This is a genomic window from Desulfocucumis palustris, from assembly GCF_002933875.1.
GTDB classification, from domain to species: domain Bacteria; phylum Bacillota; class Desulfotomaculia; order Desulfotomaculales; family Desulfocucumaceae; genus Desulfocucumis; species Desulfocucumis palustris.
Genome location: NZ_BFAV01000157.1, coordinates 173,015 through 230,685, shown reverse-complemented (window position 1 = coordinate 230,685; position 57,671 = coordinate 173,015). Strand labels below are relative to the sequence as shown.

General features: G+C 52.5%; 49 protein-coding genes and 2 riboswitches (2 of these 51 running past the window's edge). Of the genes, 27 read left to right on the top strand and 22 right to left on the bottom strand.

Annotation, left to right across the window (positions count from 1 at the left end; all coding sequences use genetic code 11):
* On the bottom strand, positions 1-786 hold the 5' portion of the coding sequence (locus DCCM_RS15855) for an acyl-CoA dehydrogenase family protein (RefSeq protein ID WP_104373347.1). Its footprint begins 372 nt before the window's first position; only the first 786 of its 1,158 coding nucleotides appear in the window; the start codon lies at positions 784-786; its stop codon lies off the left edge, out of view.
* Between the two features lie 578 nt (positions 787-1,364).
* On the opposite strand from DCCM_RS15855, the gene DCCM_RS15850 reads away from it, so the two are divergent.
* On the top strand, positions 1,365-2,843 hold the full coding sequence (locus DCCM_RS15850) for a putative sulfate exporter family transporter (protein WP_231702803.1): 1,479 nt from the start codon (positions 1,365-1,367) through the stop codon (positions 2,841-2,843).
* Between the two features lie 114 nt (positions 2,844-2,957).
* Positions 2,958-3,128, top strand: a complete 171-nt coding sequence (locus tag DCCM_RS18790; protein WP_165792205.1) for a hypothetical protein — start codon at positions 2,958-2,960, stop codon at positions 3,126-3,128.
* 255 nt (positions 3,129-3,383) lie between these two features.
* Here the strand turns inward: DCCM_RS18790 and DCCM_RS15845 are convergent, their stop codons facing one another.
* Positions 3,384-5,594, bottom strand: coding sequence for a hypothetical protein (locus DCCM_RS15845; protein ID WP_128739170.1), 2,211 nt, complete (start codon positions 5,592-5,594; stop codon positions 3,384-3,386).
* Between the two features lie 813 nt (positions 5,595-6,407).
* Between DCCM_RS15845 and DCCM_RS15840 the strand changes: the two genes are divergently transcribed.
* The 3 genes from DCCM_RS15840 (at position 6,408) to DCCM_RS15830 (ending at position 10,549) form a co-directional block, all read left to right on the top strand.
* Positions 6,408-7,373 carry an IS1634 family transposase N-terminal domain-related protein gene (locus tag DCCM_RS15840; protein ID WP_104373344.1) on the top strand — a complete coding sequence of 322 codons (966 nt, stop codon included), beginning with the start codon at positions 6,408-6,410 and terminating at the stop codon, positions 7,371-7,373.
* Between the two features lie 34 nt (positions 7,374-7,407).
* Positions 7,408-8,865: an SLC13 family permease gene (locus tag DCCM_RS15835; protein WP_104373343.1), complete on the top strand. Its 1,458-nt coding sequence runs from the start codon at positions 7,408-7,410 to the stop codon at positions 8,863-8,865.
* A 400-nt stretch (positions 8,866-9,265) separates the two neighbouring features.
* Positions 9,266-10,549 (top strand): ArsB/NhaD family transporter, encoded by a 1,284-nt coding sequence (locus tag DCCM_RS15830; protein ID WP_104373342.1) that lies wholly within the window; start codon positions 9,266-9,268, stop codon positions 10,547-10,549.
* Positions 10,550-10,749: 200 nt separating this feature from the next.
* On the opposite strand, the gene DCCM_RS15825 is transcribed toward DCCM_RS15830, so the two are convergent.
* From DCCM_RS15825 to DCCM_RS15805, 5 genes are all read right to left on the bottom strand, one after another.
* Positions 10,750-10,938, bottom strand: a complete 189-nt coding sequence (locus DCCM_RS15825; RefSeq protein ID WP_104373341.1) for a hypothetical protein — start codon at positions 10,936-10,938, stop codon at positions 10,750-10,752.
* Positions 10,935-12,149: a sodium ion-translocating decarboxylase subunit beta gene (locus DCCM_RS15820; protein WP_104373340.1), complete on the bottom strand. Its 1,215-nt coding sequence runs from the start codon at positions 12,147-12,149 to the stop codon at positions 10,935-10,937. Before DCCM_RS15820 ends, DCCM_RS15825 begins: the two co-directional genes overlap by 4 nt.
* A 33-nt stretch (positions 12,150-12,182) precedes the next feature.
* Entirely contained in the window at positions 12,183-12,368 is a 186-nt protein-coding gene (locus DCCM_RS18340; RefSeq protein WP_128739169.1) for a hypothetical protein, read from the bottom strand.
* Between the two features lie 412 nt (positions 12,369-12,780).
* A complete protein-coding gene (locus DCCM_RS15810; RefSeq protein ID WP_373855501.1) occupies positions 12,781-13,896 on the bottom strand; it encodes a sodium ion-translocating decarboxylase subunit beta in 1,116 nt (371 codons plus the stop codon).
* Between the two features lie 23 nt (positions 13,897-13,919).
* Positions 13,920-14,117 (bottom strand): hypothetical protein, encoded by a 198-nt coding sequence (locus tag DCCM_RS15805; protein ID WP_104373338.1) that lies wholly within the window; start codon positions 14,115-14,117, stop codon positions 13,920-13,922.
* Between the two features lie 457 nt (positions 14,118-14,574).
* Between DCCM_RS15805 and acd the strand changes: the two genes are divergently transcribed.
* The 3 genes from acd to DCCM_RS15790 all read left to right on the top strand — a co-directional run bounded on the left by acd (position 14,575) and on the right by DCCM_RS15790 (position 17,772).
* Positions 14,575-15,840 carry a glutaryl-CoA dehydrogenase Acd gene (gene acd, locus DCCM_RS15800; RefSeq protein ID WP_307718822.1) on the top strand — a complete coding sequence of 422 codons (1,266 nt, stop codon included), beginning with the start codon at positions 14,575-14,577 and terminating at the stop codon, positions 15,838-15,840.
* Between the two features lie 60 nt (positions 15,841-15,900).
* Positions 15,901-17,445: an acyl-CoA carboxylase subunit beta gene (locus tag DCCM_RS15795; protein WP_104373337.1), complete on the top strand. Its 1,545-nt coding sequence runs from the start codon at positions 15,901-15,903 to the stop codon at positions 17,443-17,445.
* 117 nt (positions 17,446-17,562) lie between these two features.
* The gene (locus DCCM_RS15790) at positions 17,563-17,772 is read left to right on the top strand and encodes a biotin/lipoyl-containing protein (RefSeq protein WP_104373336.1); all 210 of its coding nucleotides are present in this window, start codon (positions 17,563-17,565) and stop codon (positions 17,770-17,772) included.
* Positions 17,773-17,963: 191 nt separating this feature from the next.
* Here the strand turns inward: DCCM_RS15790 and DCCM_RS15785 are convergent, their stop codons facing one another.
* A complete protein-coding gene (locus DCCM_RS15785) occupies positions 17,964-20,051 on the bottom strand; it encodes a sigma-54-dependent Fis family transcriptional regulator (RefSeq protein ID WP_104373335.1) in 2,088 nt (695 codons plus the stop codon).
* A gap of 208 nt (positions 20,052-20,259) precedes the next feature.
* On the opposite strand from DCCM_RS15785, the gene DCCM_RS15780 reads away from it, so the two are divergent.
* Together DCCM_RS15780 and DCCM_RS15775 are read left to right on the top strand one after the other, a co-directional pair.
* The gene (locus tag DCCM_RS15780) at positions 20,260-21,183 is read left to right on the top strand and encodes a CoA transferase subunit A (protein ID WP_231702802.1); all 924 of its coding nucleotides are present in this window, start codon (positions 20,260-20,262) and stop codon (positions 21,181-21,183) included.
* A 26-nt stretch (positions 21,184-21,209) separates the two neighbouring features.
* Complete coding sequence (locus tag DCCM_RS15775; RefSeq protein ID WP_104373333.1) at positions 21,210-22,079, top strand: CoA-transferase subunit beta; 870 nt, start codon at positions 21,210-21,212, stop codon at positions 22,077-22,079.
* Positions 22,080-22,147: 68 nt separating this feature from the next.
* Here the strand turns inward: DCCM_RS15775 and DCCM_RS15770 are convergent, their stop codons facing one another.
* Entirely contained in the window at positions 22,148-22,573 is a 426-nt protein-coding gene (locus DCCM_RS15770) for a hotdog fold thioesterase (RefSeq protein ID WP_307718821.1), read from the bottom strand.
* Positions 22,574-23,322: 749 nt separating this feature from the next.
* Between DCCM_RS15770 and DCCM_RS15765 the strand changes: the two genes are divergently transcribed.
* The 7 genes from DCCM_RS15765 (at position 23,323) to feoB (ending at position 32,359) form a co-directional block, all read left to right on the top strand.
* Positions 23,323-23,907, top strand: coding sequence for a TetR/AcrR family transcriptional regulator (locus DCCM_RS15765; protein WP_165792204.1), 585 nt, complete (start codon positions 23,323-23,325; stop codon positions 23,905-23,907).
* Positions 23,897-25,000: an efflux RND transporter periplasmic adaptor subunit gene (locus DCCM_RS15760; protein WP_104373331.1), complete on the top strand. Its 1,104-nt coding sequence runs from the start codon at positions 23,897-23,899 to the stop codon at positions 24,998-25,000. Before DCCM_RS15765 ends, DCCM_RS15760 begins: the two co-directional genes overlap by 11 nt.
* Positions 25,001-25,013: 13 nt before the next feature.
* Complete coding sequence (locus tag DCCM_RS15755; protein ID WP_104373330.1) at positions 25,014-28,106, top strand: efflux RND transporter permease subunit; 3,093 nt, start codon at positions 25,014-25,016, stop codon at positions 28,104-28,106.
* Positions 28,107-28,295: 189 nt separating this feature from the next.
* Positions 28,296-28,439 carry a hypothetical protein gene (locus DCCM_RS15750; protein ID WP_174705171.1) on the top strand — a complete coding sequence of 48 codons (144 nt, stop codon included), beginning with the start codon at positions 28,296-28,298 and terminating at the stop codon, positions 28,437-28,439.
* Between the two features lie 328 nt (positions 28,440-28,767).
* A complete protein-coding gene (locus DCCM_RS15745; protein WP_104373329.1) occupies positions 28,768-29,859 on the top strand; it encodes a GGDEF domain-containing protein in 1,092 nt (363 codons plus the stop codon).
* A gap of 32 nt (positions 29,860-29,891) precedes the next feature.
* The gene (locus DCCM_RS15740) at positions 29,892-30,344 is read left to right on the top strand and encodes a GGDEF domain-containing protein (RefSeq protein WP_128739168.1); all 453 of its coding nucleotides are present in this window, start codon (positions 29,892-29,894) and stop codon (positions 30,342-30,344) included.
* Between the two features lie 53 nt (positions 30,345-30,397).
* Positions 30,398-32,359 carry a ferrous iron transport protein B gene (feoB, locus tag DCCM_RS15735; RefSeq protein WP_104373327.1) on the top strand — a complete coding sequence of 654 codons (1,962 nt, stop codon included), beginning with the start codon at positions 30,398-30,400 and terminating at the stop codon, positions 32,357-32,359.
* Here the strand turns inward: feoB and DCCM_RS15730 are convergent.
* The 13 genes from DCCM_RS15730 to DCCM_RS15670 form a co-directional block, all read right to left on the bottom strand.
* Entirely contained in the window at positions 32,343-33,068 is a 726-nt protein-coding gene (locus tag DCCM_RS15730) for a SurA N-terminal domain-containing protein (RefSeq protein ID WP_104373326.1), read from the bottom strand. The genes feoB and DCCM_RS15730 overlap by 17 nt on opposite strands.
* A gap of 23 nt (positions 33,069-33,091) precedes the next feature.
* A complete protein-coding gene (locus DCCM_RS15725) occupies positions 33,092-33,694 on the bottom strand; it encodes a gamma carbonic anhydrase family protein (RefSeq protein WP_104373325.1) in 603 nt (200 codons plus the stop codon).
* Between the two features lie 34 nt (positions 33,695-33,728).
* Complete coding sequence (lysA, locus tag DCCM_RS15720) at positions 33,729-34,970, bottom strand: diaminopimelate decarboxylase (protein ID WP_104373324.1); 1,242 nt, start codon at positions 34,968-34,970, stop codon at positions 33,729-33,731.
* An 88-nt stretch (positions 34,971-35,058) separates the two neighbouring features.
* Positions 35,059-36,051, bottom strand: coding sequence for a ComEC/Rec2 family competence protein (locus tag DCCM_RS15715; RefSeq protein ID WP_104373323.1), 993 nt, complete (start codon positions 36,049-36,051; stop codon positions 35,059-35,061).
* On the bottom strand, positions 36,048-36,248 hold the full coding sequence (locus tag DCCM_RS15710) for a DUF3006 domain-containing protein (RefSeq protein ID WP_104373322.1): 201 nt from the start codon (positions 36,246-36,248) through the stop codon (positions 36,048-36,050). The genes DCCM_RS15715 and DCCM_RS15710 overlap by 4 nt, the downstream gene beginning before the upstream one ends.
* A gap of 115 nt (positions 36,249-36,363) precedes the next feature.
* A complete protein-coding gene (locus DCCM_RS15705; protein ID WP_104373321.1) occupies positions 36,364-36,936 on the bottom strand; it encodes an NAD(P)H-dependent oxidoreductase in 573 nt (190 codons plus the stop codon).
* 228 nt (positions 36,937-37,164) lie between these two features.
* Positions 37,165-38,025: an FAD/NAD(P)-binding protein gene (locus DCCM_RS15700; protein ID WP_104373320.1), complete on the bottom strand. Its 861-nt coding sequence runs from the start codon at positions 38,023-38,025 to the stop codon at positions 37,165-37,167.
* Positions 38,015-39,076 carry a 4Fe-4S dicluster domain-containing protein gene (locus DCCM_RS15695; protein ID WP_231702816.1) on the bottom strand — a complete coding sequence of 354 codons (1,062 nt, stop codon included), beginning with the start codon at positions 39,074-39,076 and terminating at the stop codon, positions 38,015-38,017. Before DCCM_RS15695 ends, DCCM_RS15700 begins: the two co-directional genes overlap by 11 nt.
* Entirely contained in the window at positions 39,063-40,022 is a 960-nt protein-coding gene (locus tag DCCM_RS15690; protein WP_104373318.1) for a 4Fe-4S dicluster domain-containing protein, read from the bottom strand. The genes DCCM_RS15695 and DCCM_RS15690 overlap by 14 nt, the downstream gene beginning before the upstream one ends.
* Positions 40,019-40,450, bottom strand: a complete 432-nt coding sequence (locus tag DCCM_RS19355; RefSeq protein ID WP_231702801.1) for a hydrogenase iron-sulfur subunit — start codon at positions 40,448-40,450, stop codon at positions 40,019-40,021. The genes DCCM_RS15690 and DCCM_RS19355 overlap by 4 nt, the downstream gene beginning before the upstream one ends.
* Entirely contained in the window at positions 40,441-42,423 is a 1,983-nt protein-coding gene (locus tag DCCM_RS15680) for a CoB--CoM heterodisulfide reductase iron-sulfur subunit A family protein (protein ID WP_104373317.1), read from the bottom strand. Before DCCM_RS15680 ends, DCCM_RS19355 begins: the two co-directional genes overlap by 10 nt.
* A gap of 29 nt (positions 42,424-42,452) precedes the next feature.
* Positions 42,453-43,310: a CoB--CoM heterodisulfide reductase iron-sulfur subunit B family protein gene (locus tag DCCM_RS15675; protein ID WP_104373316.1), complete on the bottom strand. Its 858-nt coding sequence runs from the start codon at positions 43,308-43,310 to the stop codon at positions 42,453-42,455.
* Positions 43,307-43,885, bottom strand: a complete 579-nt coding sequence (locus DCCM_RS15670) for a 4Fe-4S dicluster domain-containing protein (protein WP_104373315.1) — start codon at positions 43,883-43,885, stop codon at positions 43,307-43,309. Before DCCM_RS15670 ends, DCCM_RS15675 begins: the two co-directional genes overlap by 4 nt.
* A 593-nt stretch (positions 43,886-44,478) precedes the next feature.
* A riboswitch (molybdenum cofactor riboswitch) is annotated at positions 44,479-44,596 on the top strand.
* A gap of 60 nt (positions 44,597-44,656) precedes the next feature.
* Positions 44,657-44,773: riboswitch (molybdenum cofactor riboswitch) on the top strand.
* A gap of 92 nt (positions 44,774-44,865) precedes the next feature.
* Between DCCM_RS15670 and DCCM_RS15665 the strand changes: the two genes are divergently transcribed.
* The 10 genes from DCCM_RS15665 to DCCM_RS15610 form a co-directional block, all read left to right on the top strand.
* Complete coding sequence (locus DCCM_RS15665) at positions 44,866-45,891, top strand: molybdopterin-binding protein (protein ID WP_104373314.1); 1,026 nt, start codon at positions 44,866-44,868, stop codon at positions 45,889-45,891.
* A 40-nt stretch (positions 45,892-45,931) separates the two neighbouring features.
* Positions 45,932-48,709 carry a molybdopterin-dependent aldehyde oxidoreductase gene (locus DCCM_RS15660; protein WP_104373313.1) on the top strand — a complete coding sequence of 926 codons (2,778 nt, stop codon included), beginning with the start codon at positions 45,932-45,934 and terminating at the stop codon, positions 48,707-48,709.
* A gap of 349 nt (positions 48,710-49,058) precedes the next feature.
* Positions 49,059-51,386, top strand: coding sequence for a pyridine nucleotide-disulfide oxidoreductase/dicluster-binding protein (locus DCCM_RS15650; RefSeq protein WP_104373311.1), 2,328 nt, complete (start codon positions 49,059-49,061; stop codon positions 51,384-51,386).
* Between the two features lie 83 nt (positions 51,387-51,469).
* Positions 51,470-51,679, top strand: coding sequence for a DVU_1557 family redox protein (locus DCCM_RS15645; protein ID WP_104373310.1), 210 nt, complete (start codon positions 51,470-51,472; stop codon positions 51,677-51,679).
* A 16-nt stretch (positions 51,680-51,695) separates the two neighbouring features.
* Positions 51,696-52,421, top strand: coding sequence for a DVU_1556 family methyltransferase (trsM, locus tag DCCM_RS15640; RefSeq protein ID WP_104373309.1), 726 nt, complete (start codon positions 51,696-51,698; stop codon positions 52,419-52,421).
* Between the two features lie 30 nt (positions 52,422-52,451).
* Positions 52,452-52,904 carry a DVU_1555 family C-GCAxxG-C-C protein gene (locus DCCM_RS15635; protein WP_104373308.1) on the top strand — a complete coding sequence of 151 codons (453 nt, stop codon included), beginning with the start codon at positions 52,452-52,454 and terminating at the stop codon, positions 52,902-52,904.
* Between the two features lie 6 nt (positions 52,905-52,910).
* Positions 52,911-54,398, top strand: a complete 1,488-nt coding sequence (gene trsS, locus DCCM_RS15630) for a radical SAM (seleno)protein TrsS (protein WP_231702800.1) — start codon at positions 52,911-52,913, stop codon at positions 54,396-54,398.
* Positions 54,399-54,690: 292 nt separating this feature from the next.
* On the top strand, positions 54,691-56,046 hold the full coding sequence (locus DCCM_RS15620; RefSeq protein ID WP_104373306.1) for a DVU_1553 family AMP-dependent CoA ligase: 1,356 nt from the start codon (positions 54,691-54,693) through the stop codon (positions 56,044-56,046).
* Positions 56,046-57,071 (top strand): XdhC family aldehyde oxidoreductase maturation factor, encoded by a 1,026-nt coding sequence (locus DCCM_RS15615; protein ID WP_104373305.1) that lies wholly within the window; start codon positions 56,046-56,048, stop codon positions 57,069-57,071. The genes DCCM_RS15620 and DCCM_RS15615 overlap by 1 nt, the downstream gene beginning before the upstream one ends.
* Positions 57,071-57,671 carry the 5' portion of a DVU_1551 family NTP transferase gene (locus DCCM_RS15610; RefSeq protein ID WP_104373304.1) on the top strand. 536 nt of this gene lie beyond the right edge of the window, so 601 of the gene's 1,137 nt are visible here — the first part of the coding sequence; it begins with the start codon at positions 57,071-57,073; its stop codon lies beyond the right edge, outside the window. The genes DCCM_RS15615 and DCCM_RS15610 overlap by 1 nt, the downstream gene beginning before the upstream one ends.

The window sequence follows — 57,671 nt, the reverse complement described above, 5'->3', positions numbered from 1 at the left end:
CGCGCCATCCAGGCATGCCCTGGAAAGAGCCGCGGCGCCGGTGGCACAGCCCATGCGGGTATTGTTCAGCTGCCACATGCAAATATAGAAGCCTTTGTTTAACGGGCCTAAAAGATTTTCTTTGGGAACCACCGCATTTTCGAAAATTAGTTCCGAAGTGGGGGCGGACCACATGCCGACTTTCTCGTGAATCGGAATTCTATTAACGCCGGGGGTATTGTTGTAGTCAATTACAAAACAGGATATCCCCTTGGCGCCTGCTCCTTTTTCAGTGACAGCATAGAGCAGTCCGGTATCGCAGGAGTGTCCCCCGGATATCCAGGTTTTGGTGCCGTTTATCAGCCAGTGGTCACCCTTATCTTCCGCAAAGGTCTTCATGCTGGCTACATCGGAACCCGTATTAGGCTCGGTCATGGCAAAGCTTCCCACCGCCGACCCGTCCAGCAGTCCCGGGATATATTTCTGCTTTTGTTCTTCCGTACCATATTCATTAATGGTCATTGCCGGACCCCAGTTGTTGCCGCTGATGGAAAGTCTCCAGGAAGTGTGGACCTTGGATATTTCATACAGTGCAATAACGCCTTCCATCCAACCCATGCCATTTCCGCCGTATTCCTCCGGAAGGCTCCAGCCCAAAAGGCCCAGTTCCCCCATTTTAGTTAATATCTCTCTGCGATAGTAATGGTTTTTTTCATCCTCTTCAACATAAGGAGCAATTTCCTTTTCCGCAAAATTACGAGCCATATCCTGTACCATTTGTTGTTCTTCTGTTAATCCAAAATCCATTGTTTATCCCTCCTAATTTTAAATAATATTACATATTAAGAATTGTACCCGCAAATTTAAATAGGCACGGGCCCATAATCAGGGCTCTTGAATTAACACCAAATAATTTAGCAATTAACATGCCACATAGAAAAAACACCCGGCAACTACCCTTATCCAGGCCTTCACTACAAAAATTAAGCTTTTCGGAACCTGTGGACTAATAAAAACGGCCCTTTTTTACAAGAGCCGGCAATGTATTTTTGCATCTGCAATGCAATATTGCAGTACGTGATTAGGTTTATTGATTTTTCAACCACCATGCATAATGCAATAACGCATCGAGTTGTATTTCAAACTTGGTATTAAACTGCAAAATACCTGTGGCGAAAAATCCCGCCGTGGCGAGGGATTTTTAATCACCTTTTTGTGTTGCCGTGGATATGCGTTAATTTCGATGATATCAATATAAATAATTGTCTAACTGATGAATATTATAAAACAAGGGGGTGGTATATGGCAAAATTATGCAAAACCGTCCGGTGCTTGTCGCCGGGAGAATGTTGGGCAAGTAAACCATGAAAGGGGGATTATGGGGAGTGGAAGGCAACGAGGTATATTGTGAAAGAAAACCGCTTCTAAAGAATGAAGATTGGTGGGCCGTTTGGCTCGGGCTGTTTATATTTTTACTTGGACTGGGGCCAATCTTCGGATCGGATTTGCTTGGCTGGGTGGTTAAGGCGTCAACCTGGATGGATATTTCCAAGGCCATTGCGCCAATTTCCAAAACATACCAGGGCAGCATGGCCGGTGTAACCTCCCTGGTGCTGACTTATTTATTCCTGCTTGTGGTCACCGCCATTGGCGCCGCTGCCATGGGCGCCAATGTTAAAAGGTATATTGCGGGCTTCACCATTATATTCTGGATTACTTATATATGTATGATTATCGGTGAAAACGCGTATATCGCGGCCACCCCCGACAAACAGGCAAAGTTCGGCATAACCTGGTCTTTAAGCCTCGGTGAAATGGGTTTTGTGTTTGCAATGATAATAGGTTTAATAATCGGCAACTTTTTCACAGGGTTCGCCAAATTTTTGGAGGACGCGGCCAAGCCGGAATGGTTCATTAAAACCGGCATAGTCATATTGGGCGCGGCCATAGGCATTAAAACCGTGGGTGCCCTGGACCTCGGCAAAACGGTAATTATCCGGGGGCTCTGCGCGGTTGTGGAGGCGTATTTGATATACTGGCCGGTGGTATATTTCATATCCCGCAGATATTTCAGATTTACCCCGGAATGGGCCGCCCCCCTGGCGTCGGGGATATCCATCTGCGGTGTTTCGGCGGCCATAGCCACCGGCGGCGCCATACGCTCCCGGCCGGTGGTACCGGTGGTGCTGGCGGCGGTTATTATAGTGTTTGTGGCCGTGGAGTTGCTGTTTTTGCCCTGGCTGGCGTCTTTCCTGCTCTATCAGGAGCCCATGGTGGCCGGAGCCTGGATGGGCCTGGCGGTAAAGAGCGACGGGGGGGCCGTGGCCAGCGGGGCCATTACCGACTCGCTGATACGGGCCCGGGCCTTGACGGAAATGGGGGTAAAATGGGAAGAGGGCTGGATGCTGATGGCCACCACCACCACAAAAGTGTTCATCGACATTTTTATCGGTGTGTGGGCTTTTATACTGGCTATCATCTGGTCTGTTTTTAAAATTGACAAATGCGGCGCCCGGGAAGCCGGCCACAGGGTTAAAGCCCGGGAAATCTGGGACCGCTTCCCCAAATTTGTGATAGGTTTTGTCATTACCTTCGGGATATTGCTGCTGGTGGGACTGAACAACCCGGCGATGATAAAAAGCGCCCAGGCGGGCTCTGATCAGGCCAACGCCCTGAGAACAATATTTTTTGCCCTTTGCTTTTTCTCCATCGGCCTGGTCACCAACGTGCGCAAGCTGTGGAGGGCCGGACTGGGGCGCGTGATAGCGGTATACGCGGTCTGTCTCTTTGCCTTTATCCTCTGGGTGGGGCTTTTGATATCGTGGATTTTCTATCATGGCATAATGCCTCCGGTGGTAGGCTGAGGTCAAGGGGTCACACCTTCCCGGACCGGCAGAATTCATTACTCTTAAACAATTCCTGGAAGGGATGCCCCGGAATTATGTGAAGTGATGTCCCCAATTATAGGAGGAATGAAAATGACTGAGGGTAAAATAAAGGAAGCGGAACAGCAGACGGCCAACGCCCTGGCCATAGAAGAGGAAGAATGGCACGATTTGCTCCCGGTGGAGAAAAAGCTTATCGGCTATTCCCTGGGACTGGGTATAGCCTTGCTGGTTGTATTCATAGGCGTTTTTGAAATACTCTAATAAAGCACTAAAGCACTTTTGGCCTGTGGCCGAGGCATTTGCCGGTATCCGGCCTGTGTCCGGCAGCCGTGGCGCCGGTCTGGCTAAGACATGTTAAACCTTTATTATTCCGGGGATTCCCCGGATTTTCTTTTTCTGGATGTCAAGAAAGCTGAAGCCGAAATAATTATTGCGGCTGAGGTTTGTTAAAATCCACATTAATTTATCCTTTTTTACAGGAATTGCTAAATTCGGCTAAAAATCAGTTTTAGTGGTTTATTTGTTATCCTTAAGGTTCAGAAGGTTTAGCGAGAGCATGCAAAACACCGGATAAATTACCGCCGTGGCTGCGGCCACTATCCCCGCATCGTTGGTAAACAGCGCCACCGCCGCCCCCAGCAGTCCGGCATGGCATCCGTTAAGGGTTTGTGGTGCGGTTCTGCGGATGCTGTCCAGAAAGTTCAGTTTGAATTTAAACATTACAAGCATTAACAGCAGGGACACAATGAGCATGCCGCTCCAGTAAGAGTACCGCATCAGGCGGAAATTCATGCTGATTTTTCTTATTATTATGTTATAAATGTTTTCCCAGCCGCCTGCCTGGAATTCTTTAATTGCCCTGCCCACATGGGTGCGGGGAACGCCTATTGAATCAATTACGGATATGGCGGCGATAACCAGCAGCACCGCGATGATCACGATAAATACCTGTTTTTTTCCGGTGCGGTAGCCGGACAGCAGCCATATCAAAGTAACAAAGGCCGCCGTGACGGATATGGAGGCTCCGGCCTTGGAGCCCAGGCCCGGATATACCAGTACAAAAAGAATTCCCAGCATTAGGACACCTGCCAGCAATAAACGGCCTTTAAATTTTTTGATGTCCATGAACGTGGCGATACCCAGAGTTGAAGCCCCTATCACAGCGCCCATGAATTCATTTCCGATTCCGTAAAAACGCGCGCCGGACTGGGGATCATATCCCAGCGGCGAGGTGACAATCAAGTCGGCACCGGTGAATAAATCCGCGAAGAGTATTGCTATAAAGGTAAGGCTTATGCCCGATATGTAATATAAAATGTTGTATTTCCTGTACAGCGGGTAGTACAGCCCCGTGATCAGCAGAATGATCAACAGCAGGGCAATAAAGGACTGCCCTACGGTTAAGGCCCCGGGGACTGCCAGCAGTAAGAGGGCCAGGGGCAGGGAAAATATGGCCAGATAGTTTGCCAGCAGAAACTTTTTTAAAAGGTCGGAGGTTTCCACGCCGAAAAGGTGCAAAATGAATATCAGCAACGATACGATCAGTATGGCCAGGGTGTAATAAGCCACGGCGCTTAGCATCGGCAGGCGGCGTGTTGTATTGTCCACCAGCTTGTTTTCAATATCCCGGAGGTATTCCATTTGGTTGCCGGAGGGAAGAGATGTGATTTTCTGGCCGTATATGGCCTCTGTTTTATCGATGTTATAAAAACCGAGTATGGTCGGGGCCACGTCGATATTGGCTACTATTCCCTTCCGGTGTGTGCTGCCCGAGGTCAGCAGGCCCTTATTAACGCCGTTTCCCGTCAAAATAACCGGGGTCAGGGTATTGCCCAGGCTTATGCTTTTCTGCGACGGTGTGGGAGCCAGTACCGCCAGGCAATCCCTTTTTAAATCAATCTGCCGCAATACCCGCCCGATAAAATCATCGGCTCTTTTTAAAGCCGCGGATGTGTGCCTGTTAGAAATTATTTCATTGGATTTTCCGGTGTAAACGGCCGCCCGGGTGGTATCGCCGAAGTCAATTATAATTACCTTGCAGCGGCCGTAATTCTCAGTAAAGCGGGATAACAGCCTTTTTTCGTCGGTGCGGACACCAAAGGGCGCGCTTTTGTCGGCCATTAATAAATCGCCGGAAATATCGCCGTAATCAACCACTCCCCTGCCGTCCATTAGCAAGGAGACTGCCTGGCGGCCGTAAATATAACCGGGGAAAGAGGAATCCTCCGGCGGCATGTCGGAATTTCCCAGCACGGCGGTGCTTATTCCCGCCGAGTTGAGAAGGTCGCCCGTCGCGCCTATATGTACGTTGTAATGGCGGTTACTGTTTAGTGTTTTAAGCTGATCCGTGTTAAGGTTTAATATATTGTGAGGGGTTAAGTTATGTTCCTCATTCCGGCGCAGGTAAATATCCTCCACATTGTGGCTGTTTATTTTATCTCCGGCGTTAAATGCCTGTGCCGCCGCCGGATAACCCACCGCCCGGCTGCCGGCGCCCACGGTGGTAAAGGTGTTATCGGCAATTGAGGCGCCGCCGGTGCGGTTGTTCATTAAAGCGACAGCCCCGTTTTCAATGAGGTAATTAATATTTTTGAGCGAAGGGTCGCTTAAGTCTTCCAGTCCGATTTGATCAAGCACCACTATGATAAAGCGGCCGGGCGCCGTTGTCCCGGCGGCAGCCGGCCCCGGAGAGAATATCAAGCAGCAGATAAAAATTATAATGACCATATGACAAATTTTCCTGATGAGTTTCAACATTTATCCCCTGCTTCCGGTTGTATATTCTGCGGTTTTAAAAATGGAGCACTGCTGGAAAAATATGCTTGTATTTATATGCAGGTATATATTATAACAAAAAATCACAATACCTAAAAACTCTTTTGGAGCTTTAAATAGAGTTTAACTTTCCCGCCGGGAAGTCCCCACAACTTTAGTCTTCCTTACTCGCGAAGCGAGAGCGAAGGGAGTGGCAGTTCACTGCCCCTCGGCCTGAATTCCTATGTCCCCCCAAAAGGGACCCTCTGGTCTGCGGGAGTTCTTATTTAAAATAAAATACTTCTTTTTGAGGTTTGCCTTTCGCGGGCATTTTTTTGTTTGGTCTGTTATCCCGGTTGTTCGCGCGTGAAACCACGGGGAAATTTCTTGTGGCCCGGTTGTTGTTGCCGGTGGTGATGTGCAAGTTGGCGGAATTTTAATCTGTAGTGGCAAAAATGTGTTGGCAAAAAAATTTTGATATTGTATAATATTTCTCAAGCACCATGGTGACAAAATTTTATTCCTGCAGTCTGTCCTGAGCGGATTATTGACAACGTGTCTGAAACAATTTTTAGGGTGGATATTCATCTGTTTGTCGGGGAGGATTCGAAAAAACAGGATAATTAGTAGTGACATTCGGACCATAATTGTTTTTCTTGGGAATGTGAACTCAATCATATGTAAAAATACATTCCCTGAAAGAATAAAACCCGCCGTGTCGCTATTAAGAGTTAATAAGGCTAAAGGGGTGGTGACAATAGAATAAGGTCAATTGGAGGTAAAACAATGTATTTCCGCTTGGTTAAGGCAAACCACAACGGAAAGGAATACCAATACCTTAGGCTGTCCGAAAGCTACAGGGATGGTGACAAATCCAGGCAGCGGCTGATTATGAATGTTGCCAATCTCAGTGATTTGTCAAGACAAAAAGCAGAGTCTGTTGTGGATAAATTACAGAATGTGATAAAAAGGGCCAGGGAACTGAGAAAATACGATATGCCCTGGGGGAAGTATTATAAAATAGCAATAATTATGGCGGTTGAGAGAATATTTAAACCCTCCGGCTGTGCGGAAGATGTACTTGGCAGGGTCATTTTGTCGGAGAAGAAACGGCCTTCCCGTTCAAAAAAAACTGTGCGGCGCTCCTTCCCGGATCAGGCGGGGGAGTATGGAGGCAGGGAAATATCCAGGGGACTCATACTGCTTGTTAAAAGACTGGACCAGGTAATTAACCGGGAATCCGCTACAGCATTCTTTGTGTTTGGGCATAACGGCCTGCCGCTGAAGTGTTTTCTGCCGGGGACCGATATCAACAGCCTCCGGGAAGTCGCGGAAAAATACAAACCGGCCTTTTTTTTGTATCTATTATGTGAAAAATCCTACAACGCACATGAGTTCAAAAATGTCCTGCTGGAAAAAGGTGAAAAGCCCCAGTTGGTATACATGTACAAACCGGGCACCGAAACTGCCGGTGCGGAAAAGTACTATCTGATCAGCCGGGGCCGGGCCGCCAGGAAAAATGTTGAGCTGGCAGTATCCCTGGTTTCCCAAAGCATAGAGCACATGTATTATGTTTTCCGCAGGCTTAAACCCTTTGTAAAAAACACGGGATTTTACTGGAAAGACGCGGCGGAGGTATTCTTTACATCACAGTTTTATAAAAAACTCATTATGGATGCGCTGCTAAGCGACGGTATTGATTTTGTCCGCCGGGGCAAACAGGGAGCGGGAGAACATATTAAAGTCGATTGACTGACTGGCTTTAATAAGAAGGAGATGATTAAAAATGACTATTGATAAAAAGAATATGTTATTTTTATTGCTGGGTCTCGGACTTTTATTTTTGTTTCATTTTTTACCTGAATTTAAACCTGCCGTGGATCCCTCCGGCAAGGTCTTTGAGCTGTCCGCCGCCGGAAAATCGGCTATCGGGCTGTTCCTGCTGGCCGGAGTCTGGTGGGTGTTTGAGGTGATTCCCATTGGCGTAACCAGTATAGCCATAGGCATATTCCAGCCGCTTTTTGCCATCCGCCCCGCCAAGGACGCCATGAGGGATTTTATGGACCCCACCGTGTTGTTCATTTTGGGCTCCCTGCTGATAGGCCTCAGTTTTTCCAAGGTGGGACTGACCAAAAGAATCGCCTACAAGATGCTGGTTGTGGTGGGTGAGGACACCAGGAAGATACTGCTGGGCTGTTTTGTTATAACCGCGCTGCTCACGCACCTGATGGCGCACACCGCCGTGGCCGCTACGGTTATCCCCATTTTTATAACCATACTGGCCCTTTATAACGAGGGTGACGGCCATACTTCCAAACCCACAAAATTCGGTAAGGCCCTGTTCATCGGGATGGCCTACACTGCCGGGGCCGGCAGCATATGCACTCTGCTGGGGGGAGCCCGCAACCCTGCGGCGGTCGGCTTTTTCAAGGAGTTTACCGGGCAGGATGTATCCTTTATCGATTTTTCACTGCATTTAATGCCTCTGGGCTGGATAATTGTATTTCTTACCTGGGCCATGCTGATGGTGATATTTAAGCCGGAAAAAAAGACGATACCGGGACTGCGTTCGAAGGCTGCGCAGCTTTACAAAGAGCTGGGGCCCATGTCCAGGGAAGAGATTTTTGTAATGATAGGGGTTGCCTGCTCCCTGGGCCTGCTTATAGCCCAGGCGGCGGTGCCTGCCCTGAAGGGCCTTGACCGCTCCATACCCCTGCTGCTGGCCGGACTGGTGTTTTTCGCCACAGGTATATTGGACGTCCAGGACCTGGAAAAGAAAGTTCCCTGGAATATTGTTTTGCTGTTCAGCGGTGCAATGAGCATAGGATTTGCATTATGGAAAACCGGGGCCGCCGAATGGATGGCGATTAAATGGCTTTCCCTGCTGCAGGGAGCGCCCTGGTTGTTCTTTGTGATTGGTGTATCCGTTCTGGTAATTATTATGACCAACTTTATAATGAACGTGGCTGCCATAGCCATAACGCTTCCCGTGGCCCTGGTTATCGCCCAGTATCTCGGGGTTAATCCGCAGCTGATACTCTACACCGCAACGGCAGCCGCCGGTTTGCCCATGTTTCTGCTGATCGGCGCGGCTCCCAACGCCATGGCTTACGAGTCGAAGCAGTTCACAACCGGAGAGTTCTTCATGGCGGGCATACCGGGAACAATCCTGGTGCTGGCGGTAATGACCATTTTTATCTATACCTACTGGCCCATAATCGGCCTTTCCCCGATGATTAAATAGCCGGGTGGGAAGGAAATACCGTCCTGCTAACCGGCGACCCGGGGATTAAAAAAAATGTAGCCATTTCCCGGCGCGGGCTCCTCATAATTTTAGAAGCAGACTTTGGAAAAAATAATTTTGTTTACCAGGGAGCCTGGTGGCCGGTGTGAACCTGAGTGCAGCCCGTCTGTTTTTCCCGGTAAAGCTATACGGAAGCAGGGTTGGGCAGGTGGGCTTCTTTCTCTTGTGAAGGAGCAAAAGCACTATTCCCCGGAGGTTACGGGAATGAACCGGACTTTAAGATAGGGATATTTCGATGAAATCAATTAATATGGCCCATGAGCACAAAATTGGAGCCGGAAAAGTTCCTTATAAGGAACTTCCGGTGAAAAACGGTGAAAGGGCTTAGGGAGGAAATATAATGTCGGCTCAAGCCCAGGTATATTTTACAGGGGGACTTTTTCTGGCTACATACGCCATGATTATGCTGGAAAAAATCCACCGCACGGTGGTTGCCCTGGCAGGGGCAATGATTGTAATAATCGCGGGGATTATCAGCCAGGAAAAAGCCGTGGAATACGTGGATTTCAATACCATTGGCCTGCTGATAGGCATGATGATTATAGTGGGGATAACCAGGCATACCGGGGTTTTCGAGTACATGGCGGTATACGCGGCCAAGGCGGCTAAAGGAGAGCCGGCCCAAATTATGATTTCCCTGGCCACAATAACCGCCATAACCTCGGCCTTTCTGGACAATGTAACTACCGTTTTGCTGATAGTTCCGGTTACTTTCGCCATAGCCAAGCAGCTAGAAATTAATCCCATACCTTTTTTAATCGCGGAGGTGGTGGCCTCCAATATAGGCGGCACAGCCACTCTCATAGGCGACCCTCCCAATATAATGATAGGCAGCGCCACCGGGCTGGGATTTATGGATTTTGTAATAGCGCTGGCCCCTGTGATAGTGGTGGTTCACATAGCCACCATGCTCTGGCTGAAAATTCTTTACAGAAAGGATATGTTTGCCAGGGAGGAATTAAAAAAAGGCATTTTAGTCATGGATGAGAAGAAGGAAATAAAGGATCAAAGGCTGCTTAAAAAGTGTCTCATCGTGATTGGCATCACCGTGGCTGGATTTGTGCTGCACCAGTACCTGCACATGGAGTCCGGCACCGTGGCGCTGGGAGGGGCGACACTGCTTTTGCTGTTAACCAGGGACGAGCCCGAGCACGCCCTGGCCGCGGTGGAGTGGCCGGTTATATTCTTCTTTGTGGGCCTGTTTATTATTGTAGGTGCACTGGAGCATGTGGGCATTATTGAGGCCATTGCCAAAGAGTCTCTGAAACTAACGGGAGGAGCAATGCTGCCCACGGGATTGCTGATACTCTGGCTTTCCGCCATAGCCTCGGCCTTTGTGGACAATATTCCCTTTGTGGCAACCATGATACCCCTGATTCAGGATATGGGCCGCCTGGGAGGAATCACCGATTTAAACCCGCTCTGGTGGTCGCTGTCCCTGGGAGCCTGCCTGGGCGGCAACGGAACCCTTATCGGGGCTTCCGCCAATGTTGTGGTGGCCGGTATGGCGGAAAAGAGGGGAATACTGATTACATTTATTAAATTTACAAAGATTGCTTTTCCCATGATGATTATGTCAATAATAATCTGTACAGCTTACCTTGTTCTGTTCCACCTCAGATAAAACATGTTAAACAAACCCTGCCAAAGGGTCCGCCGGCAGTTCCTAAAAAGCCTTGGGCAGTCCTATGGTGCCGCCCGTCAGAAAAGGTGCCGGGGTAATTTGAGAGGGTTGGAACCATGGGAGTTTGACCGGGCGTCAAATAGAAAGCCGGGTGTTGCTTTAAATTAAAAGTCCGGAGGGCAATTGCCTTCCGGACTCCGTTACGTATTTTTTTTTCGGGTGCCCAGGGTTATTATGAACAGTCCCGCAATAGCCAGGATGTAGCCTGTCAGCAGGGTTGTCACCCTGGAGCTGTCAGGCATCTGCAGGGACAATACCCTGACCGCGTAAACTCCTGTAAAAGCCGTCAGAGTGCCTGAAATCCAGTAAGCCAATTTCTTTTTTATCATTTTATCACCGGTATTAAAGTAACGTATATTCCCGTGAGAATGGCCGATGTAATAACCCCGCTGATGCTGGCGCCGATGGCGTAGGGCAGAACTATGGCGTAGGGGTTTTCCTCGCTTACTATTTTTTGGGCCACCTTGGTTGTGGTCGGCACGCAGGACACTCCGGCGATACCGATTACCGGGTTGAACTTGCCCTTACTTATAAAATACATCAGGTAGCCGCCTAATATACCTCCGATTCCGGAGAGCAGCAGGGCCAGGATGCCAAGAACCAGAAGCACCAGTATTTTGGGGTTCATGATGGTGTTGGCCTCGCAGAGCACTCCCAGCAGGAGTCCCAAAAAGAACGTTGAACCGTAGAGCAGGGGTCCTTCGATGAAGGTTATGTAATGTTTTAAGTTTGCTTCCCGTATGGTCACACCCAGGAAAAAGGACATGAAAAGGGGCGCCGCCACCGGGAACAGCAGGCACAACACGGTGCATGCTATCACGGAGAAGGTAATCTTTTCACCCGGGGTAACTGTCGGTATTTTGCTCAAATCCATTTGTATTCCGCGCAGGCGTTTTGGTATGAAAAGTTTTATCAGGTAGGGGTATCCGCCATAGGTAAGGCTTAAGTAAAGATAAGCCACAATGGTAATGGGAACGAAAAGGTCCTTGGCCAGCATCAGCGAAGTATACAGCACCATTGGGCCGTCGGCGCCGCCCACCATGGCGACGGATGCCGCCTCGTTATAGTCCAGGCCCATCAGTACGGCGACGGGGAAAGTCACTATGGTACCCAGTTCGGCGCAAATGGCAATAAGCATGCTGCTGAAAGGGCTGGCCAAAACATAGCCTATTTCCGTCATTACCCCTATGCCCAGGAAAACAAAGCAGGCAATAAGGCCGTTGCTGAAGGTAAAGGTATATATGGGCTGCAAAAAATCAATCTGCAAAATGGTCATCAGCTCGCCTGGATCGGTGAGCATCGGGTCGATAAAAATGGTTCCGGTTTTGCTGGCGGATAAAAAGAGCACCGCTGCGTTAACGGCGGTCATGCCAAACCCCATGGGTATCATGATTAAGGGTTCGAGAATATTTTTGGCGCCCAGATATACCAGGCCGATACCCAGGAGTATGAGAACAATCCTGGCAATGGCAATTCCTGTGTCCGCTGCAAAAAGTGTGGCGATACCCTGGAAAAGATTCAGTACGTTAATGTCAGGCATATTTTGCACCTCTGTTTACATCCTTTTATAATGCTACTTTGAAGATGTGGCGGCGGAACCTTTCCAGGCCGGATTTTTGTCGGCGGAACCTTTTAGCCTGAAAGTATCGTTAAATCTGATGCAGGTAAATATTGCCTTAATCATCAGGGCCACGGAGAATGAGATTATCAACGCCATGGTGAAAGTTATCAGGGCTACAATTATGGATTCAGTAAACATTGTAATACCTTCTTTCTTTTATTTTTTTATAGAAAAATTTTTTGGGGCCGCTGTAAAAAAGGGTTTGTTTGTTCACCTCCGAAATGTTTTATAATGTATACATAAGCAAATTTCGTACCTGATGTAGTATGTATATTGTATTGTGTATACACATAAATCGTATTGGTTTTTGTTAGGTAATTCAATGTTTTTCCGTGATTTATTTTTTATCGGGGCATTGGAAAATCGGGGAGATTGAATTTGGTGATGCGATTATGCATTGTCGGCCCGGTTTATTGAAAACAGCTGATTTAATTGCCAATGTAAAAAGACATTGCCAATGCTGTTTTGCATTGGCAAGGCATAAAAAAACCGCCACCTGTGGCGGCGGATAACGGATAAGGAATGTGGGTAAAAAGAATTTTTTGAAAAATTATTTAATTGCCATTATAAAGGCTCCCGCCGCCACCGCCGTGCCGATAACCCCGGCCACGTTGGGGCCCATGGCGTGCATTAACAGGTAGTTTTGGGGGTTGGCCTCGGACCCTATATTATGTACGACCCTGGCCGCCATAGGCACTGCGGAGACCCCCGCCGCTCCGATCAGCGGGTTAACCTTATTTTTGCTGAAAACATTCATTAATTTGGCTATTAGTATCCCGCCGGCGGCGGCAAAGGAAAAGGCAACCACGCCCAGGATAAAAATATAGATGGTCTTTGGGTTGAGAAAATTTTCGGCGGACATTGTGGAACCCACGCCCAGTCCAAGGAAAATAGTGACAATATTCATCAGCTCGTTGCGGGAAACGTTGGTCAGGCGTTCCACCACCCCCGACTCCATGAAGAGATTGCCCAGCATGAACATGGCCATCAGCGGCGCGGCCTGGGGCACAAGCAGAATGATCACCAGTGAGGCAAGGATGGGAAATAAAATTTTTTCAGCTTTGCTTACCGTTCTCATGCCGGTCATTACCATGGCGCGCTCTTTTTTGGTTGTCAGGAGTTTTGCCACCGGCGGTATGATTACGGGCACCAGGGCCATATATGAATAAGCCGCCACTGAAGTAGCGCCCATCAGGTGAGGGGCCAGGTTGGCCGACAGGTATATGGTGGTGGGACCGTCGGCTCCGCCGATAATTCCGATGGTGGCAGCTTCCTCAATAGTAAAGCCGAACAAAAGCGCCGTGAAGAAAGCCGCATATACGCCCAGTTGCGCCGCCGCTCCCAGTATTAAGGTTTTGGGGTTGGCCAGAACCGGTCCGAAATCCGTCATGGCGCCCAGCCCCAGAAAAATAAGGGGAGGTATTAACTCTGTTTCTATGCCGTGGTGGAAAAAGAGATAAAATAGACCTCCTTCTCCTGTCAATCCGGTTAGGGGGAAGTTGGCGGCAAATATGCCAAAACTGATGGGGACCAGCAGCAGCGGCTCCACCCCCTTCTTAATGGCCAGGTACATCAGGGCGAAAGATATAACCCACATAATTACATTGCCGGCTGTGAGCTGCCAGATGCCAAGGCCTGCAATGCTATCGGTCAATTGTTGCAGCAGCAATTATATCCCTCCGGAAAAACTTATTCATGAGTACTGATAACGGCGTCGGAAACTATCATGTTACCTGTGGAAGACTTAATTTTAGCCGCTTTCCTTTTTTGAGCCTGACTGAAACTATAACCGGATATGGTTATAGTAATTTGTAAGATTCCCAGGGCTAAAAAAACGGAAACAATTCCCGAGGTCGCCACACTGAGAGCCTTGGACCATTCAACCATCCTGCCAACCTCCCTCCTGTGTATTAATCCGAACAAGCAGATCGTCTTAACCTGAAGCTGTAACTCTATTTTAGCCGTTTTGAAGGCAAATAAGGGGATTACGCAGCAAGAATATAAAATACATTTTAGCGCGGGCAAAAAATGAATTATGTATTATGTATAAATGAAGAAATATAAATATTAAATTTATCTTTAACAGTATCTTGCCCAAAATGTTGATTGCCGCCCCGGTCAATGGGTTAATGCATTGTGCCGGGGCACATTTTTATAAAAGGCGATTATACCGGGTAATTGTCGTCTTATGCATAACGACATTTTTAATGCTCCGGGGCATTGAGCGCTGATAAATTTTTAACAATTCCATGTCCGGGAGGTGGAGTTGAAGGAAAGTGCCCGGGTATAACGTTGTTTTTGATGAGCTTAGCGGGGGATATAATAATTAAGCCAGAGTCCGGTATTGGAATTGCTGGCATGTCTTTTGCTCATTGTGGGTATGCAGGGTGTTAAAGAGCTGTGCTATTTAATAGAGAATTTTTTAAAATCTATAATGGGAGGGAGTACAGTAGATTTTGAACTTACCGAGGAGTTACAGGACATTAAAAAATTAGCCCGGGATTTTGCGGTAAAGGAAATTTTGCCCACGGTGGATCTGGACGACAAGGCCCACCGCTTCCGCCACGACCTGGTGAAGAAGATGGGTGAACTGGGCTTTTTTGGCTGCGTGGTGCCGGAGGAATACGGCGGAAATGAAATGGGGTTCCTGGCAATAACACTTATAGCGGAGGAAATCGCCCGGGTGCACAGTTCCATGCGGTTGCCCTTTAACATGAACGCTTTGGGACCGGCGCTGACCATATTGAAATACGGCTCCGAATATCTGAAGAAAAAATATGTGCCGGGGCTGGCCAGCGCCGAGCTTCTGGGGGCATTTGCCATCACCGAGGCGGATGCGGGCTCGGACGTGGCTTCAATGAAAACCAGGGCCGTTCCTGAGGGTGATCATTATGTGGTGAACGGCTCCAAGATGTGGATTTCCAACGCCCCTGTGGCTGATGTGGCGCTTCTTTACGCCTACACGGACCCTTCTAAAAGGGCCGAGGGCATGTCCGCCTTTGTGCTGGATGTGAAATCTCCCGGTGTTTCCGTGGATCCCATCACCGAAAAGCTGGGCACCTGGGCGGCGCCGGTGGGGGCCATGACCTTTGAAAATGTACGTATACCCAGGGAAAACCTGCTGGGCAAAGAGGGTGACGGCTTCAAAATCTGCATGGCCCAGCTGGATGACACCCGCCTGGGATGCGCCGCCGGCGGTCTGGGAGTGGCCCAGGCCTGCATCGACGCCGTGCTGCAATATGCCAACCAGAGGGAGCAGTTTGGCCGTCCGGTGGGTAAGTTCCAGATGATTCAGGATATGATCGCCCAGATGGTTGTGGAGACCGAGGCTGCCAGATTCCTGGTATACAGGGCCGCCACCCTCAAGGACAAGGGAGTGCCCAATACCCTGGAGACCTCCATGGGCAAGTATGCTGCCGCGGAAGCGGCAAACAAGTGTGCCGATTATGCCATGAAGATATACGGCTCCTACGGCTATTCGGAGGAATACCCCGTGGCCAGATTCTACCGGGACGCCAAGTCCTATCAAATTGTGGAGGGCACCAGCAATATCCAGAAGATGATTATCGCCAACGACGCCCTGGGTTATCGCAAAGCCAACCGCCGGTAAGTCGGTGGCCTGTAACAAGGGGTTGTAACAACAATCAAAAAAATAACCGGAGGTTATCGAATGAGCAAATTGTATGAAGACCTTGCGGCAAAAAGGGAAAAGATCAAGCAGATGGGCGGCGAAAAGGCCGTGGCCGGCCAGCACAAGGCGGGCAAAATGACCGCCAGGGAAAGAATAGAGTACTTTTTCGATCCCGGTACTTTTACCGAAATAGGCATGCACATCAAACACCGCATCACCGCTTTCGGCATGGATAAAAAAGAAATTCCCGCTGAAGGCGTCGTGATCGGCTATGGCAAGGTCAACGGGAAAATGGTCATGGCGGCTGCGGAGGACTACACCTCCATGGCAGGCACCTTTGGAGAGTATCACGGCAAAAAGTTTGCCCAGGCCATAGACATGGCCAAGGACATGGGTATTCCCTTTGTGGGCATGAACGACTCCGGCGGGGCCAGGCTGCAGGAGGGTATTGATACCCTGCAGGCTTACGCCTGGCTGTTTAAAGCCCAGAACCTGGCATCCGGAATCATACCCCAGCTTTCCCTGCTGATGGGCCCCTGCCTGGGCGGCCAGGCCTATCACCCGGTGATGCAGGACTTTGTGTTCCAGTGCCGCAAAACCGGATTTATGGGCATAGCCGGCCCCGCTTTCGTTAAAACCCAGCTGGGTATAGATATCGACCTGGAAACCCTCTGCGGGGTACAGGCCCACGCGGTGAAATCCGGCTGCACCCATGTGGTGGCCGAGGATGACAAGGACTGCCTGGACAAGGTTAAGGAAATGCTGGCCTTTTTGCCCCAGAACAACAGGGAAAAGGCGCCCAGGATAGACACCGGGGATGATCCCTACCGCCTGGTTCCGGAACTGGACGGGCTGATTCCGGAAAAAACAATGATGCCCTTTGACATGCACGAGGTAATCAACCTGCTGGTGGATAACGGTTATTTCTTTGAAATAGCCCCGGATTTCGCCAAAAATATTATTGTCGGCTTCGGCCGCTTCAACGGGTACACCACCGGAATCATCGCCAGCCAGCCCAACTGGATGGGCGGCGTCATCGATTGCAACGCCGCGGATAAAGCCGCCAGGTTTATCCGGTTCTGCGACCTGTTCAACATACCCCTGGTCAATTTGCACGACACCCCGGCCTTTATGATCGGACCGGATGAAGAGTGGAAGGGTATCCTGCGTCACGGCGCCAAAATGCTGTATGCCTACATCGACGCCACCGTTCCCAAGGTTACCGTGATGCTGCGCAAATCCTTCGCCGGGGCCTACCTGGGAATGTGCTGCAAGGACACCGGTGCGGACCTGGTGTTCGGCTGGCCCGAGGCCACGGTTACCATCGTGGGGGCCGAGACAGCGGCCAGTGTTATCTTTGCCAAGGAAATTAAAAATGCCGAGAATCCCCAGGAGGTCAGGGCCAAGAGGATACAGGAGTACCGCGACCTTTACGAAAACCCGTATAACGCCGCCGAGCGGGGTTATATTGACGACGTTATCATGCCCTCGGAAACCAGGAGCAAAATCTGCCTGTCCCTTGAGATGCTAAAGGACAAGGCCGTGGCCAGGCCTCACAGGAAATTCTCCAATATCAACCTGTAATTAATTTTCCGGGTCTCAAGACAGGTTGGATTATTCCGGCAAATGTTTTCAGGCCGGGGACATTCCTTTGTTATTTGTCAAAAAAGCTATACAGTAACATAAAAGGAGGATACAAGGATGAACATTACTTCACCCATGGTGGGAAAACTATTGTCCATTGATGTCAAGGTGGGCGACAAGGTAAAGAAAAACGACGTGGTGGCAACCATAGAGGCCATGAAGATGCAGGTTAAGGTATTCGCCCCGGAGGACGGGGAGGTGGCGGCGGTCAACGCGGCGCCGGACACCGTGGTTAACCCCGACACGGTAATAGTGGTTTTGAAGTAAAAAATCCGCGGAAGGCGGTTTAACCGCCTTCCGCGGCATGCAAATCAGAGAATCGTACAAAAGGCCGTTCAAAAACAAGCGTGGCACAAAAGTCGAAGGCGGACAGCCCGGAGCGTACCGGGAGAGTGTTGAAAAGCACATTGAAAAAAAGTGCCGGACGCAGTTTTTCAACGGCCTCCTTTTCGGCAATTTCAAGTGTCCTTGTGGTATATATTCAGTTTATTGGCCTTGCGCACGATGGTGGATTGATCCACCTGCAGCACCCTGGCGGCTTTGTAAGTGCTGCCGAATTGTTTGAGGGCGTTTGATATCAACTGCCTCTCAACGGTATTGACCGCCTCTTTCAGGGGGATGATTCCCTGAACTTTGATTTCCGGGTGGTTGTCCGGAGTGTAGTTAATTAAATGCGGGGGGATGTCGTTAACACCGATGGTGTCTCCGTTGGTGGTGACCATCAGGCGTTCTATGACGTTCTCCAGTTCCCTTACATTGCCGGGCCACTGGTACTGCAGCAGTATGTCGTAGACTTCCGGCGCAATGTCTTTGTTAATTTCGTATGCTTTGCTGAATTTGTTTTTAAAGCTGTATATCAGCGGGATGATATCCTCCTTTCTTTCCCTTAAGGGTGGGATATCAAGGGGAACGACGTTAAGGCGAAAATACAGATCCTCTCGAAACTTTCCTTCCCGTACCAGGTTTTCCAGGTCATGATTGGTAGCCGCGATAATTCTGACATTGATGGGCCTGGGCTTGTTTCCGCCCACCCTCATTATCTCGCGCTCCTGGATGGCTCTTAATAATTTGACCTGAAAATCCTTTGGAAGGTCGCCTATTTCGTCCAGAAACAGCGTGCCGCCGTTAGCCAGTTCAAACATGCCGGATTTTCCCTCCCGGTTGGCTCCGGTGAACGCCCCCTTTTCATAGCCGAACAACTCCGACTCCAGTAGATCGGCCGGGATTGCGCCGCAGTTTACGGCGATGAAGGGGCCTTCTTTTCTGTGACTCTGGGAGTGGATGGTGGTGGCGATAACCTCCTTGCCCACACCGGATTCGCCCAGAAGCAAAACTGTGGAATCCACCTGGGAAAGCCTCAGGGCGGTTTTCAACAGTTCCTGCATTTTGGGAGAGCTGAAAACCAGTCCCGTTTGCTTAAAATGCTTTTGGCGCAGCTGGCTCAGTTCTTTCTGATATTGTTCGCTTAACTTTTTGCTTTGCTCCAGCTCCTGCCTTAAATGGTTTAATTCGGTGAGATCCCGGACATTTACCACCACCCTGAAAATTTCGTTATGGTCATTTCTTACGGGGTTGGCGGTAACCAGGATATGGTTTCCGGAAGGTGTCTTTTCCACCTGGGTAACAGCCTCTCCCTGCTGCAGCACGGTTTCAATTATCCCTGGTGAAAAAGCGTCTTTAACGCCGCTGCTGTCCGTATCCATACCGAAGGTTTTTTTGAAGGCCCCGTTGGATTTTGTAATATTGCCGGAGCGGTCGGTAATTACAATGCCGTCGTAGGAGGATTCTATGATTCCCTCAAGCTCTTTATTGAGGTGTTTAACGGAGTTAAGCTCTTCGGAGATAAATTCTATTTCTGAAATGTCCTGAAAGACCGCCACGGCCCCTACTGTCTCGCCGTTTTCAATGATGGGGTTGCGGTTGGTCAGGTAAATGTGGCTGCCGGTGGAATAGTGCACGCTGAATTTAACATGCCTTTGGGTTTTTCCTTCTTTCAGCACGTCAAGCAGATCCTGGGGAATAATTACCTGGGACAGGTGTTTTCCCAGGGCCCAGCTTTTTGACCGGCGGGTTATCTTTTCAGCCGCGCTGTTAAAAATAGTTACCTTGCCCGTTTTGTCAATGGCTATTATTCCGTTGTGAGCGGAATCCAATATGGCTTCCAGCTGTTGCTGCATATAGCTGGCCATATTGAAAAGTTCCGGGGAAACCGCGTTTTTATCCAGAATTCCGGTAAGCCGCCCTTCGTCATTGACCACCGGGAATACCCGTCCGGGTAGCATCCAGGCTTCCACCAGAGGGGTGTTCTCGGTTATAACGGCAACGTTTTTTTCCATCGCCTGGCCCACGGTAAAGGAAGGATTGACGCAATCCGGACCGGCGGAAATGATGTCTTCCCTGGTAATCATTCCGGCGATCCCGTCATTACCGCCTGTTACGGGGATGCCCATTATATTGGAATCCATCATCATTTTCCAGGCTTCCAAAAGGGGGCTATCCATGGCTATGGTGATGGCGGTTTTTATCATCAGTTTGCTGACCAGCATTTTAGTGACCTCGCTTTTATCATGTTATAGCACCGTTGCTAATTATGGTAAAGGCCTTAAAGTTTTGCCCGAAATTAAACTGCAAAAACAATGCCGTGACCTGTGCAATACGGCTATATTAATAAGGATAAAATATATTTGACGATAAAAGCAACCGGAATATTTAAGATATTTATCCTGAAGTCATTTGGTAGGGAATTTTTGGGGAGTGAATAAATTGACTGAAAATAACCACGGCAATAAACGGATGACCCTGCGGGAGGCTGTAAGCGCCTATATAAAGGACGGCGCCAGCATAACCTTTGGCGGATTCATCGGCAGGGACTGCGTGGCCGCCGTACATGAAATTATCCGGCAGGGTATAAAGGATTTAACGGTAATTGACGACAGCAAAACAGATATTATGGACCTGCTGGTGGGGGCTGGCTGCGTCAGGCGCTGGGAGGGCGCGTATCTTGGTTACGGAGCCATCGGGCTGGCCAATAACGTGCGCAGGGCCGTGGAGCAGGGCATACCCGCGACTTTGGAGGTTGAAGATTGGTCCAACGCCGGCATAAGCATGCGCTTTCTGGCCGGCGGGCTGAATTTGCCCTTTATGGCCACCAGATCCATGCTGGGCACGGACATAATTAAATATAATGAACGAATCAAGGTTGTGGACGACCCCTACGGCGGTTCCCAGGTGGCCCTGGTTCCCGCCGCGCGGCCGGAGGTGGCCGTTATTCATGTGCAAAGGGCCGACGTGCTGGGGAATGCCCAGGTCTGGGGATTTACCGGCAACGACGAGAACAAGGCCAGAGCTGCCAGGCATACCATCATAACCTGTGAGGAAATAGTGCCCACGGAGCAGATACGCCGGCAGGGAAATATGACCCTGATACCCTTTTACTGTGTTGACGCCGTGGTACAGGTTCCCTACGGCTGTTATCCGCAGTCCTGTTACGGGTTTTATTCCTATGATGTAATGTTTTGCGGGGACTATCATGAAATGTCCAAAACCCGTGAGGGCTTCTTGAAGTGGCTGGACGAATATGTCCACGGCTGCCGGGATCATAATGAATACTGTGCAAAAGTGGGCTGGGAGCGGCTGCAGGCATTGAGTCACCTGGAAAAGCAATTTAACAGAATATAATGGGGACATTAGAGGGAGTGAGCCTGATGAAAGGCAGCAGTGAGCTTGTTAAAGGTAAAAGCTACACCGCCTCGGAACTGATGGCCATAACCACGGCCAAGGAATTCAAGGACTGGGAAGTGGCCTTTGTGGGCATCGGCATACCGCTGGTGGCGGGGATACTGGCCAAGAGGTTCCATGCGCCTAATTTGAGCATAGTTTACGAATCCGGATGCATCGGGCCTGAAAAATACAGGGTGGATTTCAACGTCGGGGATTCCTCCGCGGCTGACGAAGCCCTTTGCCTTACCTCGGAATGGCATGTTTTCGGAGACCTGCAGGCGGGCTACTATGACATCGGAGTACTTGGGGGAGCCCAGATAGACAGGTTCGGCAACTTAAACACCACCGCTATTTACGGGGAGGGGGATTATAAACGCCCCAAGGTGCGTTTGCCGGGCAGCGGCGGCGGTAACGACATCGGCTCTTCGGTGGGCCGGGTGGTAATTATGATGCGCCTGGAAAAACACAGATTTGTTCCCAGGGTTGATTTTCTCACCACCCCGGGTTTCCTGGACGGAACCCCCGGGGCCAGGGAAAGGGCCGGCCTTCTGGGCGGCGGCCCGGTGGCCGTGGTTACCAGCAAGTGCGTGTTCCGCTTCCACCCGGAGACCCGGGAAATGTATCTGGATACCATATATCCCGGGGTTGAGGTGGATGAAATAAGGCAAAGCGTGGGCTGGGACCTGCTGGTGGCCAATGAATTGAAAGTGGCGGAAGATCCCGGGGAGGCTGAACTGGCCGCCCTGAGGGCGGCGGACCCCGCCAACCTGATTATGGGGGGCGCCGCTGCAAGACAGAAACTGTCCGGGCTGGATGAGTTTTTAGAGCTTACATTAAAATATGCGGGTAAATAAAAATATGCTGGTAAATAAAAGCCGGGGGAGTGTCCTCCGGCTTTTATCCCGCCAACAGCCTGTGAGCCTCATTTAAATTTGCCATTCTCCCCGCCGGGTATATCAATTATGGCCATGGTGCATCTGGATACGCAGACAAGCTTTTCTTTTTCGTCCGTTATTTTAATATCCCAGACCATGGTGGTGCTTCCCTTGTGCAGGGGAATCGCCCTGGCCCTTACCACCCCGTCCCTTTTGGGCTTGATATGGTTGGCGTTTATTTCAAGGCCCACCGCCGCCTTGCCCTCCGGGGCGGCATTCAGGTGCGCGCCGATGCTGGCGGCGGTTTCCGCCAGGGCCACGGACGCTCCACCGTGCAGGAGCCCGTACGGTTGCCTGGTGGCGGGGCCCACCGGCATGGTCAGCACCACCTTGTCCGGTCCGGCTTCCTCCACTATGATACCCAAGGCCTCAAACATTGTGCCCTGGATTGAGGGGTTTTTCATATCGGCCATATACACTTCACTCCCTGCCATTTTTATGCATATCAAGAGAAAATATCCTAAAGAATACATAAAGTGATAATAAGTTGCATGTTAACAGTTTATATGTAATATAAGCCGTTCGATAGATTTTGTCAATAAGGTGGATTTGTTTGTTCTTTGACACTATTTTTGTCGATTTGTAAAATGATTATATTTTACCGGCCTTTAAGGCCAGTGGTCAGCCTGTGAGTTTAGAATTTTGGCCGCCATCGCGGCCCTTGCGGCGGGGGTTGTTGTTGGCTTGCTCCAAAGAATGTCTCCGGGCGGGAAAGGGGCCTAAGGATGTGGGGTAAATGAAATCAAATTAGGAAATGAAGTAAATCATTCCTCTGTTGCGTCTATATGTATGGGAGGAATCTATTCAAGGGCGCTATGCCATAGCCTCACATGGTCAGGCGATGGTTGTTTTCATTGCCATTGTGATGTGCCCTGTTTTTAAGGGGGAAATAATTGCTAAACTTGAATTCCCCGGGAAATAACGGAAATACAGCAGAGCCGTGGCGCTTACCCCCGGCTCTGCTGTATTGGTAATTTTACCACCGTCAGGCGGCACTGTTAGAAAACAAAAATTTTTCAGCCGGGATGAAACATTATTGTATTTCCCCGTGTAATGTTAGTTAGGGTTAACCCAAATTTTACTTGACCGGGTGGCAGCCGGCTGGTAGATTATTTTTGGAAACTCAGGGAACCGTTTTATTTTCCATAGGGAGGGTATCCCCTTGAGAGACAGAATTATAAGGTCGGCCGGGGCGCAAATCGGTAAATTCGGGCTGAGAAGATTCACCATTGACGATATTGCTTCCGACCTTGGCATTAGTAAAAAAACCGTTTACAAATATTTTGAAAGCAAGCGGCAGATTATAGCCGAATTATTTGACAGACATATTGAAAATGAAAAAAACTGTACCCTGGAGGCTTTAAAAACAGACGGCGGCTGGTTAGATAAATTAAGGGCGGTGATACACTGTTACGGCCAGGAAAAGCTGTCTCCCGGGCTGCTGGAGGAACTGCAGCTTTACTTTCCCCGGGAGTGGGAGAAAACCCAGGCCATACGAACATTTAAAAGGGAAAAGGTAATTGAGGTGCTTATGCAGGGAGTGGAGGCCGGAGAAATTAAAAAGGATGTTCACCTGGGGATTCTGGGACTGATTTTGGATAATACAATTAACGCCCTTTTTGATTACAAAATACTGAACCGGCTGGATTTAACGGTAAATCAAATGATGGATGGGGTTAGAAGTATCATATTATACGGCATTTTAAAACAAAATCCGAACAGTGGAGAGTGTAAGAATGAAATATAAATGGAAGCTGCTGTTGATAATACCCGTGGCCGCCGTGGTGGTCTTCGGTCTGCTAAAAGCCGGGGGCAACCTTGCGGGCGGTAAAGACGCGGATAAAGATACCGTGAATAACGCGGTTCAGACCGTGGTGGTCAAAGAAGTGACCAGGGCTAAAATGGAAAACGTCATGTCTCTTACCGGAACCCTGGAGGCTCTGCATGAAGCCTCTGTCAGCTCCAAGGTGGCCGGCAGGGTAAGCCGGGTGGCGGTGGAGAACGGCCACAGGGTGTCTCCGGGCCAGTCTTTGGTCTTTTTGGAGTATACAGAATACAGGAACGCCCTGAGTTCAAACCAGGCCTTGCTGCAGAAGGCCAATGCCGCTTTGCTCACCGCCCGGTCCAACCATGACCGCTTTAGTGAGCTGCACAAACAGGGGGCGGTGTCGGACAAGGATTTTGAAGACATATCCACCGCCCTGGCCCTGGCGGAGGCTGACGTAAGCTCGGCCGAAGCAGCCGTGAGCAACGCCGAAGAGAACCTGCGCAACGCCACCATAAACGCTCCCCTGGGAGGTGTCGTGGCGGACCGCAATGTTAATGTGGGACAGGTGGTGTCCCCGGGGATGCAGCTCATGACAATTTCGGACATATCTTCCGTTTACGCGGTGGTTAATATTGAACAGGCAAAAATAGCGCAGATTAAACCCGGACTTAAAGCCGTCATAACCCTTGACGCCTATCCCGGCAAAACCTTCGAGGGCGTGGTGGATATTATAAATCCCGTGGCCAGTAAATCCGCCAGGGTTTTCGAGACGAAAATAAAAATTAACAACCGTGACGGGCTGTTGAAGCCGGGCATGTTCGCCAAGGCGGATATAAAAATAGGCGGCGCGGAGGAGGTTGCGGCGGTTTCCAGGGACGCCCTGACAGACAGGGAAGGTCTGTACTTCGTATTCATGGCCAGGGACGGCAAGGCTGTGCGCCAGCAGGTGCAAATAGGTAAAATGATTGATCAACTGGTTGAAATTAAATCCGGACTTGCCCCGGGGCAAAAGGTAATAGTAACCAATGTAAACAAACTCAAAGACCAGGACAGCATAAAGATTGCCGAATAAGGAGGAGTAGCTTTTGTTTCTGACTAATCTCAGTCTGAAAAGGCCCGTCTTTGCTACGGTAATCATACTTGCCCTGGTATCCCTCGGCATTATCAGTTACGTGGGCCTGAACATAAACGACTACCCCGAGGTGGAATTTCCCTACGTGGTGGTGACCGTGGTGCAGCAGGGGGCCTCCCCCGAGCAGATTGAAACCAAAATTGCCCGTAAACTGGAAGAGGCGGTGGGCCAGATTTCCGGGGTGAAGCATATTTATACCACCGCCCAGGAAGGGGTCGCCACCGTGGTGGCGGAATTCAGCCTGGAAACGTCTCCGGAGGTGGCCGCCCAGGATGTAAGGGATAAAATAGGCACTATCCGGGGGGAGCTTCCGGATGATATCGAGGACCCCGTGATAGCAAGGTTCGACCCCACTGCTTTTCCCATCATTTCCCTGGCCATTACCGGTAACATTACCCAGAAGGAAATGACCGGAGTTGTGGACGACCTGGTGAAAAAGCGCCTGGAAGTAATCAAGGGCGTGGGGAATATAACCGTGTACGGGGCCCAGGAAAGGGAAATACAGATCAACCTGGATAAAGACAAACTGGCGGCCTACGGCATTACCACCTCCGAGGTTTTAGCCAGCCTGGGCAGCGAGAATATGGAGGTCCCCGGGGGTAAAGTCAGCAGCAACGGCCGGGAAATAACCCTGAGAACCATGGGGCAGGTGGACCGTCCGGCGAATTTTTTGGACCTGCCGGTGGCCCGCAAGGACGGGGTGCAGATTTATGTTAAGGATATAGCCACCGTGGTGGACGGGGTGAAGGAAATGGACAGCAGTTCCCGTTACCAGGGGAAACCGGCCATTGGACTTGACGTAGTCAAGCAGTCCGGCAGCAATACCGTGCTGGTGGCGGACAGTGTTAAAGAGGCTGTGGAAGACCTCCGGAAGGAACTGCCCCCGGGGGTCAGCCTGGACATAGTCAGCGACAACTCCGTCTACATAAGAGACTCCGTCAGGGACGTGTTCAACACCATTATTGAGGGGGCGCTGCTGGCGGTAGCCATGGTGTTCATTTTCCTGCGGGACTGGCGCAGCACCATGATTAGCGCCCTGTCCATACCCACTTCGATCATAGCCACTTTCTTTGCCATGAAGATGATGAATTTTTCCCTTAATTTCATGTCCCTGATGGCCCTCTCCCTTTCGGTGGGGCTGCTTATCGACGATGCCATAGTGGTCATTGAAAACATTGTGCGGCACATGAGAATGGGCAAAACTCCCCTTGCCGCGGCAAAGGAAGCCTCGGAGGAAATAGGGCTGGCGGTTATGTCCACCACCCTTACCGTGGTGGCGGTGTTTTTGCCGGTGGCCATGATGACCGGCATTGTGGGCCAGTTTTTTAAACAGTTCGGTATCACCGTGGTCTTCAGCGTGCTGGTTTCCCTGCTGGTCTCCTTCACCCTGGTGCCTCTCCTGGCTTCCCGCCATTTAAAGGATGAGAAGTTCAGGTCCAGGGGTCCCCTGGGTAAATTCCTGGCCTGGTTTAACAAGGGCTTTGACAATTTTAACTTGATATACGCGCACTTTCTCAGGGTTGTGCTCAGGAACCGCTGGAAGACAATGGGGGTAGCCCTGCTGCTGTTTATAGGCAGCATTATGCTGGTCCCCCTGCTGGGCTCCAGCTTCATACCCTCCGCCGATATGGGGGAATTTACCGTGGAGGCGGAATTCGACGCCGGTTTGAACCTGGAGGCCGCCGCGGGCATGACCGACAAACTGGAGGCTATAATCAGGGATTATCCCGAGGTGGTAAAAACCTACTCCACCATTAATACGGACAAGGTAAATATTTATGTGAAAATGGTGGACAAAAAGGAGAGGGAGCGCAGCGCCAGCCAGATAGCGGCGGATTTGCGCAAAAAGCTGCACGAAGTACCCGGTATTCGCACGGCCATAGTAATGCAGGCGGGCCTCAACGTGGAAAAAACAGTTGTTTTCCGGCTGCTGGGAGACGATATGAATCAGCTGCAGAAATATGCGGAGCAGGCCCAGGGTATAATGGAAAGCATTCCCGGGGCGGTTGACGTGGGGAGCAGCTATATTCCCGGCAAACCCGAGGGAAAAGTTCAAATCAAGCAGGATGTGGCGGCGGACCTTGGGATTTCCACGGCCCAGATTGGGGATACGTTGCGAACACTGTTCAACGGCGTGGTGGTAAGCCAGTATGAGGACGGGGAAGACCGGGTTGACGTGCGGGTGCGCCTGGGGGACGGCCAGCGCAAGGGCCTGGATGATTTAAGCAATATTTATCTCACCAGCAGCATAGAGCCCGCGGGTGGCGGACCCCATGCCCGAATCGCCCTCAGCCAGGTGACCGAGCAGTCCTACGCCACGTCACCCAGCAAGATCAGGAGATTCGACAGGGCCAAGGAAATTGAGCTGTCGGGCAACCTGGACGGCATTTCCCTGGGGGAATTCAACAAAATATTCGATGAGCGGGTTAAAAAAGAGATGCCGCTGCCCCCGGGCTACAGCATCACCGCCAGCGGCGAATCGGAAAGAATGGGAGATACCTTCACCTCCATGGGAATAGCGCTGGTAACGGCCATATTGTTCATCTTCTTCATACTGGCCTCCCAGTTTGAAAGTTATATAGACCCCTTTGCCATTATGTTTTCCATACCGATGGCCATTGTGGGGGCGATTTTCGGACTGCTGGTGATGGGCAGCGACTTGAGCCTCATGTCCATGATAGGCATCATCATGCTGATGGGCCTGGTCACCAAGAACGCCATATTGCTGATCGACTTCACCAAACAGCGGCGGACCCAGGGCATGGAGCGGTCCGAGGCCATAATTTCCGCGGGTCTCACCAGGCTCAGGCCAATTATTATGACCTCCATGGCCATGATATTCGGCATGTTGCCCCTGGCGCTGGCCCTGGGCTCCGGGGCGGAGAGCAGGGCGCCCATGGCCCACGCCATCATCGGGGGGCTGATTGCCTCAACCATGCTGACCCTGGTGGTGGTGCCGGTGATGTACACCTTCCTGGACGACCTGAAAAACAAAGTTTACTCCGTCACGCGCCGGTCCAAGGCGCCGGCCGCGGAAGCCGAATAAAAAATGCGACAGAATGCGACAGGGGACGGTTCTTCCCTGTCGCATTTTTTATTTTTAACTTGCTGACAGCCTGTAAGACCCCGTCCTTGAAGACCGGGGATGAACAGGCGATTAAGGAAAGGGGACACACCTCTCTTTGGAGCATGGCTTTCGGGCCAGAGGAATGTCCCCAACGTATGTATAAAATAAATGCGACAGGAGAGAACCGTCCCCTGTCGCACACTGCCGGCACCCCAGGAAGAACCGGGTGATTTGCGGCTGGAGGAACTCATGAAGCAAAAAGAGCGCCTGGAAGATCTTATCGCGGAAAGGCAGGCAGTTTCGGCTTCCTAAAAATTTTAACCGGTCTTTTCAAAGCAAATCCCAGTATGCCCGCCGGCAGGCTTTACTGGGATTGCTTGCTAATAAAGCTTGAAGGGAGCGGCCCGGTCCACGGGGCCGCTCCTTTAGCGCCTAGCGGAAACAGGCTCCTTAAAAATATTGGCTGAACAACAATATTGAATATTGACAGACGTGCAAAATTGTAATATGTTAATGAAAATGAAAATCATTTTCATATGTTTTAATTTTTTACTTTCCGGAGCGGATATTGGAAATTGTTGCCGTTAATTAAAAAAAGTTTGCCGGGCCGGCTGACAATAAATTTTACGGGTGTTGTGCTATGTTGCCCCTGAAATACTTTACCTTGCAGGAAATAAGTTTGTTGGAAGCGGAGCTTTTCATAGCCAAACTGCGCAAATGGGCGGTATGCCTTGGAGTCGCGGTGGGGGCTCTGTACGCCAGGTTTGATTCCCTGTCCGCGGCCCAGGGGGTGGTTGCCGCTGCGGCGGTGTTTTATTGTTTTAAGATAGAGGGCTATTACCGCTCCGCCGGTGTAAAGGGGCTGAAACACCTCTCCACACTATTGGATTTTGCCCTGCTCTGGGGAGTGCTGGCCGCCAGTTGGCCGGGGTGCAATTGTCATGCGGCAATGTTAAATGGCAAGGGGGAATTCAGCGTGGTTGCCTCGTCCCCCGACAAACTGCCGGGCAAACTGGAGCTGGGGTCAGTTATCACCGGGAAACTGGTGGAGGAAATGGCACCTGTGGTGGAACAGGGAAGGACCACGGGACTGGTGCTTATGGAATCCAACAAGCTCCGGGAATTCAACAATGGCGAACTGGCCCTGATCATGCTGGCCTCCGGGCAGATGGGCATAAGCCTGGAAAACGCGGGGCTGTACGAGCGGATGGAAAGATTGGCCCGTTTTGACGAATTGACCAATATTTATAACCGGCGGGCCTTCAACGAGGTGGTGGAGGCCGAACTGGTCCGAGCAAAGCAGAAAATCGCCGGTTTTTCACTGGTTATGGTGGATATAGATTTTTTTAAACGGATTAATGACCGCTGGGGGCATCAATTTGGGGACCGGGTGCTGGCACAGGTGGCGGAAGCAATTAAACAAAGCCTGCGGGCGGAGGATAGCGTGGCCCGTTTTGGGGGTGAAGAGTTTGTAATCCTTCTTCCGGGGGCCGATTGCAGGACGGCCCTTCAGGTGGCCGAAAGGGTGCGCCGGGGTGTGGAGGGTGTAAATTGGCAGGACGGCCTGGGGGTTACCGTCAGTGCCGGGGTGGCCTCCTACCCGGAGGATGGCGAAAAGCTGGCGGAATTATTGAAAAATGCCGACCTGGCCCTTTACAAGGCCAAGTCCGGGGGGCGAAATCAGGTGCGTCACGTCTGCGGTATCGGAGCGGAGGGGCAGATGGTTTGTTGAAAGTAAAAAATTAAAGCGGAAGGTGATTAAAGGTGGTTCAAGCAGGAACGGTGCGGGTGAAGCAAGATAGCGGCCGTTTTTCCCTGGTCATGCTGGACATAGATTTCTTTGAACCGCTCAAAAACCTCTGGGGACGCCAGGTGGGGGAATTCGTTCTAAATAAGGTGGGCCAATTGATAAAGCGAAACCTGTTGGAAGGGGACAGTGTTACCCGTTACAGGGGCAGGGAATTTTTAATCCTTTTGCCCGAGGCCGACGGCCGGACGGCCCTCCTGGCGGCGGAAAAAATACGCCGTGCCGTGGAGAGGGCGCAATGGCCCAACGGCATGAGTGTTACCGTAAGCGCGGGGGTGGCCTATTATCCGGATGACGGTGAAAAGCTGACGGAATTATTGAAAAACGTCAAGAAGGCTCTTTCCCGGGCCAGATCCGGGGGCAGAAACCGGGTATGCCGCGCCTGCTATAAGACCGGCCGGATACAGTAAATGCCAACAGTGCCGGGCCATCCGCTTGTTCAGTTTTTAAAAAAGGAAGTGAAATGCAGTTGGCGCATTGTCACGGTCCTGTTGGTCTGAAAAACATACCCCCCGGGGCGGGGAAACTGGTATTGGCCGGAAACCCCAATACCGGCAAGTCGGTTTTTTTTAACTATTTCACCGGTCTGTATGTGGATGTTTCCAACTACCCCGGCACCACCCTGGAGATCTCCCACGGCCGGTTTGGCCGTGATGTTATAATAGATACCCCGGGGGTATACGGCATTTCCTCCTTTAACGACGAGGAGCGCATCGCCCGGGATATTATCCTGTCCGCCGATATTGTTATAAACGTTGTGGACGCCGTTCACCTGGAAAGGGACCTGTTTTTGACCCAGCAGGTAATTGATACCGGAGTCCCCGTGATCGTGGCCTTAAATATGCTGGACGAGGCCGGCCGGCACGGGTTGGAGATAGATATCCAGCTGTTAAGCGACCTTTTGGGAGTGCCCGTGGTGCCCACGGTGGCGGTGCGGAAAAAGGGACTGAAGGAATTAAAGGAACGGCTTGCCGGCGCCAAAACCGGCAATATAACCCCGGGGCTGAATCCTTTGATTAACCTGCTGGTTAACCGGCTGGGCAGCCGGGGTGAGGCGCTGCTGGTGCTGGAAGGCGACCCCGTGGTGGCGGAGCGCCATGGCCTGGAACCCGGAAACCACCGGGAGGAAATATACCTGAAGCGGCGGGAGCGGGTAAACAGTATCGTAAAGCGCGTTCTGAGGGAAAGTCCTGAAGCGGCTTCCCTTGGCGGCCTGCTGGGGCGCTGGATGCTAAGGCCCGTAACCGGCATCCCCATTCTGGCCCTGGCCCTTTATGCCATGTACCAGGTTATCGGTATATTTATTGCCGGGACGGTGGTGGGTGTCACCGAGGAGACCGTCATGCTGGGAATTTATGAGCCCGCGGTGCGGGATATTGTCGGCCGGTTCATAGCCGGGGAGTCGGCTTTTGGCACCATTCTCATCGGTGAATTCGGCCTTTTGACCATGACCGTTACTTACGTCCTGGGGCTGTTGATGCCCCTGGTTATAGGGTTCTATTTTTTTCTTGCCATTTTTGAGGATTCCGGGTACCTGCCCAGAATCGCCACTCTGGTTGACCGTTTGCTGACAGGTATAGGTTTGAACGGCCGGGGGGTGATTCCGTTAATACTGGGTTTCGGTTGCGTAACCATGGCCACCATCACCACCAGGCTGCTGGCTTCGGACCGGGAGCGCAGGATTGCCGTGTTTCTGCTGGGGCTTACCATTCCCTGTTCCGCCCAGCTGGGTGTGATAGCCGGAATGCTTGCGGCGGTGGGCGGCTGGTATGTGGCCCTGTACGTATTTGTTATTTTCACTGTTCTGGTTATGATTGGCACCCTGCTGAACGCCCTGCTGCCCGGCAGTTCCTCCGAGCTGCTGATCGACCTGCCGCCCCTGCGGCTGCCCGGGCTGGATAACGTGCTGAAAAAGACCGCCACCAAATCATATAATTTCTTAAAAGAAGCATTTCCCCTGTTCGCTTTTGGCGCCCTGATCATCAGCGTATTTCAGGTTACCGGCATACTGGAATTTTTGCAGGAACTGCTGGCGCCCCTCACGGTGGGCTGGCTGAAGCTGCCCAAGGAAACAGCCACCGCATTCATCATGGGCATCGTGCGGCGGGATTTTGGGGCGGCGGGTCTTACCGGAATGACCCTGACACCGGCGCAAACCGTAGCGGCCCTGATTACTATCACCCTTTTCGTGCCCTGCATCGCTTCCATCCTGATTCTTTTTAAGGAGCGCTCCAGGAAAGAGGCGGCAATGATCTGGGCCGCCAGCTGGGTGGTGGCCTTCCTGGTGGGCGGCATCGTATCCCAGCTGCACGGCGCCCTCGGCTGGGACAGCGGGTTTGCGGAAGCCCTGCTGATCATACTGGTATTTGCCGGAATGACCCTGGCAACTGTCGCCGCCAGCCACCTGCTTAAGCGGTATAAATAATGCGACAGGGGAGAACCGTCCCCTGTCGCATTCCTTCTGTTGCAAATGTTTGATTTAAGTCCTGGTTATTATACCGCTCCCATGGCCGGACCGGTTCAAATCCTTTAATGTCAACCGGAATATAAATCTCATAATCACCCGTGTTTATTAAATTATTTTTGTAGTCCTCCCACGCCTTCCCGCGCTCCTCAAGGCCTGCTGTTTTAGAAACAGTCTCATAAAAAGTGTTTCTTAGCTTAACTCTTGCCAGTTGTTTTCTATAGGCATCAAGAACCCTGTTGTCTTTTTCATAATCCTCAATACTGTTATAGCCGGAAGACTTTATCCGGTTTAAAAAGCTGATTTTCCCCGGATCCTCCGGGGCCAGGTATTTAATTTGTTGTAATTGCTTGTTCAATTGGTCGGAAGCTTCTTTAGCTGAAACAACAATTCCTTCTTTTTTTGCCTGAACATCCAGTAAAGCATTGGTAATAAGCCTTTTTAAAACCACCTTTTCATAATACGCATCATCTTCAGGCATATTTATGTTTAATTTACCCCAAATGTTTTTTTCTGCTTCCACCATGGCGGAGAAGGTTTGTTCGGTAATTTCAATGTCATCAATTTTTGCAACAATTTCAGGCGATTCTTTTGCATTAACATTACAGGCAATTAATAAAGGAGCCAATAAAGTTAAACAGAAAATTAACGAGTAAACTTTTCTTCGCATACTCTCACCTCTTAATGGAAGGCTTAAACAAGCTCATCCTTTTCGTGTGCTTTTAAAGCTTTTACCATCATCTTCGTGATTTCAGGCATAATAGTCTGCCCATCGGGTTTTCTATCCACACCGTAAACAAATTTGGGGAAATTTAAAGGTTTCTGTATTGCCCAAATTTCATTATGCCTGTCGGGCGGCAAAATCTCCAACGGGTTGCCAACGGCAACCCAGCCTATGGGAACAGTTTTATTTTCCGGTAAAATTGTTTTAATATGAACAACCCCATTAATTCTCACTTCAGAACCTTTACATAATTTTGCTCCATGGAATATAGATGCGCCTGTGGCAATAAATACATTGTCTTCAACCGTACATCCAACCAAATGAGCATTGGGACCTACCAGCACATTGTTGCTAATTTTTAACGAATGATTAATGGTGCTTCTCAAAACTGCATTTTCCAGCACAATACAATCATCACCGATTTCTATACAGCCGCCTTCGGCAATTATCGCGGCGCCAAACATTATTTTTGTGTTTTTGCCAATTTTCACCTCGCCGCAGACTGCCGCATTGGGAGCTATATATGCGCTCTCATCTATTCTGGGGGATTTTTCTAAATGTTTTATTATCATGCCGACACCTCCGATTTGCTGTAAGTCAATCCTTTCAATAAGCCGGGCCTGACCCCGGGAAGTGTTTAACCAGGTCTTCCAATGTTTCTCTTCTCCGGATTAATCTATGGGTTCCGTCGGAACATATGAGCACCTCTGCCGGTCTCAGCCTGCAATTATAATTTGAGCTCATTGAAAAACCGTAGGCCCCGGCGCAGCAAACAACTACCAGGTCACCTTCTTCCGCCCGGGGCAAAAGTCTGTCCCTGGCGATTATATCTCCGCTTTCACAGATGTTTCCCACTATATTTACCTGTTCTTTTTCATGGCTGTCAACATTATCACGTTTAACTATTTTTATTTCGTGATATGAATCGTACAACACCGGCCTTATGAGAACATTGAAACCCAGATCGGTTCCCACATATTTTTTTTCGTAATTGTATTTGACCGCATTCACCCTGCCAAGCAGAAAACCGCTTTCCGCCACGATATATCTGCCGGGTTCTATTTTAAAGGTTATATTTTTGTTGTCATATTCCCTGATAAAGGATTCAATTAAATTCATTAATTTAATTGAGAGCTGGGTTAAATTCAGCTTGCTTTCGTCGCCATTGTACGGTATCCCAAAACCACCGCCGAAATCTATAAAGGATAAGCCGGAAAATTCCCCGGCAATCTCCAGCAGTTTCATACATCCCTCAATGTAGTTGTCTTCCTCCAGTATGAAAGAGCCGATATGCTGGTTGATACCCGCCAATTCCAGGGAGTATTTCCGCAATATTTCTTTTACAGCGTTTATGTATATTTTTTGGATACCGAATTTTGTGCTTTCCCCCCCGGTAATCACCTTATCGCTATGTCCGGAGCCATATCCGGGATTAAACCTGACGGCTATTCTCCCGCCCGGTTTTTTCTTTCCATAAAGTTCCAGCTGCGATAGGGAATCCACACTGATTAATATGTCTCTTTCAATGGCATAGAGCATTTCTTCCGCGGATACGTTGTTGCAGACAAAAAATATGCGGTCACCGGGAAATCCCGCCTTTTGTTCAATATATATCTCTCCCGGGGACATGGCATCAACATCGATGCCCTCATCCAGTATTATTTTCAATATTTCCATGTTGCTGTTTGCCTTGGCCGAGTAGTTGACCCTGAAATTTTCATACGGCAACAGGTTTTTCATTTCCCTGCAGCGGAGCCTTATGGTGTTTTCATCATAAACATACAGGGGCGTGCCGTAAAGATCCGCCAGTTCCTTTATTTTTTTGTGGTCAACCGTTAAATTTATCATTATTTCACCTTCATAACAGTTTTTAAGAGTTTTCTTTACCCGGGTAAATATTTCCTTTAATAGCTATAATATTTAATTGATTAAAAAATTAGCAATTTAAATGGTTGGGCGGCCATTCCCGGATAAAACCGGTTTTACCCAAAATTATTCTCCGGGTGCTTAAAAAGGAAAATTGCGACAGGGAAGAACCGTCCCCTGTCGCAATTTTGTCTCCGTTTGTGCTGAAAATCAGGGTGCCGTCCCGGTCGGTCCTGAATACTTTAACATTTGCTTTTTCCAAACGCTGCAGGGTTTCCTGGTGGGGGTGCCCGTAGTCGTTGTCCTTGCCCGCGGATATTACGGCATAGCGGGGAGCCACCGCCCTGAGGAAGGCCGGGGAGGTGGAGGTACGGCTGCCGTGGTGCCCCACCTTTAACACATCCGCCCGGACGTCAAAGCCGGCTTTAAGCATTTCTTTTTCCGAGGTTTCTTCCGCGTCGCCGGCCAGAAGGAAGCTGACATTCTTATAAGTAAGCTTGATTACCGCGGAGTAGTCGTTTAATTCTTCATAGCCGGTATTCACCGGCGCCAGCATGGCGGCGTCAACCCCGGCGCTGCTGAACATTTCAACCCCCGCGGCGGCGGTGGTTACTTTAAGCCCCCTGGCCTTAATGGCGGCCAGTAGGTCCCGGTACGTTTTGGTGTTGTGGTTCACCCTGGGCAGATACACTTTTCCAATCTCAAAATTATTAATCACCGTGTCCAGCCCGCCGATGTGGTCCTCGTGGGGGTGAGTTCCCACCAGGAAGTCTATTTTATTAACTCCCGCCTCCCGGAGATAGGAAACCACTTTTTCTCCGTCGTCGTTGTTGCCGGCGTCCACCAGCATATTTTCACCGCCGGGCAGCTGGGCCAGAATGCAGTCCGCCTGCCCCACGTCTATAAAATGCACCTTTAACAATCCCTCCGCCGGGACGGAAGGGGACAGTGTGTCTTGCGTTCCCCGGGGCCCGCCGGGAGCGGCGCAGCCGGCGGCAGCCAGCAGCACCGCAAGTATTAACAGGAGTAGAAAGCGTTTTGTTTTCAGTATTGTGCACCTCATTCTTCAAATAAGCTGTCAGCAAGTTTTTCAGTTTCTCTTTTCAGTTTTTCGGTGGATTCCCTGTCCAGGGAAACCTCCAGGTTCACAACGTCCCCCTCCCCGGCCTCCGGGGGAAGGAGCAGCCTGGGGATTTTAAAGACCTTCCGGCCCAGTTCAATTACGGCCCACTCACCCTCGAAACGGTCAATAATAAGCATTATATGTCACCCCGCAGATAGTTACTGTAGGGTATTATAATTTAAATTTGCCGTTGACGGCAACCTGCAGTCGCAGGGGGAGAAGGAGGGTATGTTAAATTAGGAAAAGGGATTTCTAGCGGACAAACTCTTTTATCTCCTGCAGCATTTTTTGGCGCTCCCGGTCCGTCACTGAGGGAACCCCGTAACAGTTCCTGTACTTAATCTCGTCAAAACCGCAGAAGCCGAAAATGCCGCCGGCCACCGAGGCCTTGATGGAGCCGGTCATGCCGGTATGCTTATCGTGTTCCTCCAGTGCCCCGGAGGTGGTTATTATTTTAACCTTTTTGCCGGATAGCAGGCCCCGGGGGCCTATTTCAGCATATTCGTAGGCGAAGCCCATGCTGAATACCCGGTCCACATAGCCCTTTAAAATGGCCGGAATGGAGAACCACCACACCGGGCTGATCAAAATCAGCTGGTCGGCCCAGGAAATGTCGGCCTGCTCCCGGGCGATGTCCTCCGGCACATTGCCGGCCAGCAGCTGCTGAAAATCCCCGGCTCCCAGCACGGGGTTCCAGTTCATGGCGTATAAATCCTTTATCCTTGTTTCCACACCTTTTTTCTCCAGTTCCTCCTTTACCGCCCCCAGTATGGCGGCGTTAAAGCTGGCGGGGTTGGGATGGGCGAAAATTATAAGGGTTTTCATTGCATGACCTCCAGATAAATTTAAATACATAACAACCTTTATTATATGTAGCGGAAAACGGTATATTCCAATTGCGCCATTCTTCTCGGATTTTATCCCGGATGCGGGATTTTTATTTTTCTCTTTTTATAAAAGATGCAAATTGATGAAGACTGAAATTAAACGGGGCTGCCCAAAAAATTCTTTGGAACAGCCCCTGCTAATTCATACGGTTAATTTCCCCCGGCCTTAAAATTCCGGCGGCAGCTCCTTGAGCTGGTTCAGGCTGAATACCGGCCCGTCCAGGCAGACGAACTTGCTGCCGATATTGCAGCGCCCGCATTTGCCTATGCCGCACTTCATTTTCATTTCCAGGGTGGTGATTACCCGGTGGTCTGGGAAGCCCAATTTCTCCAGGGCCGATAACACAAATTTAATCATAATGGGCGGCCCGCAGGTGATGGCGTATTTGTTGTCCGCCCCGGGGGCGATTTCCTCCAGGTAGGCCGGGACGAATCCCACGTGACCCTGCCAGGCGGGGTCTTCCCGGTCAATGGTGGTGTATACGGAGGTGTTCTTTATATTGGGCCAGCGCTTCATTAAACCGTTTTTAAAGCAGAGGTCGTCCAGGGACCTGGCGCCGTAGACAATTTCCACCTTTCCGTAATCATCGCGGTTTTCCTCCGCCAGCACAAAATCGATCAGGGAGCGCAGGGGGGCCAGTCCGATGCCGCCGCCCACGAACAGCAAATCCCTGCCTTTCATTATTTCATAGGGGAAGTGGTTGCCGTAAGGTCCCCTGACGCCAACCTTGCAGCCGGGCTCAAGGTTGTGCAGCACCGTGGTGAGCCGGCCCACCCTTTTTACGCTGAATTCCAGAAAGCCCTTTCTGGTGGGGGAGGAGGTAATGGATATGGTGGACTCCCCCATTCCAAATACGGAAATCTGGGCCACCTGACCGGGCTTCTGCCGGAAGTTTTCCATTACCGCCGGGTCGTCGAAGACCATCTGAAAGGTCTTGACGTCGCCGGTTTCCTCCGTCACCGATGTAATGGTGGCGGTGTGGGGCATTAAAGGGTTGCCGGCGGCGCAGGCGCAGTTACCGCCCATTTTGGGCCACCTCCCTCAGTTCCTTGATTATTTGCCTGATGTCAATGTTCGCGGGACAGGCTCCCGCGCACCGGCCGCAGCCCACGCAGCCGGGAAGGTTGTAGCGGTCCAGGTGGTATTTAAGTTTGTGCATGAACCTGTTGCGCAGCCTTTCCTTCCTGGTGGGCCTGGGGTTGTGCCCCCCGGCCATGCGGGTAAAATTCATGAACATGCAGGAGTCCCAGGTGCGGCAGCGCACCCCGCCGGTCCCGCCCCTGGTGAAGTCCATGATGTTGAAGCAGTGGCAGGTGGGGCATATATAAGTGCAGATGCCGCAGTTGAGGCATTTTAAGGCAAGTTCCTCCCAGTAGGGCAGTTCGAAATTTTCATCCAGCAGTTCTTTAATTCCGCCGGTGTCCAGTTTGTTCACCTTTTGGGCCGCCGCCCCGGCCAACCGGTTTTTTTCGGCCGCATGCCCCCCGGAAGCAGTGGAAAAGAATTGCCTGTAAGCCTCCAGCAAATCATTTCCCTTAGGGGTTATGGCCTCCGCCAGATAGCATGACTCCAGCTGGGTCAGCAGCAGGTCCGCCCCCTCCGCCCCGGCGGGGTCTACCCCGAAGGTGGCGCAGAAGCAGCGGTGGGACGGGTTTGTGCAGGCAAGGGCGACTATGGTGGTTTTCTCCCTCTTGTCCAGATATAAAGGGTCAGGAAAATCCCCGGAAAAAACAGGATCAATGGACAGTATGGCCTTGACGTCGCAGGGGCGCGCGCCGAAAAGAACCCTTTTGCCCTTTGCCGGCTCCGCCGGCTGCAGCCCTCCGTCCGCTGTGGAAAAGGCGAACATCTTCTCCGTGGCTGGGAAAAACATTTCCCTGGGGGAAACACTTGCATTTAAATAATCCAGGCATACCGGCTCCCCGCCGGTTACGTGTCTGAACATTACCACGTTGTCCTCTTCCCTTACCGGGGCCACCAGCAGCCGGTCCCGGGCCACGGAGTCCAAAAATTTGGTAATATTGCCGTTGTCTATGAGCATGGCGGTCATGGCCGGCACCTCCTTACATGAATTCATCCGGGTCACCGGTATGGAAGCCTCCCAGCACCGGTGTCCTGTCAGGGGAAATTCCCGGCGTGGGTTCGTCGTACATTTGTTTAATATCCATCAATATTTTGCGGTTCAAAATTCCCACGGGAATATGCACCGGGCATACCCTCTGGCACTCGCCGCAGTCCACGCAGCGGCCGGCCACATGAAAGGCCCTGACCAGGTGAAAGGCGGTGTTATTGGACAGGTTGCTGGCCCTGGCCACCCAGCCCGGCTCGGCCCGGTCGAAAACGCACTCCCGGCAGCTGCAGGCGGGGCAGACGTTGCGGCAGGCGTAACAGCGCAGGCAGCGGCTGAATTGCCTGTCCCAGTAGGCGTTCTTTTCCTCCGGGGGTAGCTCTTCTATATTTTTGACGTCCGCAAAGTCGTCCCCGGTTTCATTCTCCCTGAGGGGCTGTCCCACAAGCCGGTCATATACCACCGGGTTGCGCCCGGCGCAGCGCCGGCACTTATCCATAAAAAACCCGGCGGGGAGGCTGTAATTTCCCCGGTCGGTTGTTATTTTGACCCCGTCTTTTTCCATTTCAGCCGTAAGCAGCCGGGCGGAGGGGTCAATTACAGCCTCCGCCTTTTCCGGGTCCAGCAGGCCGGGGCAGGGGAGCCCCAGTATAAAAACTTTGTTCCGGTCCACCTGTTTGTCCTGGAGCAGCCTGTTGACGGCCCGGGAGTCGCAGCCCTTTACGCATATGGCTATCTTGCCGGGATAATCTTTCAGGTCAATCAAATATTTAACCAGGTTGTTCACGCAGAAGGGATTGAAAACCAATTTTTCCGTGTCTCCGGCCCCGGTTATAAAAACCGGCGTGGTGCGGGTTGCCTCGCTTCCCGGGCCAAAACCCAGCACCATTTGCGCTTCTCCGCTGCTCAGCAAATCGGCGGCCGCTTTTTTTAGTTCTGCTTCTATTGCTATCATAGCTCATCCCTCATTTTTTGGTTGGGGCCCAGTTCCTTAACCCGGGCGGTAATCTCTTCAACCGTGCGGGCAAACTTTTCTCCCTCCGAGCCGCTGATCCAGCGGGCGTGCATTCTCCCGGGCTCAAAACCCACGAATTCCAGCAGGTTTTTAAAAACCTGGAACCTGCGCCGGGTGTAGTAATTGCCACTAGCATAGTGGCAGTCCCCGGGGTGTCACCCGCTGACCAGCACCGCGTCCGCGCCCCGCTGGAACGCCCGCAGTATGAACTGTGGATTTACCCGTCCCGAGCAGGGAACCCTGAGCACCCTGATGTTGGCGGGATAGCTGAACCTGTTTACACCCGCCAGGTCCGCCCCGGCGTAGCTGCACCAGTTGCAGCAGAAGCCTATTATTTTCGGCTCCCAGTTTTTTTCCTCTATAGACATAGCGCGTCCACCTCCGCCAGCAACTGTTCGTTGGTGAATCCAAGCAGATTTATGGCTCCGGGGCGGCAGGCCACGGTGCAGCAGCCGCAGCCCTGGCACAGGCCGGTGTTCACCGACGCCACCCTGCGCCGGATGGTTTTGCCCCCCGCTCTTTCACTGACACTGTCTTCTTCAATGGCCTTGTAGGGGCAGACCCTGGCGCATTCCAGGCATCCGGAGCAAAGGGACCGGTTAACTGAAGAAATCATGGGTTCAGTCTCCAGCCGTTCCTTGGATAACAGGGCGCATACTTTCATGGCCGCGCCGCTGGCCTGGGCCACGGTGTCCGGTATATCCCTGGGACCCTGACAGGCGCCGGCCAGGAATACCCCGGCGGTGTTTGTCTCCATGGGCCGCAGCTTGGGGTGCGCTTCCTGGAAGAAGCCGTCCTTGTCGGTGGAAAAGCCCACTACGCGCGCTATTTCACCATATCCCCGGCTGGGTGTCATGGCGGTGGCCAGCACCACCAGGTCGGCCTCCAGTTCCACCGGCATGCCCAGCAGGGTGTCGGCGCCCTTAACCATCAGCTTGTCCCCGGACTGGTATATTTTCGCCACCCTGCCCCTGATATACTGGGCCCCTTCCCGCACCGAGCGCTGGTAAAACTCCTCGTATGCCTTGCCGGGGGTCCTGACATCCATGTAAAACACAAAAGCCCTGGAACCGGGTATCTTTTCAAGCACCTGGTGGGCGTGCTTGGCGGTATACATGCAGCAGGTCCGGGAGCAGTAGCTTTTTCCCTTGGTATCGTCCCTGGAGCCCACGCATTTTATAAACACCACGTTTTGGGGCTCCCTGCCGTCCGAGGGCCTTAATATCCTGCCCCCGGTGGGCCCCGAGGCGTTGCTCATGCGTTCGAACTGGAGCCCTGTTATTACGTCCGGGTAGCGGCCGTAGCCGTATTCCCCGTAAGCTTCCTCCCAGGGGAAGAGATCGTAGCCCGTGGCCATTATTATGGCCCCGGCGCTGAATTTAACCAGCTGGTCCTCCTGTTGGTAGTCTATGGCCCCGGCGGGGCAGACCTTGCTGCAGACCCCGCATTTGCCGCCGTTTAAATAACGGCAGCTGTCCCGGTCAATTACGGGCTTGTTGGGCACCGCCTGGGGAAAGGAAACGTATATGGACTTTCTGTCGCCCAGGCCCAGATTGTATTCGCTGGAGGTCCTGGAAGGACATTTTTCCCAGCAGGTGCCGCAGCCGGTGCATTTTTCGTGGTCCACATATCTTGCTTTTTGTTTAACGGTTATTTCAAAATTGCCGACATATCCGTCAACCTTCAGCACTTCCGCGAAGGTCATCAGTTTAATGTGAGGGTGCTGCGCCGCAGCAACCATTTTAGGCGTGCTTATTCAGGCGGAGCAGTCCAGGGTGGGGAAGGTCTTGTCCAGCATGGCCATTTTGCCGCCTATGGTGGACTCCCTTTCCACCAGCACCACTTCGTGGCCCGCGTCGGCGATATCCAGGGCCGCCTGCAGGCCGGCGATGCCGCCCCCGATTACCAGCGCCCGCCTGGTCACGGGTATGCTGGCGGCGGTCAGGGGGGAGGCCAGTCCCGTCTTGGCCACGGCTCTTCTGACCAGATCTATGGCCTTTTCCGTGGCTTTATCCTTTTCCTGCCGGTGCACCCAGGAGCATTGCTCCCGGATGTTGGCCATTTCCAGCATGTAAGGGTTTAAGCCGGCCCTGGCCAGGGTTTTGCGGAAAGTGCCCTCGTGCAGCCGGGGTGAGCAGGACGCCACCACCACCCGGTCCAGCCGGTGCTCCCGCACGGCCTGTATAATGGTGTCCTGCCCCGGCTCCGAGCACATATATTTATAATGGGTGGCCAGAACAACACCGGTAAATCCGGCGGCAGCCTCCGCCACCCGGGGAACGTCCACCACCGCGCCTATATTGGAGCCGCACCAGCAGACGAAAACTCCTGTCCTGTTCATATATTATCAACTCCTGCCGTAGAGAATGTTTAACCAATGGATCTGAGCAGTTTGGTGGGGTTTACAAAATGGGAATAAACCCCGATGTCGGCAAAATTAAGCCCCAGGGCCACACCCATGAGCTGGGTGAAATAGAACACCGGCAGCCGGTAGCCGGTTCCCAGGTTCCTGTTGATTTTGAACTGCCTCACGTCCAGATTGAAGTGGCACAGGGGGCAGGCGGTGACAATGCTGTTGGCCCCGGCCAGCACGGCGTTGCGGATAATTTTTTCCACCAGTTGAATGACTATATCCTCATTGCTCACCGCCAGGGAGGCGCCGCAGCATTCGGTTTTGTAGCCCCATTCCACTGTCCGCGCGCCCAGCTTTTCCATTATAATATCCATTTTCCGGGGGTTTTCCGGGTCGTCGGCGGAAATCTCCCCGGGTCTTACCAGCAGGCACCCGTAATAACACGCTACTTTAAGGCCCTTTAAGGGTTTGACCGCCATGGTTTCCAGCTGGTCGCCGGCTGACTCGTGCACCACGTCCAGAATGGATTTTACCTTTATATCACCCCGGTATTTTTTGCCGGTGATTTTATTTACTTTTTTCATTAAGTCGCCATCACCGGAAAGTTCATGGCGGGCCAGGGCCAATCTCTGGTAACAGGCCGCGCAGGCGGCGGTGACGTCCAGTCCGGTTTCCTCCGCCAGGGCCAGGTTTCTGGCCGAAAGAGCCAGGGCCAGCAGCCGGCTGGTGCTGTGAGCGGCGGTGGAGCCGCAGCAGCTCCAGTCCGGCACGTCCGTAAGATTGATGCCCAGGTTTTTACATACCAGCCTGGTGGACAGGTCGTATTCCCTGGCACTGGTGTGGTGGCAGCACCCGGGAAAATAGGAGTAGTTCATTTTTGTTCCGCCTCCATCCGCTGCACTTCTTCAAAAATGCGGCTGATTTCATCCATTTCCCTTGGTTTCTCGGGCAGAAATTTAAGTTTGCCCTGCAGGAACATGATCAATCCGGTATCCCCATCCTTGAACGGCGTGCCGCATTTCAGGTTGTAACCAACCATTGTTCCCAATTCGAACATTCTGCCGAATCTTTTAACGGAATCCAGAAAATTGTCGTTAAATATATGGACCTTTTTACCCCTGCCCTTTAATGCCGTTCCCTCCCGGCGGGCCATAATCCTCAGGCTCTCCATCACCCGGGCGGGGTCCAGTCCCCGGGGGCAGCGGACCGTGCAGGTGGAGCAGAAGGCGCATATCCATATGGTCTGGCTGTTTAGCAGCCTGTCCTTGAGACCCAGTTGGACCATGCGCATAACCCTGTTGGGGGGGATGTCCATGGTGCCGGCCAGGGGGCAGCCCGCGGTGCATTTACCGCACTGGTAGCAATTGCCCGCCGGCTGTCCGCTTTCCCGGCACACCCGGTCGGTGAAATCCCGGCTTTCCATCAGGCCGTTTAAACTGACTGTCTCCAAATTAATAAAACACCTCTTTTGCTTTTCTCCCTCTATCTCAGTCCGACCAGTAATATATTTTAATTTTCAGTAAATTACGCCATATATATTATATTTCTACAAGCGGAATACTAATCCTTTAGATTAGCAGAAAAATCAATGTTTAGTATTTGTGAAAACAGCATAATCAGGGGTGATAGATATTCCCGGCATACAATAAATAACTTTTATTCGACATAATAACTATTGATTTAATTTGCATATGAAAAACTGGTGCCAGGGAGATTTGCCGGTTTTTCAATAAAGGTATTTTTAATATCCGGTCTCCGGGTGATTATGCCTGCAAACCGGACTGTTTAAAGGTTTGTAACCGGTATTCCGGCAGCCGGGGCCGCTGTTGTATACCTGATAATTCGTATAATCTATAAAAAATTCGCTAAATTTTCGCTATTTTTCATGCCATTGTAGACCAGTTTGACACCATTTGGAGCAGGGGCAATGTCATTATGGAACAGCAGACTTGCCAACGTCCCGCCGGCAGCGCTGAAAATAAACGTGCTATTATCTGGTATGCTTATTGCAACATAGCGTAAATTCAATTATCATAATGTTTAATAAATGAATAACTCCGAGCCAAACAGCCTAAGGGGAAGCTATGGCTGTTCGGTTGGCAGGGTTTAACGGGAAACCGGTAGGCCTCCCATGGTGGAAAGGAGAACTGTTACACACACACGGCTATTTTTGCCGGTGTCGGTTTCTTTTCCGTACACCGGCATTTGTTTTTGAATATTAAAAACAAATATTCTCCGAGCCAATCGGCCTAAGGGATGCTATGGCCGTTCGGCCCACAGGGTTTGCCGGGAAACCTGCAGACCTCCCATGGCGGAAAGGAGTACACTGCTGACTTTGTTTATTGACGGAGCGCTGTATTCTTTCAGCGCTCCGTTTTTCATGGTATTTTTTCCAGGGAATGTCCCAAACTATGGAAAGGTGATGTGCTCATGAAGGTTGTGCCGGTTCAAGAGGCGGTGGGAATGGTTCTCTGCCACGACATTACCCAGATTATACCCGGTGAATTCAAGGGCAGGGCGTTTAAGAAGGGACATATCGTCCAGATTGAGGATGTCCCCAAACTGCTCAACATTGGTAAGGAAAACCTGTATGTCTGGGATATGAAGGAGGGCCTGCTGCATGAAAATGACGCGGCCGTCAGAATGGCCCGGGCGGCGGCCGGCCCCGGAATTAGTCTGACCGAGCCAAAGGAGGGCAAGGTGAGCCTGGTGGCCACCAGGACTGGGCTGCTGAAAGTCAACACCGGGGCGCTGTACCGGATTGCCGAAATGGAACAAATAGTGTTTGCCACCCTGCACACCAACCAGATAGTGGCAGAGAATAAAATAGTCGCCGGCACCAGGATTATACCCCTGGTGATTGACGAGCAGAGCGTTGAAAGAGTTGAGAAAATATGCGGCGGGAATTATCCGCTGGTGGAAGTCAAGCCCCTCAGGCCCTTGAAGGTGGGCGTGGTCACCACGGGCAGCGAGGTTTACCACGGGCGGATAAAGGACAAGTTCGGCCCGGTGGTATCCCGCAAGCTTGAGGGATGGGGAAGCAGCGTGCTCAGGCAGATACTGGTTTCCGACAGTATAGATATGATTGTGGAGGCTATTACAACATTATTAAGAGAGGGGGCTGAGATGATTGTAGTCACCGGGGGCATGTCGGTGGACCCCGACGATGTCACTCCGGCGGGTATCAGGGCCGCGGGCGGGCGTATAGTAAGCTACGGCGCTCCCACACTGCCCGGCGCCATGTTTATGATGGCCTATATCGGCGATATTCCGGTTATGGGCCTGCCAGGCTGCGTAATGTATGCCAGAAGCAGTATATTCGACCTTATCGCGCCGCGGGTGCTGGCCGGTGAAGAAATTACCCCCAGGGACATTGCCCGGCTGTCACACGGCGGTTTATGCGTAAATTGCAAAGAATGCAGGTACCCTGACTGCGGCTTTGGCAAAGGCAATTAAATTTTATCAACAAAATATTAATTGAAAAGGAGTTGCAATAATGATTAAAAAGTCTCTTAACATTAACGGGGCTAAAACCACTTTGGTTGTGGACCCGGAAACCGCCCTGGTGGACGTTATCCGGGGCCAGCTGCACCTGACCGGGACCAAGGTGGGCTGCGGCAAGGCCCAGTGCGGAGCCTGCTCGGTGATCATGAACGGCAAGGTTATTTTATCCTGCGCCACCAAGATGAAGCGGGTTCCCGACGACTCCATCATTACCACCATTGAAGGAATCGGCACACCGTCCAACCTGCACGCCCTGCAGCTGGCCTGGGTTAAACACGGCAGCGCCCAGTGCGGTTTTTGCTCCCCGGGCTTTATCGTTTCCGCCAAGGCGCTCCTGGACGAAAATATAAATCCCACCAGGGAAGAAGTGCGGGGCTGGTTCCAGAAGCATAAAAACGTATGCCGCTGCACCGGATACAAGCCCCTGGTGGATGCCGTGATGGACGCGGCCCGGCTGATGCGCGGCGAAATCACCGTGGAGGACCTGAGCTTCCATATGCCGGCGGACGGCAAGATTTTGGGCACCGACTACCCGCGCCCCTCGGCGGTGGGCAAGGTCACCGGCACCATTGAATACGGCGCTGACTTCGGCCTGGAGATGCCCCCGGGCACACTGCACTTAAAACTGGTGCAGGCCCAGGTTTCCCACGCCAATATTCTTTCCATCGACACCTCAGAGGCCGAAAAAATGCCCGGTGTATACAAGGTGGTTACCCACAAGGACATCAAGGGCAAAAACCGCATCAACGGCCTGAACTTCCCCAGCAACAAGGGTGACAGCTTTGACCGGCCGATTCTGTGCGATGAAAAGGTATTCCAGTTTGGCGACGCCATAGCCATAGTCTGCGCCGACACCGAGGCAAACGCCCAGGCAGCGGTGGAAAAGGTGAAAGTGGAACTGGAAGTGCTGCCGGCGTACATGGGCGCTCCCGCCGCCATGGAGCCGGACGCCATTGAAATTCACCCCGGCACCCCCAACGTTTATTATAAACAGCCCCTCGAAAAGGGCGAAGACACCGCGCCCCTGATGGAAAAGGCGGATGTTGTGGTGTCCATGGAAGATTTATTCGTAGGCCGCCAGCCCCACCTGCCCATTGAGCCGGACGTTGCCGCCGCTTATTATGATGCAAATGGCAACCTGCAGATTTTATCCAAGAGTATCGGCCTGGACCTGCACGCCCTGATGATTGGGGAAGGACTGGGTCTTGAGCCCGGCAAAAATATGTTCCTGTCCCAGTTCCCCGGCGTGGGCGGCACCTTTGGCTATAAATTCAGCCCCACCAATGAGGCCCTGGTTGGCGCGGCCACCATGGCCACCGGCAAGCCGGTTTTCCTGAACTTCAACTATTACCAGCAGATTACCTATACCGGCAAGCGCTCTCCCTTCTTTGTGGACCTGAAATACGGCGCCAATAAAGACGGCAAGATCATTGCCATGGAAAGCAACTGGGCGGTGGACCACGGCCCCTATTCCGAATTCGGCGACCTCCTCACCGTGCGGGGCGCCCAGTTTATAGGAGCGGGCTACGGCATTCCCAACATCAAGGGCGCCGGCTACACGGTCTGCACCAACCACGGCTGGGGTTCCGCCTTCCGGGCTTACGGCTCGCCCCAGAGCTTCTTTGCTTCGGAGACTCTAATGGACGTGCTGGCCGAGAAATTGGGCATGGACCCGCTGGAGCTGCGCTACATCAACGCTTACCGTCCCGGCGACACCAACCCTTCCGGCCATGAGCCCGAAGTGTACTCCATGACCCAGTTGATCGAAGCCATCCGGCCCAAATACCAGGCCGCCCTGGAGAATGCCAAAAAGCATTCCACCCCGGAGAAGAAGCGTGGCGTGGGCGTGTCCGTGGGTGTTTACGGCTGCGGCCTGGACGGCGTGGACGGTGCCGAGGTGTGGGTTGAACTGCTGGCGGACGGCAGGGTGCAGGTGAGCACCAACTGGCAGGATCACGGCCAGGGCGCGGACATGGGCCTGCTGGCCACCTCCCATGAAGCCCTGCGGCCAATGGGCATCAAGCCGGAGCAAATAAAGCTGGTCATGAACGATATGAACCTGGCCCCGGCCGGCGGCCCCGCCGGCGGCAGCCGCTCACAGCTGGTCATCGGCAACTCCGCGGTCAACGGCTGCCAGCAGCTGGTGGACGCGCTGAAGAAAGCCGACGGCACCTACATGACCTATGCCGAGGCGGTGGCGGCGAACATCCCGTTAAAATATGAAGGCAAATGGAGCACGGCTGCGGATAACTGCACCGCCTGCGATGACAAAGGACAGGGCAAACCCTTTGCCACATACATGTACGGCGTTTTCCTGGCTGAGGTGGAAGTGGACACCAAGACAGGCAAAACCCAGGTTGTGAAGATGACCCTGGCCGCGGACGTGGGTGAAATTATCAACAAAACCGTTCTGGACGGGCAAATATACGGCGGCCTGGCCCAGGGCATCGGCCTGGCGCTGACCGAGGATTTCGAGGATCTTAAAAAGCACACCAGCATGGTTGCCTGCGGCATACCGTACATCAAGGACATTCCGGACGACCTGGAAATAATCTACGTAAACCACACTCGTAAACATGGACCGCACGGTGCCACCGGAGTGGGTGAACTGCCCCTGACCTCACCCCACGCGGCCATCTGCAACGCCATATACAACGCCTGCGGCGTGCGTATCATCCAGCTCCCGGCCCTGCCGGAGAAGGTGCTGGCAGGGCTCCAGGGGAAAGAAATTCCCGTGGTGAAACGCCCGGTAAAAAACCCGGCTTACTAGGAGAGTGCTGAAAAACACGCTGAAAAAGCAATAAATGGTTGGTAAATTACCGCCCGGGGCCGTCCCAAAAACCCCGGATGCAAGTAGCGGCAAGGCCTCAAGCTTAAGTGCGCTCATAGTACGCTTAAGCATTGAGGCCGCAGCCGCAACGCAGCAGATGGACTTTTTCAACGGCCTCCTAGGAGAGTGCTGGACAGAAGGTCGCAATAAAGACTAAAATATTGATAACGTAGCAGTTTACCTAAAACGAACTAAACAGTCCAGTACTTTTAGTTCGTTTTAGGTTTACTTTGTTTTGTGTTAGCTTTTATGGACTGCCAAGCTCAATGGGAAAAGGTGGTGGGATAAAATGGACCATAAACAGTGGCGGGAATTCGAGGAAAAATGCATTCAGGAACGCCCTCCTGCCTGCGTGACCGCCTGTCCCGTTCATGTGGACGCCAGAAGTTTCGTGGCGGAAATGAAAAATGGACGTTTCAATGAAGCATTTGATATTTTCAGGAAAACAGTTCCCTTTCCCGGGATCATCGGACGAATCTGCGACCATCCCTGCCAGAAGGCCTGCAAACGGGGCGAGGTGGGAGACCCCATATCCATCGCCGGGCTGGAAAAGGCTTGCGTTCAGATGAATTCCGCCCGGCCTGCCAAAATTACCGCCCCGGCCCGGAAAGACAAGCGGGTGGCCGTGGCGGGAGGAGGGCTGAGCGGATTGACGGCAGCCTTTGAGCTGGCCGGTAAAGGTTACCCGGTGGTTGTTATTGAAGCCGCGGACCGGCTGGGAGGCACCCTGTGGGAAATACCGGAGGAGGTATTGCCCCGGCAGGTGCTCACCGGGGAAATAGCCGTGCTTGACGCCCTGGGTGTGCAGACCAGGTTTAACACCAGGGTGGGTCGGGAGGTATCCCTCCAGGAGCTGTGCCGGGAGTTTGACGCCGTTTACCTGGGCTTTGGAAAGAATTCCCGGGATATCCCGGGCCTGGAACCGGACTCCCGGGGCCGGATCTCCATCAATCCTGTGACTTTCGGCACCAGCCTGGAGGGGGTTTTTGCCGGGGGCGGCATGGTCAGGGAAACGGGATATTCTCCCGTGGGCTCCCTTTCCGACGGAAGGCGGGCCGCCATATCCATCGACCGTTATATTCAAAAGGTTTCCCTGACCGCTGTCCGGGAAAACGAGGGGCCTCACCAGACCCGGCTTTTTACCAGTGTGAAGGGAGTTGAGCCGCTTCCCGCCATCCTGCCGGAGGACCCCGCCCGGGGTTACACCCGGGAGGAGGCGCTTCTTGAAGCCGGCCGCTGCCTCCAGTGCCAGTGCCTGGAATGCGTGAAGTCCTGCGAATTTCTGGCCCATTATAAAGGTTATCCTAAAAAGTACGCCCGTCAAATCAACCATAATCTGAAAATGATCATGGGCCGGCACGAGGCCAACACCCTGATAAACTCCTGCAGCTTGTGCGGCCTCTGTCAGGAGGTTTGCCCGGAAGATGTCAACATGGGAGAATTATGCTGGCAGGCCCGGGTGGAGATGTTCAAAAAAGGAAAAATGCCGCCTTCGGCCCATGATTTTCCCATCCGGGAGATGGTTTTCAGCAATGAAAGCCTTTGCGCCCTAACCCGCCACCAGCCGGGACATGCCTCCAGCAGCCATATTTTCTTCCCGGGGTGCCAGCTGAGCGCTTCCGCCCCTGAGCAGGTGCGGAAAGTTTATTCCTATTTGACGGAAAGGGTTGACGGAGGGGTAGGGCTGATGCTGCGGTGCTGCGGCGCCCCGGCGGAATGGTCCGGCCGGACTGAGCTGTTTGAGGCTGGCCTCCGGGAAATTACGGAGCAGTGGCGGGAAATGGGCAGTCCGAAAATGATCCTGGCCTGTTCCACCTGCTACCAGATGTTTAAAAAGCACATCCCCGGGATTGAAATTGTATCCCTCTGGGAATTATACGACCAGTTCGGCCTGCCGGAGGGAGCCCCGCTCCGGGGGACCGGCCCGGTGGCCGTGCAGGACGCCTGCACCACCAGGAATGAGCGGCAAATCCACCAAAGCGTCCGGAATATATTGCAAAAACTCGGTATGGATATCGAAGAACTGCCCACCAGCCGGGAAACCACCGAATGCTGCGGCTACGGGGGGCTGATGCTGTTTGCCAACCGGGAGCTGGCGGATGACGTAATCCGGCGGCGGGCCGGGGAGAGCGCTGCTGACTTTGTGGCTTATTGCGCCATGTGCCGGGATAATTTCGCGGCCCGGGGCAAGAGAACCTATCACCTTCTGGATTTGATTTACCCCGGGGCCGGACGGCCTTCGCCGGGGCAAAAGGGTCCTGGTTACTCCCAGAGGCGCGAAAACAGGGTCAGGCTTAAAAACAAAATGCTCAAAGAGGTTTGGGGGGATACGGTGACGGAGCAAAAAAAATCCTTTGAGACAATTAAAGTAACAATTCCTGCCGGAGTGAGCGATATTATGGAGGAGCGCCTGATCCTGCTGGAGGATATCCAGAAGGTGATTGAATACGCCGAGAGAACGGGCAATAAATTATTGAACCGCGCCAACGGCCATGTTTTGGCCTGTTACAGGCCGGTGGCCGTTACCTACTGGGTGGAGTACACCGCCCTGGAGGACGGTTTTACTATCCACAATGCTTACTCGCACCGGATGGAAGTGGAAGGCAACAGTCAATGAAAGGGGACGCCTCATTTGCCGGGCGGGCCGGGTCAGGGAATGCCCCCGGCTGAAAAGGAAGGATCCCAATTAGAGGTGAAAAAATGGCCGGTAAGGATACCATAGCAAATAATACTTTCGAATGTCTTAAATGCGGCATACCCATGGAGCCGGGCAAGGTTACGGTTTCTTATATGGGCAGCAGCTTTCCGGTTGACCTGTTGAAATGTAAAAAGTGCGGGCTTGTATTGATTACGGAGGACCTGGCCCTGGGCAAAATGCTGGAAGTGGAAAAGGCCCTGGAAGACAAATAGGCGGGGAGAGGAAAAGATGAATTCTCCGGACAGATGCCTGGTTTACGAGAGTGGCCCGGTCCGGGACGCCACCGGAGACACCATTCGGCCCGGCGGTTTTTATTTAACCGGGCGGGCCCTTGGCTACTGCGCCTTCGGGCCGGGGGCGAAGATCCTGGATGTGGGCTGCGGTACCGGCGCCACGGTGGAATACCTGATAGATAATGGACTTGACGCCTCCGGTATCGACCGGTCCGGGGTGCTGCTGGAAGCCGGGCGGCTGAGAAATCCCGGGCTGCCGCTGATACAGGCCCGGGGCGAGAGCCTTCCCTTTGCCGATTCTGAAATGGACGGTATTTTCGCCGAGTGCAGCCTTTCCCTGATGTCCGATACCCACCGGGCGCTTTCCGAGATGCACAGGGTGTTAAAGAGCGGCGGCCGGCTGGTGCTTACCGACGTGTATGCGCGCAATCCCGGTCTCCAGGAGAAATTGCGCTCACTGCCCCTGACCAGCTGCCTGACCGGGGCGCTGTCCAGGGAGGAACTGGAGCGGAAACTGGTTTTTAACGGCTTTGATATAATGCTGTGGGAAGACCATTCGAATTTACTCAAAGATTTGACAGCCCGGCTGATCTGGTCTCATGGCTCCCTGGATTCCTTCTGGCGCAAAATGTTTGCCGGGGATTGTGATACGGGTTTTGTCCAGGAGACCATTGCCGGATCCAGGCCGGGTTATTATTTATTGATTGCCGGTAAGCCTTAAAGCCGGTAACCGGCAGAGGGGGGACGATTGATGTCCGAAGATTTTTTTCGCATGTTTCAGCTGGCCCAGCAGGGTTTTTATTGCAGCCAGATTTTGCTGATACTGGGTTTGGAGGCCCGGGGAAAGGATAATCCCGATTTAATCAGGGCCATGACCGGACTGGCCGGGGGACTGGGCTTCAGCGGCAAAACCTGCGGTGCTTTGAGCGGAGGGGCGTGTCTGCTGGGCCTTTACGCCGGTAAGGGAACCCCGGAGGAAGTGGAGCACGATCGTTTTAGACTGATGGTTGACGAATTGGTAAAATGGTTTGAGGACGAAATAGGTTCCCAACACGGCGGTATCAACTGTGAGGAAATTCTGGGCGAGGATTTTAAACACAGGGCCGTAAACACCAAGTGCGGCAATATTGTGGCCTCCACCTATGACAAGGTAAAGGAGATACTGGCGGAAAACCATATAGCCTTGGAAGGCGCCGGGGAATGAATATTTATGAAAATTAATGAAGCAAAAATAATATCCGTTACCGAAAGCGTTTGCCCGGTGTGTCTGGCCAGGATTCCCGCCGCCAGGGCGGAGCGGGACGGGAATGTGTACCTGGAAAAAAGCTGCCCGGAGCACGGCGATTTCAGCTGTGTGCTGTGGAGGGGGCGGCCGTATTATCAATCCTGGTCCAGACCCAAAATACCTTCCCGGCCGCCGGTTTGCTTGACAGAGGTCAGGGGACACACCTCCTCCGGAGGAATGTCCCCAACTGATGTCAGGGAACACACCTCCTGCGGAGGAAAGTCTTCAGCGGATGCCGGGGAACATTCCACCAGCGGAGGAATGTCCCCCTTTGATGATTACCGGGGATGTCCCTACGACTGCGGGCTGTGCCCGGATCACCGCCAGCATAGCTGCACGGTCCTGCTGGAGGTCACCGGCAGGTGCAACCTGGGATGTCCCATTTGCTTCGCCGCTGCCGGGGACGCGCCGGCGGACCCGGATATTGAGCAGATTGAGTTTTGGTACCGCAGAATTCTATTCGCCGGAGGCCCGTACAATATCCAGCTTTCCGGCGGGGAGCCCACCATGCGGGACGACCTGCCCGGTATAGTCGCCCTGGGCATCCGGCTGGGCTTTAATTTTATCCAGCTTAACACCAACGGCCTTCGCCTGGCCGCGGACAACGGGTATTTAAAAGAACTGAAGGCTGCCGGGCTAAAATCCGTATTCCTGCAGTTCGACGGCACCAGGGAAGATATTTACCTTAAATTGCGGGGCCGGGAAATACTGGCGGAAAAGATAGCGGCCATTGAGCATTGCGCCGCCCACAATATCGGGGTGGTGCTGGTGCCCACCCTGGTGCCTGGGGTAAACACAGGCAATATCGGGGAGATAATCAGATTCGCCCTGGAATACGCTCCGGCGGTGCGGGGAGTGCATTTTCAGCCGGTAAGCTATTTCGGCAGGTATACCGGGATTCCCTCGGACCAGGACCGGATAACCATACCGGAGGTAATCAGGGAAATGGAATCCCAGACCGGGGGATTAATCGACTCCGGCAGTTTCAGGCCCCCCGGCTGTGAAAACGCCCTCTGCTCTTTCCATGGCAATTTTATTCTCATGCCGGGAGGAAAACTGAGGCCCTGGAGCGGCGACAGCCCGGGCAAATGCTGCCCTCTCCCTGAAAAGGCCGAGGAGGGGGCCGACAAGGCCCGCAGCTTTGTGTCCAGGTTCTGGTCCTCCCCGGGGGGGGAAGGCGTATCCCCGCCCAAGGGAGACTGCGGCTGCAAGGACGCCTTCGATGATTTCCTGGAGCGTTTTCGCACCCACACCTTCACAGTTTCCGGGATGGCCTTCCAGGACGCCTGGAACCTGGACCTGGAGCGTTTAAAGGATTGCTGCATTCACGTGATGTCCGGCGACGGCAGGCTTATTCCCTTCTGCGCCTACAATCTGACCTCGGCCGAGGGCATGCCCCTGTACAGGCGCTAAATGCGACAGGCGGGGACGGTTCTCGGTGTCGCATTTTTATCCTTTATCCTGCTAACAGCCTGTAAAAGCCCGTCCTTAAAGGCCGGGGCCAGGCAGGCTGTGAAGTTTGAGGAGAGGATAAAACTCTATTTGGAGCAAGGCTTTAGGGTCGGAGGGAGTCTTGCGACAGGCGGGGACGGTTCTCGGTGTCGCATTTCTATCCTTTATCCCGTTAACAGCCTGTAAGAGCATGTCCTTGAAGACCGGGTTCCCTGTGGCATTGGCATGGGATAAAATTAGGGAGTAATAAGCTATGAAAGTTGATAAAACCCCCCTGGAAGGCTGGCTGCTGAAAAAAATAAAAGGTGGGACGGCTGGCGGGGAATGCCTGACTCCTGAAATGATCCGGGGGTATCAGCTTGACAAAATCAGGGAAACCCTGGACCTGGCGGTGAGGCAAAGCCCTTTTTACGGCCGGCGGCTTAAAGGGTGGTCCGGCGGGGATATAGCCGCCCTGGAGGATTTAACCCGGCTGCCCTTTACCACCGCCGAAGACATAAAGGAAAACCCATTGAAATTTCTCTGTGTTTCCCAGGATGAAATAAGCCGGGTGGTGACGCTGCAGAGTTCGGGTACCGGCGGAGAGTCTAAAAGGTTGTATTTCACCCGGGAAGACCAGGAGCATATCATTGATTTTTTTCATTACGGCATGGCCTGCCTGGTGGATCCCGGAGACAGGGTGCTGATACTGCTGCCGGGAAGGCTGCCGGGCAGTGTGGGGGATCTGCTGCGGAGCGGCCTGGAAAGGCTTGGGGCTGTGCCCGTGCCCCACGGGCCTGTGACGGACCCCGAAGCGACTCTGCAGGTAATGCGTCAGGAACAGGTTGACTCCCTGGTGGGAATTCCCACCCAGGTGCTTGCCCTGGCCAGGTGCCGGGAAGATCCGGGGAAGCCCGCGGCCCCAAGATTGAAAAGCATGCTGCTGACCACGGATCATGTGCCAGGTTCCATTGCCAAAATTCTGCGGCGGACCTGGGGCTGCCCGGTATTCAATCATTACGGCATGACCGAAATGGGGCTGGGCGGCGCCGTGGAGTGCCGGGCCCTGGCGGGCTACCACCTGAGGGAGGCTGATTTGTATTTTGAAATAATTGACCCGGCAACCGGTAAGACTGTGCCGGAGGGCCAATACGGAGAAGTTGTTTTCACCACCCTGACCAGGAAGGGCATGCCCCTGCTCCGTTACCGCACCGGGGACGTGTCCAGGTTCATTCCCGGCCCCTGTCCCTGCGGCACGGTGATGCGGAGGCTGGAAAGCGTACGGGGGCGGTTAAGCGGCAAAGTCCGGCTGGGCGGGAATGTTTTTATAACCATGGCGGACCTTGACCAGGCCATTTTCCCCCTGGACGGGGTACTGAACTTCACTGCCGGGGTTTCCCGGGAGAAGGAAACAGACTGCCTGCGCCTGGAGATAACAGCGGCGGATTGGGCCGGCCCGGAATTGGCCGCCCGGGCGCGGGCCGCGGTGGAGTCCCTGCCGGATATTAAAAGGGCGCTGGAAAGCGGCGCGCTGAAAGTGGAGATATCTTCCGGGAGGGAAGGGGATAAATTTAATACCGGCACAGCCAAGAGGACTATAAAAGATTTAAGAAACGCGGGGGTAAATTAATGAAGGCGATTATAAAGGATATATGCAGCCTTTTGAACAGCGGCGAAAGCTTTTCCCTGGCCACCATACTGAGCCAGTCCGGTTCTTCGCCCCGCACGGCGGGAACCAAAATGATCGTCAGGTCCGACGGCTCAATACTGGGGACCATTGGCGGAGGGCTTTTGGAAGCCCAGGTGATGCGCCTGGCTTCCGATGTTTTGCAAAGCCCCAGGGCCGTAACCAGGGTTTTTAACCTTACCGGCAAGGATGCCGGGCAGATGGACATGATATGCGGCGGGCGGCTGGAGGTGCTGGTGGATTACCTGGACGCCTCCGATGTTTCCACGGTGGATGCTTATAATGCCATGGAGCTGGCTGTGGATAACAGGGAAAGGACTATGCTGGTCACACCCATACCGGCCGCCGAAGAGGACGCCTCTTACGGAAAGCCCTGCCTGGTAAAGGGTGACGGCATACTGCCCGGGGGATTGCCGGAGCTGATTAGCCAATCCGGCGGCAGGCGGCCCGAGGTGGTCACTGCCGGAGAAAAGCGTTTCCTGGTGGAGCCCGCCTGTGATCTGGGCACTGTTTATATATTCGGAGCGGGCCATGTTTCCCAGAAAATAGCGCCTTTGGCCACCCTGGTGGATTTCAGGACGGTGGTGCTGGACGACCGCGGGGAATTTGCCAACCGGGAGAGGTTTCCCACCGCGGACAGGGTGATGGTGCTGGATACTTTTGAACGCGCCCTGGAAGGATTGGAAATTGACCGGGACAGCTATCTGGTGATAGTCACCAGGGGCCATGCCCACGATAAAACAGTGCTGGGGCAGGCGCTCAAAACCAATGCCGGGTATATAGGCATGATCGGCAGCCGCAGGAAGAGAGACGCCATTTACAAGGCTCTTTCCGCAGAGGGCTTTGCCCGGGATGAATTTGCCCGGGTGTACTGTCCCATCGGCCTGGAAATAGAGGCGGAAACTCCCGAGGAGATTGCCGTCAGTGTGATGGCGGAGCTGATCAAAGTCCGGGCGGAACTGGGCTGATGCGCCGGGGGGGAAAAATAGCCGCCCTGCTGCTGGCTGCCGGGTATTCATCCAGAATGGGGGAATTTAAACCCTTGTTGCCCCTGGGTGAAAGAACGGTTATTGAAACGGCCGTGCATAGTTTCCTCCGGGCCGGTGTTGAGGATGTAAGGGTGGTTTTGGGACACCGGGCTGAACAGCTGGCCACGGTTACAGGCAATACCGGTATTAAAACGGTGTTGAATGAAAATTATCCCCAGGGCATGTACTCCTCGGTCAAGGCCGGGGTAAAAAGCCTTGGGCCGGGGGTGGAGGCATTTTTTCTGCTGCCGGTGGACAACCCTTTAATCAAACGCCGCACCCTGGAGGAGCTAATCCGGACTCGCCGGGAAACCCGGGCGGACATAACATATCCCTGTTTTGAAGTGGAAAGGGGACACCCCCCGCTTATTTCCACAAGGCTTACGGAAGCCATTCTGTCCTGGGACCGCCAGGGAGGACTGAGGTCACTGCTGGAAGAATACGATTCTAAGGCGGTTGATGTGGAGGTTATTGACCAGGGCACCCTGATGGATATGGACACCCCGGAGGATTACCGGCTATTGACGGAGTATTATAATA

Bases quoted from the DNA above. Each gene is read 5' to 3' on its own strand.
- DCCM_RS18790 (WP_165792205.1), top strand. From the start codon at position 2,958: ATGACTGAGGGTAAAATAAAGGAAGCGGAACAGCAGACGGCCAACGCC.
- DCCM_RS15845 (WP_128739170.1), bottom strand. From the start codon at position 5,594: ATGGTCATTATAATTTTTATCTGCTGCTTGATATTCTCTCCGGGGCCG.
- DCCM_RS15840 (WP_104373344.1), top strand. From the start codon at position 6,408: ATGTATTTCCGCTTGGTTAAGGCAAACCACAACGGAAAGGAATACCAA.
- DCCM_RS15835 (WP_104373343.1), top strand. From the start codon at position 7,408: ATGACTATTGATAAAAAGAATATGTTATTTTTATTGCTGGGTCTCGGA.
- DCCM_RS15830 (WP_104373342.1), top strand. From the start codon at position 9,266: ATGTCGGCTCAAGCCCAGGTATATTTTACAGGGGGACTTTTTCTGGCT.
- DCCM_RS15825 (WP_104373341.1), bottom strand. From the start codon at position 10,938: ATGATAAAAAAGAAATTGGCTTACTGGATTTCAGGCACTCTGACGGCT.
- DCCM_RS15820 (WP_104373340.1), bottom strand. From the start codon at position 12,149: ATGCCTGACATTAACGTACTGAATCTTTTCCAGGGTATCGCCACACTT.
- DCCM_RS18340 (WP_128739169.1), bottom strand. From the start codon at position 12,368: ATGTTTACTGAATCCATAATTGTAGCCCTGATAACTTTCACCATGGCG.
- DCCM_RS15805 (WP_104373338.1), bottom strand. From the start codon at position 14,117: ATGGTTGAATGGTCCAAGGCTCTCAGTGTGGCGACCTCGGGAATTGTT.
- DCCM_RS15795 (WP_104373337.1), top strand. From the start codon at position 15,901: ATGAGCAAATTGTATGAAGACCTTGCGGCAAAAAGGGAAAAGATCAAG.
- DCCM_RS15790 (WP_104373336.1), top strand. From the start codon at position 17,563: ATGAACATTACTTCACCCATGGTGGGAAAACTATTGTCCATTGATGTC.
- DCCM_RS15785 (WP_104373335.1), bottom strand. From the start codon at position 20,051: ATGCTGGTCAGCAAACTGATGATAAAAACCGCCATCACCATAGCCATG.
- DCCM_RS15775 (WP_104373333.1), top strand. From the start codon at position 21,210: ATGAAAGGCAGCAGTGAGCTTGTTAAAGGTAAAAGCTACACCGCCTCG.
- DCCM_RS15770 (WP_307718821.1), bottom strand. From the start codon at position 22,573: ATGGCCGATATGAAAAACCCCTCAATCCAGGGCACAATGTTTGAGGCC.
- DCCM_RS15760 (WP_104373331.1), top strand. From the start codon at position 23,897: ATGAAATATAAATGGAAGCTGCTGTTGATAATACCCGTGGCCGCCGTG.
- DCCM_RS15750 (WP_174705171.1), top strand. From the start codon at position 28,296: ATGCGACAGGAGAGAACCGTCCCCTGTCGCACACTGCCGGCACCCCAG.
- DCCM_RS15745 (WP_104373329.1), top strand. From the start codon at position 28,768: ATGTTGCCCCTGAAATACTTTACCTTGCAGGAAATAAGTTTGTTGGAA.
- feoB (WP_104373327.1), top strand. From the start codon at position 30,398: ATGCAGTTGGCGCATTGTCACGGTCCTGTTGGTCTGAAAAACATACCC.
- DCCM_RS15730 (WP_104373326.1), bottom strand. From the start codon at position 33,068: ATGCGAAGAAAAGTTTACTCGTTAATTTTCTGTTTAACTTTATTGGCT.
- DCCM_RS15725 (WP_104373325.1), bottom strand. From the start codon at position 33,694: ATGATAATAAAACATTTAGAAAAATCCCCCAGAATAGATGAGAGCGCA.
- lysA (WP_104373324.1), bottom strand. From the start codon at position 34,970: ATGATAAATTTAACGGTTGACCACAAAAAAATAAAGGAACTGGCGGAT.
- DCCM_RS15715 (WP_104373323.1), bottom strand. From the start codon at position 36,051: ATGAGGTGCACAATACTGAAAACAAAACGCTTTCTACTCCTGTTAATA.
- DCCM_RS15710 (WP_104373322.1), bottom strand. From the start codon at position 36,248: ATGCTTATTATTGACCGTTTCGAGGGTGAGTGGGCCGTAATTGAACTG.
- DCCM_RS15705 (WP_104373321.1), bottom strand. From the start codon at position 36,936: ATGAAAACCCTTATAATTTTCGCCCATCCCAACCCCGCCAGCTTTAAC.
- DCCM_RS15700 (WP_104373320.1), bottom strand. From the start codon at position 38,025: ATGGGCGGTAACTGCGCCTGCGCCGCCGGCAACCCTTTAATGCCCCAC.
- DCCM_RS15695 (WP_231702816.1), bottom strand. From the start codon at position 39,076: ATGAATTCATGTAAGGAGGTGCCGGCCATGACCGCCATGCTCATAGAC.
- DCCM_RS15690 (WP_104373318.1), bottom strand. From the start codon at position 40,022: ATGATAGCAATAGAAGCAGAACTAAAAAAAGCGGCCGCCGATTTGCTG.
- DCCM_RS15675 (WP_104373316.1), bottom strand. From the start codon at position 43,310: ATGAACTACTCCTATTTTCCCGGGTGCTGCCACCACACCAGTGCCAGG.
- DCCM_RS15665 (WP_104373314.1), top strand. From the start codon at position 44,866: ATGAAGGTTGTGCCGGTTCAAGAGGCGGTGGGAATGGTTCTCTGCCAC.
- DCCM_RS15660 (WP_104373313.1), top strand. From the start codon at position 45,932: ATGATTAAAAAGTCTCTTAACATTAACGGGGCTAAAACCACTTTGGTT.
- DCCM_RS15650 (WP_104373311.1), top strand. From the start codon at position 49,059: ATGGACCATAAACAGTGGCGGGAATTCGAGGAAAAATGCATTCAGGAA.
- DCCM_RS15645 (WP_104373310.1), top strand. From the start codon at position 51,470: ATGGCCGGTAAGGATACCATAGCAAATAATACTTTCGAATGTCTTAAA.
- trsM (WP_104373309.1), top strand. From the start codon at position 51,696: ATGAATTCTCCGGACAGATGCCTGGTTTACGAGAGTGGCCCGGTCCGG.
- DCCM_RS15635 (WP_104373308.1), top strand. From the start codon at position 52,452: ATGTCCGAAGATTTTTTTCGCATGTTTCAGCTGGCCCAGCAGGGTTTT.
- trsS (WP_231702800.1), top strand. From the start codon at position 52,911: ATGAAAATTAATGAAGCAAAAATAATATCCGTTACCGAAAGCGTTTGC.
- DCCM_RS15620 (WP_104373306.1), top strand. From the start codon at position 54,691: ATGAAAGTTGATAAAACCCCCCTGGAAGGCTGGCTGCTGAAAAAAATA.
- DCCM_RS15615 (WP_104373305.1), top strand. From the start codon at position 56,046: ATGAAGGCGATTATAAAGGATATATGCAGCCTTTTGAACAGCGGCGAA.